The sequence below is a fragment of the Streptomyces sp. NPDC025833 genome (assembly GCF_055558055.1).
Genome location: NZ_JBVHNF010000004.1, coordinates 170,829 through 226,107, shown reverse-complemented (window position 1 = coordinate 226,107; position 55,279 = coordinate 170,829). Strand labels below are relative to the sequence as shown.

Here is a 55,279-nt window from a genome sequence, read left to right as displayed (position 1 = left end):
CTGTTCAGCGTGGACGGGCTGATCCGCGCGCAGGTGCGCCGCGACACCGGCGCCTGGCACCCGCCGACCGACCTGCACCGGGCCTACCTGCGCTGGGCGGCCACCCAGCGGGACTGGGGCCCCGACGAGCGCCGCGAGGACGCCGGGTGGCTGGCCCGCGAGGAGTGGCTCTACGCCCGCCGGGACCCGACCCGCGCGCTGCTCATCGGGCTCGGCGACGAGACCCTGGGCACGCTGGAGAAGCCGAAGAACCCCGAGGAGCCGGGGCCGGAGCCGGTCGCCCGCTCGGCGCCGTTCGGGCTGCTGGTCGGCTGGGAGCCGCAGCTCGTCGCCCAACTGGCCGTGGAGTGCGCGGCCCAGACCCACGGGCACCCCGTCGCCTACCTGTCGGCGGGCGCGTACGCGGTGATCGTGCACGCGCTGGCCCGGGGCGACAGCCTGGACGGCGCCGTGCAGCGGGCGCTCGCCCTGCTCGCCGCCCGTCCCGGCCACGAGCCGGTGTCCGACGCCCTCCAGCACGCCCTCGGCGCCGTGCGGCAGGGGATGCCGACCTCGGCCCGGGTGGAGGAACTGGCCGGGGACGCGACGGCGGACGGGCTGCTGGCCGCGTCGGTGTACTGCGCGCTGGTGGGGGAGGACGTGCGCCACGGCCTCTGCCTGGCGGTGAACCAGAGCGGTCCGTCGGCCGCGGCGGGCGCGCTGACCGGGGGCCTCCTCGGCGCCCTGCACGGCGAGACGGCCCTCCCCCCGGCCTGGCTGGCCGAGCTGGAGGGCCGCCCCACCATCCTGGAACTGGCCGACGACTTCGCGATGGAGATGACCCAGGGCCCGGCCCTGCACGGCCCGGCCGGCTCCTCCCCGGGCTGGCTGGCGCGCTACCCGCGCGCCTGAGCCGAGGCGCGCGGGACCGTCACTTCAGCTCGTCCGGGCACGGCGTACCGCGCGGGAGCTGGTACGGCGCGGCCAGGTGGTACGTCCCGGCCCGCGGGGCGAGCAGCATCGTCCACTTGTCGCCGTTGCCGTCCTCCGGCGTCTGCATCAGGCAGCCGTCGACGTTCCGGTAGGTCCGGGGCTCACCGCGCTCCGGCTGCGGCGGCTTCACGCTCTTGCCGTGCTCGTCGACGATGCTCAGCCACGGCGAGTACGGGATCCGGATCAGTATGCGCCCGGCCTTGCGCACCCGCAGCGTCATCTCGCCCTGCTCGGCCCGGTCCACCACCGCGTTCGGCTCGGCGAGCGGCGCCGGGTCGGTGACCTTGAACAACTGCCAGTTGGTGTCGCCCCACACCTGCTCCAGGTAGGGCATCCCGCGCCGCAGCAGCGCGCGCTCGCCGCCGTCCCCGTCCACGTTGTCCTTGGGCAGCACCACGAAGTGCACCGCCCACCGCTGGAGCCACTCGTGGTAGGTCGCGGAGTTGAGCGTGTCGTCGTAGAAGAGCGGGTTGCGCTCCATGTCGGCCTGCCGGTTCCAGCCGCGGGCCAGGTTCACGTACGGCGCGAGCGCGGACGCCTCCCGGTGCGAGCGGGCCGGGACCACCTCGACGCGGCCCTTCTCGGCGCCGACCTTCTGGAGCTCGTTGACGAGCGGGGCCAGCTCCCGCGCCCAGGAGGCGGCCGGCGTGGTGTGGATGATGTCGTCCACCGACTTGTAGCCGAGCCAGCCGACGAAGCCGAGGAAGGCCAGCACGGTCACGTACCACTTGCGGGTCTTCGGCACGGTGTACGGCAGGGCGGCGATCAGGACCGCGCCCGCGAACATCATCGGCAGCCGCGAGATGTTGGAGCCGATCTGCGAGCTGATCAGCCACACCAGGACGACGCCGAGGCTGTAGACGGCGGCCGTCAGCCGGACGGTCACCCACTCCTTCGGCACCAGGAACAGGCACAGCAGGCCGTACAGCAGCGGCATGACCACCGAGCCGAAGCCCATCGGCTGGGTGCCGGAGAACGGGAACAGCCAGGCCGACACCGCGACCACCGCCGACGGGGCGAGCCCCAGCGCCCACGCGCCCGGCCGCCGCTTCTGGAGGAACAGCGCGGCCGCGACCAGCCCCACGAACAGGCCCGCGACCGGCGAGGCCATCGTGGCGAGCGCGGCCAGCGGGGCGGCGACCAGCGCCTTCGCCCAGCGCTTGTACCGCCACCGGTGCGGCCAGCAGAACACCGCGGCGACCGCGCCCAGCGCGAACATGGTGCCGAGCCCGAAGGTGACCCGCCCGGAGATCGCGTTGCAGATCAGCGCGAAGACCCCGGCGAGCGCCACCCACAGCGGGTTCCGCACCGCCCGGCCGCGCACGAGGAGCATCGTCAGCAGGCCCGCCGAGACCGTCCCGGCGATCATCATCGTCGTCCGGACGCCGAGCACCGACATCAGGTACGGCGAGACCACGCTGTACGACACCGGGTGCATGCCCCCGTACCAGGCGAGGTTGTACGCCGAGTCGGGGTGCCGGCCGACGAACTCCGCCCACGCGTCCTGCGCGGCGAGATCGCCACCGCTGTTCGCGAACGTGAAGACCCAGACGATGTGCAGGATGCCGGACAGGATGGTCATGGACAGTGCGGGGTGCCGCAGCATCCGCTGCCGGAGCGGCTCCAGGGCGCCGAGCACCCGGCCGGGCCCACCCGGACGGTCCGCACCGCCGTCGTCACCGTCCGTGCCGGCCGGCGGGGTGGCCCGCTCGCCGACGGACCTGGCCGTGGCGGCGTCGGTCGTGGACAGACGTATTCGCGGACCGGAAACCGGCCCCGGCTCGGCGCCGTCGGCGCGTGTCGGCTCGGCTGTGGCCACCTGAAGGCACTCCCCGTGTCCCGTTTTCTGTTCTCGGCCGCTTCCCACAGTGTTCCCGGCCGCTTCCCGTCCAGTTCCCGGCCCCGTCCCGTGACCGGCGACCTGCCCCGTTTCGTGACGCTAGCACGCACCCCGCCGCGAAGCTCCCGGGTGGGGGATCCGGCGACGGGGTGCGCGGAGGGGCGGGCGGTGCGTGCGGTCAGCGCAGACGCGTCAGCTTGGCGCCGAAACCGGGCTCGGCGAGGTCCTTCTGGAGGGCCACCGGGACCTTCACGGCGCCGGACGTGCCGTCGCCCACGGTGAGCGTGCCGACCCGGGTGCCGGCCTTCGCGGTGTGCGGCACGGTGCCGGCGGCGAAGGACAGCTTCACCTTCAGGCCGGCCCACCCGGCCGCCGTGACGTCCTGGGTGACCACGACGGGGGTGTGGCCGCCGAGCCCGTCGTCGACGTAGCCGACCACGTCACCCTTCTTCATGATCTTCGCCGAGGTCAGCGCGTCCTCGGCGGCGAGCAGCGCGGTCTTGCTGACCGTGTTGACCGTTTCGAGGATCTCCCGCTTGTGCTGGCCGAGGACAGCGCCGACGACGGTCACCGTCTCGCCGCCGACCTTCTTGCGGGCGGCGAAGAGCAGGTTGCCGCCGGCCTTGGTGGTGCTGCCGGTCTTGATGCCGATCGCGCCGATGCGGTAGGGCAGCTCGTTGTAGTTGGGCCAGAACTTGCCGGACGGGTCGGTCCAGCTCGCCGCGCTGCTGATGGAGACCAGCGCCGGGACCTTGACGAACGCGCGGCCGAGCTTCACCTGGTCCTCGGCGGTGGAGACGGTGGTCTCCTTCAGACCCGAGGGGTCGGTGTACGTGGTGTGGGTCATCCCGAGCTGCTTGGCGGTGGCGTTCATCTTCTTGACGAAGGCCGCCTCCGAGCCCGCGTCCCAGCGCGCGAGGAGCCGCGCGATGTTGTTGGCGGAGGGGATGAGGACGGCCGACAGGGCCTGCTTCTCGCTCAGGTGGTCGCCCGCCTTGACGGTGTCGAGGGTGGACTCGCCGGCCTTGTTGTAGCCGCCCTCCTTCTCCGCCGTCGGGTCGATCTTGATCTTGGGGCCTTCCTGCCCCTCCTTCAGCGGGTGGTCGCGCAGGATGATGTACGAGGTCATGGTCTTGGCGACGGAGCCGATCGCGACGGGCGTCTGCTCGCCGAAGCGGCCCATCGTGCCGATGCCGTCGCCGTCCATCCAGCCCTGGCCCTCGCCCGGCCACGGCAGGTTCGTCCGGCCGTCGAAGGTGTAGGTCTCCTGGCCGGTGAGTGCGAGGGTGGGCGTCGGCAGCGGGCGGAACGCCTGCACGACCGCGAAGACGATCACCAGGAGCAGGACCAGGGGGGTCCAGATCTTGACCCGGCGCACGATCGTGCGGACCGGGGTCTCCGGGGGCGGGGGCGTGTTCGTCAGCTCCGCCAGGAGGTCCAGCGGGGGCTTGGGCGGCAGCGGCTGCTGGGTGGTGAGGTCGGGGCCGATCTTCGGGACGGCGGTGGTGGCGTCGGAGGCGGCGGCCGGGGTTTTGCGCGGCGGGCGCGTGTCGTCCTTGAGCGCGACGAACTTGCTGGTGCGCTCGGCGGCGGACTCGGGGGCCGTCGCGGGCGCGCCACCGACCTTGAGCATGGTGGTCGGCTGGTCGACGCCGGACTTGTCGGCCTGGAGGGCCTTGAAGGCGGTGGTCGGCTGGTCGACGACGTCGGCCTTCCCGCCCGCGCCACCCGTGCCCTTCCCGTCGGCGGCCCCCTTCGGAGCACCGCCGCCCTCGCCCCCGGCCTTGCCCTCGGCGTTCCCGCCTTCGGCTTCCTCGCCCTTGGCGGCCTCGGCGGCCTTGGCGTCCTTGGCGGTCTCGGCGGCCTTGGCGGCCGCGGCGGCCTTGGCGGTCTCGGCGGCCTTGGCGGCCGCGGCGGCCTTGGCGGTCTCGGCGGCCTTGGCGCTCCCGGCGGTCCTGCTCTTGCCGGCCTTGCTCTTGGCGGTCCCGCTCTTGGCGTCCGCGTCCCGCCCCTCGGCGTCCGCGTCGGCCTCGGCGCTCCCGGCGCTCCCGGCGCTCCCGGCGGTCTCGCCCTCGGCGTCCGCGTCGGGCTTCGCGTCCGCGTCGGACCCGGCGGCGGTGCCCTCGGGCTTCGCGTCCGCGAGGGTTCCGGTGGACGGCCCGGCCTTCGCGTCCATGACAGCCTTGGGGGCGGACTCGGGCCGGTCCCCTTCCCCGGCCTCCGCGCCCGCCCCGGCACCGGCATCGGCCTCCGGGGCGTCCGCGCGCATGCCGTCCGCGTCGCCGTCGCCGCCGTCCGCCGCGCCGCTCGCCGCGCCGCCGTCCGTGCCGTCGCCGCCCGCGTCCGAGGGCCCTGCGGCCTCGTCGTCCGCGTCCGCCGGCTCGTCCGAGGACGCCTCGGCCTCGCCGCCCGAGCCGGACGGCACGTCACCCTCCGTCCGCGCGCCGGACGAGGCGCCCGCTCCGCCCTTCGTGCCGGACGAAGTCCCGGTCCCGGCCGCCGCGTCGGACGGCGTACCCGTCCCGGCCGCCGTGCCGGACGCCGCGGTCCCGGACTCCGACTCCGCCTCCGCCTCTGGCTCCGCGGTGGAGGGCGCCCCGGACTTCGCGTCCGCGTTCCGCCCGGACTTTGCAGTCGTGCCGGCTCCCGGCTCGCGGACCCAGGCCGACGCCGCCGCGCGCAGGGCGGTGTCCCCGCCGGACGAGGGGGAGTTGCCGTCGGGGGCGGCCGGCCGTTCGGACTCGGCCGGGGTGTCGGGTCGTACCGTCAGGACCTTCGTCGCCGTGTCGGCGGCACCGGCCGGGGAGTCCTGCCCCCTGGCCACCGTGAGCCGCGGATCGCGCGCCTCGGGAACCGAACCCGCGCTCCCCGACGTCGGTTCCGCCGACGACTCACGCTGCTTCGACCTGTCGGGGGACTCGCCCGCCACCGATGCCTCCTCCATGCGTCGCGCGCACACCCGTGCGCCCTGTCCGAACCATGTACCAGTGTCCTGTGTGAGGACTTGGCCCCTGTGGTAGACGAGAACGACATACCTACCGGTTCCCTTACGAACCGGTCACGCACCCTCGACAGACCAATGTGAGAGGGGTCACCCTGTCATTCATCCACGCGGGGAGGCATGGATGGGCAGGAGCCGCAGAACACTTCCGGAGGAGCTTCTGCTGCTGGCACTGGACCCGGCCACGGGTACCACTGCACAGCCGCAGTCGCTCGACCTCGGTCTGGCCGGTGCGCAGCTAGTGGAGCTGGCGCTGGCCGGACGGATAGCCCCAGACGGGGATCGTATCGCCGTGGTGGTGCCACGGCCGACAGGAGATCCGACTCTGGACTGCGCGTTGGAGTTGCTGCGAAGGCGTGGCGCTCCCGTGCGTGCCGTCCATTGGATCGGCGGGCCCCGGCTGGGGCTCAGGCAGACCTACCTCTCGCATCTGGAGCGGTGCGGCATGGTCGCCGCCGTGGCCGGCCAGATGTGCGGGGTGCTGCCGACGACGCGTTACCAGGCGACGGACACCGCCATCAGCCGGGAGATCCGATCCCGGCTGGACTCCGCGATCCGCACCGGCGTGCCGCCGGACCCGCGGACCGCGGCGCTCGCCGCCCTGGCGCACGCCGTCGGGCTCGGCAAGCACCTGTATCCGGGCAACGAGGGGCGCTCGTCCCGGTCCCGGCTGCGGGACCTGATCCGGCACGACCCCATGGGCGGGCTCGTCGCCCATGCGGTGATGGACGTGCAGAACGGTGCGGCCGTACAGCCGCGCCGCGGTCCGGCCCCGGCCGGCCGCCCGGCCCCGCCCGGCCCCCGGGTCGCGGAGCCCGCGCGCGGAGTCCCGATGCAGCCGCACCACGGGTCCATGGCGCGCGCCGTGGCCCACTGAGCCGGAACCCCGGTCCGCACGAGCCGGTTCGGGAGCCGCCGGTCCGAGCGGGGCGGCGAGACACCAGTGGTCTCGCCGCCCCGCTCGGCTGCGTCCGGACCCGCCGGACAGGCCCCCGGGGGTCGCCGTACGGGGCGGCCCGGGCGGGGAGCCCGCGGGCCCGCGAGCCCTGCCCGCGCGCGTCGGTGAGCGCCGCATATCCCTCGTTTCCCAGCGGTGGAAAGCGCGTTGGTGGCAGTCTGCTCAACAGCAGATACGGATAGTGTCAAGAACAAGCAGGCAGCCGGAGGTGCGCGTCCGTGGCGTCCAATGTCAATCCCACCGTCAGGCGGCGCCGGCTGGGCCAGGAGCTGCGCAGACTGCGCGAACTCAAGGGCATGACGGCCGAAGAGGTGGCGGACCGGCTGCTCGTGTCGCAGTCGAAGATCAGCAGGCTGGAGAACGGTCGGCGGAGCATCAGCCAGCGCGACGTGCGCGACCTGTGCGGGGTCTACGAGGTCGAGGACCAGCGGATCGTCGATTCCCTGATGGAGATGGCCCGGGACTCGCGGCAGCAGGGCTGGTGGCACACCTTCGGGGACATCCCGTACAGCGTGTACATCGGCCTGGAGACCGACGCCGAGTCGCTGCGGGTGTACGAACCCCAGTTGGTGACCGGCCTCCTGCAGACCCGCTCCTACGCCGAGGCGCTGGTGCGGGGTGCGTTGCCGGAGACGTCGACCGCCGAGATCGACAAGCGCGTCCAGGTCCGGATGCGGCGGCAGGAGCGCATCACCGCCCGGCACAACCCGCTCCGGCTGTGGGTGGTGCTGGACGAGGCCGCGCTGCGGCGGGTCGTCGGCAGCAGTTTGATCATGCGGGAGCAGTTGGAGCACCTCGTCGAGATGTCCCAGTTGCCGCACGTCACCGTGCAGGTGCTGCCCTTCGAGGTGGGCGCGCACCCCGGGCTCAACGGCCAGTACGCCATCCTGGAGTTCGCCGACGCGGCCGACTCCAGCGTGGTCTACCTGGAGGGCGTCACCAGCGACCTGTACCTGGAGAAGGCCCAGGACGTGCAGAAGTACGCGGTGATGTACGAGCATCTGCGGGCACAGTCCCACAATGTGGAGGCATCCCGGCAATGCATCGCGGACGTGGCGAAAACGTACGCCGACTGAGCCCGAGCCGCATGCGGAGCGGGATCGTACACCGTTGGTCCACTCCACTGGAAGGCTCGCCCGGCAGATGCCATCCGGTCGAGTGAACGGCCGCTCCGCGGGCGGAAGTTGACCGGTAGCGTCGATCGCGCCAGTCAGTCGACATGGTTGGCGCGAACCGCACCACCGCAACTCGCAACAGGAGTGGACATGGCACTGATTCAGGGCGCTTCGGAGACGTGGACGAAGTCCTCCTATTCCGCGGGCAACGGCGCCTGCGTCGAGGTCCGGTCGCCCACCGCCGCCGAGCTCGCCGTCCGCGACTCCAAGATCACCGGGGGCCCGGTCCTGGCCTTCCCCGCCGACGCGTGGAACGCCTTCGTGACCTCGGTCAAGGCGTGAGGGGTACTCCCTGACCCCGCCGGGCACAGCCGGCGGTAGCACCAGCGGATGAGCCCTCTCGACCGGTCGCCGTCCTTGCCGAGAGGGCTCTTCCCCCGCTCTCAGCCGAGCTGGTCCTCGATCGCGGCGACGACCTCGGCCGACTCCGGCTCGGTCTGCGGCGAGAACCGCGCCACGACCCGGCCGTCCCGGCCGATCAGGAACTTCTCGAAGTTCCAACGGATGTCACCGGTGTGCCCCTCGGCGTCGGCGAAGCCGACAAGCCGCTCGTACAGCGGGTGCTGGCCGTCGCCGTTCACCTCCACCTTCTCGGTCAGCGGGAAGGTCACGCCGTACGTCGCCGAGCAGAACTCGGCGATCTCCTCGGCGCTGCCGGGCTCCTGGCCGAGGAACTGGTTGCAGGGCACGCCCAGCACGGTGAAACCCCGTTCGGCGTACCGCTCCTGGAGCTTCTCCAGCCCGGCGTACTGCGGGGTCAGCCCGCACTTGGAGGCCACGTTCACGATGAGCACGGCCTTGCCCGCGAACTGCGGGAGATCCGCGGACCCGCCCCGCAGGGCCCCGATCGCGGTGTCCAGCGGCGAGCCGTTGTGTTCGGAAGAAGACGTCATGCCCGGATGCTAGCCCCGGCCCCCTGTCCGGCCTCGACCAGGACGTCGCCGGCGGCCGTCCGCACGTACAGCACGGAGCGCCCGGCCCGCCACCGTTCCACCAGCCCCGCCTCCCGCAGCACCCTCAGATGGCGCCCCACCGAGCCGAGCCCCTGCCCGGTGACGGCGGTGAGCTGGCTGGTGCTCAGCGGTGAGCCGAGCAGCACCAGCACCCCGGCCCGGGCCGCGCCCAGCAGCGCGCCGAGGCCCTCCGGAACCGCCCGGCCGGCCGCCCCGGCGAGGACCCCGGCGCAGGGGTACACCACCGCGTACCGCTCGCCGTCCTCCCAGGCCACCCAGCCGTGCCGCTGCGGGGTCACCGGCACGAGGAGCAGCTCGGCCCCGGAGATCTCCCGCGGCGGGTACTCGTGCAGATTGATCTGGAACCGGTTCTCGCCGAGCCACCGCGTCCGCCCGGGCCGCAGCGAGTCCAGCGCGCTCGCCCAGCCGCCCCGGCTCATCTGCGCGGTCCGCCCCACCACGTCCGCCTCCAGCACCCGGCGGCGCCGCGTCCAGTACGGCCGTACGGTCTCCTCCCACACCCGCTCCAGCAGGCCGGCGGCCCGCTCGGGCAGGTCGTCCCGGTCCAGCCCGGCGGGCAGCGGACCGGCCAGCGCGGTGCGCAGGTGGGCGCGGGCCGCGCCGGGCGCCACCGCGCGGACCCGGGCGACCTCGTCCGCGAACGCCTCCCCCGCGCGGGGCGCCGGGGTCAGGAAGTCGGCGATCCACTCCCGGCCGAGCCCGGCCCGCACCAGCGCCGCCGTCACCGGCTCGGCCGCCAGCCAGGCCCGGTAGGCGGGCAGGTGGGCCCGCAGCCACTCCTGCTCACCGGGGTGCGCGCCCTCGCCCGCGTGCAGCAGCTTCAGGCAGGCGAAGGTCTCGGCGAGCGGCGAGACGGCGAACCGGCTCCGGGCGAGCGTGTCGGCGTTGAGCTGCCACCACCCCAACGACGAAGCCCCCTCCTGGTCCCGGCGGTACGGATGCGGTCGGTCTCGGTGGTGCGGGTTCTGGTGGTGCGGGTTCTGGTGGTGCGGGTCCGGTCGGCGCGGCCCGCTCCCGTACCGCTCGGCCAGGTACGGCCCGGCCCGGCACGACCTTTCGCGGTACCGCGAAACAATAACGAGCCCGCGCCGGCGCCGCCGAGACTCCCGGACATGCCCAGCTACCGCGCCCTCCTGCGCACCCCGGAGTTCACGCCGCTCTTCCTCGGCACGGCCGCGCAGACCGCCGCGCAGACCGTCGGCGGACTCGCCCTCGGCACGCTCGTGTTCCGGGCCACCGGCTCCCCGCTGCTGTCGGCGGTGAGCATGTTCGGCCCCTCGCTCGCCCAGGTGCTCGGCGCCACCTTCCTGCTCTCCGGATCCGACCGGCTGCCCCCGCGCACGGCCCTGTCGGCGATCGCGCTGGCCTTCGCGGCCGGCACGGCGGTGCAGGCGCTGCCCGGCCTGCCCGTCGGCGCGGTGTTCGCCGTCGTCCTCGTCCTGGGCCTGGTCGCCTCCCTCGGCGGCGGGGTCCGCTGGGGCCTGCTGACCGAGATCCTCGCCAAGGACGGCTACCTCGCCGGGCGTTCCCTGTTCAACATGTCGAGCGGGCTCATGCAGATCGCCGGCTTCGCCGCCGGCGGCGCCCTGCTCACCGCCCTCTCCCCGCGGACCTGCCTGCTCCTCGCGGCGGCCCTGTACCTGGCCGCCGGGCTGGTGCTCCGCCTCGGCCTGACCGCGCGCCCGCCGCGGGCCACGGGCCGCACCTCGCCGTCGGCGACCCGGCGCACCAACGCCCTGCTGTGGTCGTCCCGGCCGCGCCGCCTGACCTACCTGGGCCTGTGGCTGCCCAACGGCCTGGTCGTCGGCTGCGAGTCCCTCTACGTCTCCTACGCCCCCGGGTCGGCCGGCGCCCTGTTCGCCTGCGGGGCGCTCGGCATGCTCGCCGGGGACGCGACGGTCGGCCGGCTGCTCCCCGCGGCCGTACGGTCCCGGCTGGCCACCCCGCTGCTGCTCCTGCTGGCGGCGCCGTTCCTGGTGTTCTGGGCCCGCCCGTCGGTGCCCGTCGCCGCGGTCTGCGTGGCGGTCGCCTCCGTCGGGTTCGGTGCGAGCCTCGTGCAGCAGGAGCGGCTGATGGAGCTGACCCCGGCCGAACTCGCGGGCCACGCCCTGGGACTGCACTCGGCCGGCATGCTGACCCTCCAGGGCGCGAGCGCGGCACTGGCCGGCGCGGTGGCCCAAGCCGCCTCGCCCGCCGCGGCGATGGCCGCGATGGCGGCGGCCTCGATCGGCGTCACCCTGGCACTGGCCGCGGCGGCCCGGCGGGTTCCGGCCCGCCCCCGCACCGGCCCCGCCCCGGAACACTCCCCGTCCTGACCCGGCGGCTCCACCGGGACGGCCGTACCCGCCACCCGGCGGATACGGCTCGACGGTCTCTCCTTCTCCTCGGGCTCCTCGGGCTCCTCGGGCTCCTCGGGGTGCGGATCTCCTCCCCGGGGCGGGGGTCCTAACCGAACTCGCCCTCGCGCACACCCTCCCGGAAGGCGGCCCATTCCTCCGCGGTGAACCGCAGCGGCGCCAGGTCCCCGCGGTCCGAGTCGCGCACGGCGACGGCCCCGCCGCCGAGGTCCGCCACCTCGACGCAGTAAGGCGTCGTCTTGTCCATGCTCCTGCTGCCCTTGACCCAGCGCACGTCCGTCAGGTCGAGCGCGTACAGCTCCGCCTTGCTCGCAGACATCACAAGCTCCTTCGGCGCTCGATGGTGGGTTCTCCTTCCACCCTCACGCCGCCGCCCCCGCCCTGCAACCGCTGACGGCGCGGTGGTCGCCCCGGGCGAGCTGCTCTTCGACTTCCTGCTCCAGGCCTGCCACGCCGAGGCGTACCTGGACTCCGTGTTCCGCCGTGAACGCGCCTGGTAGCAGGCGCTCCGGAAACCGGCGAACCGGCGAACCGGCGAACCGACGAACGAACCGACGACGACAAGACCATGTGGAGGGACCCTTGTACAACAACCCCGGAACGACGCTGGGCGGCGGCGTGCTGGCCTCGACCGGTATCGGCATGATGACCAGCGTGTGGCTGGGCCTGACGGCCTTCGCCCTGGTGGCCCTGGGCACCGCGGTGATGCGCATCGTCCCCCGCGGCCGCTCCCGCTGACACCCCGCCCGGGCGGTGCGTGAGCACGACGCCCGGCACGGCGGAGGGCCGGCCCGGGGAGACCTCTCCCGGGCCGGCCCTCCGCTCTCTCACCTGGTGTGCGTACCGCTGCGGTCACCGCCTCAGCGCACGGTGGAGCCCCAGGCGTCCACGTAGGCGGCGTGCGCCGTCCCTTCGCGCATGAGCGCGGACGCGGCCAGCGAGTCCACGCCCTTGGGGGCGGTGGCACGCACGGTCAGACGGAACTTGTAGGCGAGGGAAGCGCCGGGCTTCAGCGCGGCCTTCGCGGGCGTCACACCGTAGGCCGTCAGGCCCTGGTCCACCTTCACGGTGACCGTGCGCCAGGAGCCCTTGCCCTTGGCGTCGGTGCGCCACTGCTGCAGCAGGACGTCGCTGGGGCGGGCCCCGTTGCCGCCTCGGGAGGGGTAGATCTGGAAGTTCAGCAGGGGGTTGAGGGCGATGTAGGGGCGCTGGGTGGTGTTGCGCATGGCCAGCCCGAACTCGTGCGCCTTGCCCCGGACGAAGGTGACCTTCTTCCCGAGGTTGCTGAGGGCCAGTACCGGGGCCCGCAGGGTGGTCGTCGTCCCGGCGCTGTCGAGGACGCGGCCGCCGACGAAGTGCGCGGCGTCGACGTGGAGCGTCGTGCTCTTCCCGCCGGGGATGGTGTCGGTCGGCATGAACCGCAGGCTGATGGTGACCGGCTTGGCACCGGTCGTCGTGTTGATGGCGTCCCCGTAGGGCACCGTCCCCCACTTCTTCGTCTTGGGGTTGTACTTCTGGAGGTCCGCGTAGCTCTCCCCGGTCGAGCGGTAGAAGCCCACGTAGGCGTGACCGGTGGTGTAGGGGCCGACCTGCAGGTTCAGCGCGGTCCACTTGCCGGGGGCGGACTCCCGGCCGGCGGTCACCTTCACCTGCTGCTTGCCGGGGGCCGCGGCGTGGGCGACGGGCGTCACGCCGACGGTGACGGCCACGGCGGCGGCCAGGGGCAGTGCCGCGAGGGCGCCAGGACGAATGCGCACGAGTCTCCTCGAATCATTGACACATGTAAAGGACCTGTGAATCCGATCTTCATACCACGAGCGCCCAGCCGGGAATGACCAACCGCCACGCGCACCGTAGATCGGTCGACAGCGGGTCGACAGCGGGAGGGGGTGAGGCGGTGGATCAGGCGCGTAACGCGGCCTCCGGCGGCGCATCCGGTGCCTGAGACCGACGCGGCGCCCCATCGCAGAAGCGCTGTGCTGAGCTGAGGTATCGTCACCGGCCGGCAGAGTGCGCTCCCCTTCTCCCGGGGGGCGGTGGAGGGGGACGGTTCGATGGATTCGCAAAAGCGGTCCCGCCAACGGCGCGAGCGAATCGACATCATCGCCGAGTGGAGTCGATCCGGAATCCTGGAAGAGCGCCGTCGACTGCTCATCGAGGAGCAGTTCGCGGAGCGGGTGGCACGGGCCGGTTCCCGGTTCTTCGTCCCGCTCCCGCTGACTTATTCGGATGACCTCTGGTACAACACGCAGGTCTCCTTCCTGCTGGAAGCCTTCGACGCTCTGCCCCGGCGACCGGACATCGCCTTCGACTCGGTATGGAAGGTGCTCGAGAAGACCACTGGCACGTGGTTTCCGACCCGTATGAACATCACGGACGGGCTGGGGCGTCTGAGTACTGACCCGCGTCTGTCCGGCTCGGTCATGGAAGCGTTGCTCGGCGACGTCCCCAGCCAGACCTGCGGGTACCTCTTCAAACGGCTCATCACCCGGGAACCGGCCGCAAGCAGCGCCCGTGCACGTACGAGGTTGTCGAACGGCTACGGCCCCGGAGATGCGCTGCCTGCCGAGATCGGAGCCTTCCTGGCCCTCGTCGAGGAGAAGTACGCCGCCCCGGACACCGACACCGCCCGTCGCGGGGCTGCCCTGCTCCGTCGGGCCTTGACGGGGGAGACCCTCGATATCGCGGGAACCCGGATCGGTCTCTCGCTCCCTGCCCGGCTCCGTATCCTCCTGTGCGGCCTGCTCTACACCGCCCGCAACGAGCGGTTCCACGGCGAGTCCTTCTCTCCCTTCTACAGCAGCGCCGCGAGCATAAAGACCTACACGCACCCGCATTACCTGTTCCTCGCGGCCTACGCCCTGGTGCACTTCCTCTGGGCGCACGGTGGCCGTCCCTATGCGCCATCACTGGAAGCCGTCGAGGAGAACACGGTCATCAACCTCCGCGAAGCCCGCACGCTCTATGCCCGCCACTGGACGGGCTGAGCCCAGGCCTCCGGTATTTCCAAGTACTCCCCCTCCACCCAGCCCCACGTAGCACAGCAGTGACCTCGTTCCGAATCCCCCCACCCCGCGGACCACGAGATAGGTGTGTGACACATCATGCTTCTAGCGTCGTCGGGGCCCAGAAAGCCCCGCGGAGGCGGTCACCTCCCGGGGGACGGCCGACGCCTTGGGAGCGCCGACATGCCGAACGGTACAACCACCCGCCCTTTGGTCGACATCCCGGCCGAGCTGTTGCCCTGCCTGCGGATCCCGCACCTCGGAACGCTGACCGACGACCGGGCGCGTGGGGTGGCCTGTCGGTCGGAGTGCGTCTGGCCTGGGAAAACACCACTCCGTGGCTCTCCAGTGCTCACGGGGCTTCCCGACCTCATGTGTGCTGGATGGCCACCGGACGAGCCGTCGCACGACGCCGAGGGAGAGCCGAGGCACGCCGGGTGATGGACCGGCGGGTCCGTGCCGCCTGCACCGCCCGCTACCACCGAGGGTTCCCTCGGGGGAGGGGCGAGAGGGCAGGCGGTCTTGCAGACGTCGGTGCGTGTGGCGCCAGGAGTAGCGTGGGAACTGCGGGGCGGAGTCCCGCCGTCGCACCGGTCCTACAGACGGGTGGTCAGCATGACCAGCTCGGACACACCACCTGTTCCCCGGCGTCTGCCCAGTGGCGTCCACGAGGCCGTGCGGCCGGGATGTGCGCTTCTCCGGCTGGAGACGACCGAATCACGCAAAGGCGTCCTCGACGGCGCGTGGTGGCCGCGCTCGCGCGACATCGGCGCCGAGCTGCCCGCCCTGTTGAGTGCCCTCGTCGCCCACCTCGGCCCCGTGTCCCGTGTGGGGCTGGATGCCACCGCCTGGGAGGGCCTCCCGACGCGTATCGTCGTGGACGGACACGTGGTGCACGTCGATTCCTTCCCGGTCGGTGACGACACGGTCCTGATCACCCGGGGCGACCGGGACATCTTCTCGCTGCTGGTCGTCCCGCCCGGCGCGGCACCGGATGCGGCCCGTGCCGCGATGGCCAGGGCGGTCCGGGCGGACAATGTCAGCGACGCGGAACAGATCCTCGTCGACACGGGGAGCGGGCGTGGTTCTGTGGGCTGACGGGGCGGCGCGGGGCGCGGCCGGCGTACGGATCGACCGGCGGGCCGTCCCCTGGGCGCTTCTGTCGACGTCAGGCTCGCTGAGGGCGCGCCCCTCCCGGCCTCATCGGGTAGAGCAGACCATCGGAGCCCGTGTCCATGAGCAGTCGTTCGGTCTGCGGGGAGGGGTGGTGCAGCTGAAGGAACGCCTGGGCCTCGGCGGCATGCTCCGACACGTCGAGGAAGACGCGCAGGCCGCTGTCGTCACAGCGGTCGACGGTGGTCAGATCGACGTCGATGAGGGTGATGCCGTCCCGCAGACACTGCTCCAGAGCGGCGCGCACCCGGGGCGCGGTGGCGGGGTCGATCACACCGGCCAGGGTGACCAGGGCCCGCGCCCCCCGGTCGTGCCGGTAGATGTTCAGCCGCGGAAGAGTCATGACGCCTCGGTTCGGATGCTCGTCGGATCCTCGGGTGCTCCAGAGCCTGCGTCCACGCCCCGGGCTCGCGTCGCCGGGTTGACGGCGATACGGGTGATGCGGCCCCACACGGGGTCCAACACGTCGGTGAGCGCCGGCAGTTCACTCGCGAGGTCCCGGGACCGTGGCCACCAGGCTCCGTCCAGCAGCCCGCGGGGGGCGCCGACGGTCTTCAGCGCGAGGCGCGCGGCCGGGGCTGCGACGGGCTCACGGTGCGGCAGGCTGGGGTAAGAGGTCGCCGACATGGTACGGACCCGTCTCCGGGGCCACCTGTGCGACGGCCCGGGTGTCGTCCTTCGCCGGGGACGACCCGGCGTGGAAGCCGGTGTGCGAGATGCCCTCGGTACTGCCCACACTACTCCGCGTTCACGGGCGGCGAGGGGAAGTGGTCGCACGGATGTGTGGTAGCCGCCGCCGTTGGACGGTGACGGACGCCGGGGAGGCGAGGTCAGCTGCGCCACTCCACCATGAGCAGCGTCGCGTCGTCGCTGGTCTGTCCGCCGCGCGCCCGCTTGAGCGTGTGGGACAGGGAGCGCGTCACCGCCCGGATGCCGCGGCCGGTCCTCTCCAGCCGGTTCACACAGTCGATCAGCTGGTCCTCCCCGAACTCCTCCCCGCCGCTCTTGTGTTCCTCGACCACGCCGTCGGTGAAGCAGAGGACTCGGTCTCCGGGCACCAGCCCCAGTTCGCTCACCCGAGGCTCCGAACCGCCCAGGCCGACGGGAAGGGTCGTCGGGGCGACCAGACGCTGTGCGACGCGGTGCTCGCGGACGAGGATCGGCGGCGGGTGTCCGGCGTTGACCCACTGCACCCGCCCCGTCGTCGTGTCCAGCTGCAGCATCTGCGCGGTGACGAAGTGCTCGGGACCGAACTGCTCGGCCACGGCGCGGTCCATGAACGCGTAGATCTCCGGCAGTCCGATGCCGGCGCGGCGGGCGTGGCGGTAGGCGCCGATGGCCACGGTGGCCATCGTGGCCGCGTCCAGTCCGTGGCCCATCGCGTCGATCATGACCACGTGGAGGACGTCACCGTTCAGCGCGTAGTCGAAGCTGTCGCCGGCCACGTGGTAGGCGGGTTCCAGGATTCCGGCCACGGCGACCCGAGGCATGATCATGGCCAGCGGCGGCAGCAGGGACCACTGGATCTCCGCGGCGACGCTCATCCCCTGATCGCGTCGGACGTCGAAGAACAGGTCGGAATAGCCGTGCTTGGTCACCAGGAGGTCGGCCACCAGGCCGGAGATCCTGAGCAGCAGGCGGCGGTCGTCGTCATCGACGCTGTCCAGCGTCACCGCCATGACCCCCACCTGGTCACCGCCGTCCAGCAGGGGCAGATGGACCCGGACGCCGTCCTCCCGGGGCACCTCGACCGGGACGGCGTCGAGAAAGCAGCGGCCCGCCTCGGAGTCGTCGATCACCTGGGGTTCCCCGCCGACGAGTCCCTCGCCGGGCAGCGGCACGAGCACCAACTGGCCGTAGTCCTGCAACAGCACCTGCGGACGGCGGCCACCGAGCCGCTCTATCACGTCGGCGACCAGGGGCCCGATGAGATGGGGCGGGAGTTCGTGCGCGCCGTCCAGGATCTTTCCCAGGAGCGCTTCCCCGAAGCTCTCGGACCGGTCCGGGCGCCGTCCTGCCGCCATCCCCTCACCTTCCGCGGTCACGCTTCGGGAGGGAGCGGGCCGGAATGACAACGGATCTGTCGGTGCCATGGCTCCATCATGCGGTCGTGAATGCCCGGCCCGCCGGTCGAGCGAGGCCGGCCGGGCTGCTCACCTGGGTCCGGCTCCTCCTTCCGACTCCCATGCGTCCTGTCCGTCGGGGCCGCTCTCGGCGAGTGCCAGCAGGCGCGGAGCCGACAGCGGGTTCGCGGGGTCGGCAGCGGCGGTCAGCAGCCGGGTGGCCACTCGGGCCGGCTCGTCCGGGGGTATCACCAGCAGTTCCCAGCGCCCCACGGTGCCGCAGTCCACGGTGATGGCATGCGCCTCGGCGGCGGAATCGGTCAGCACCACCTCGATGACGTGGCCGGGTGCCATCACCTTCTGCGGGGCGCCGGGCCAGGCGGCCGTCCCCACGGTCACGCGGGTGGTGGTGCCGATGCCCGGATCCAGGGAACCGACCAGCGCGGGCAGCTCCAGTTCCAGTGCGTCGCAGCGCGGCCACCATGCGCCGTCCAGCGGGCCATGGCTGACGTCCGGCGTGAGGCGCAGCCGGGGCGAGGGCATGCGGTAGGAGTGTCCGTCACCCGGCGCCGTAGCCTCGGCGGGCTTTGTGATGGCGTTCATCGTGCGATCCCGTTCCGGGCCGTGCGGTTTCCGGCTGCCCGTGTCGTGTCACTCGCCGGGAAGGGCGCCGTCGTCATGGTGCGCCCGGAAGTTCTCGGTATGTCCCAGACTACTCCCGGCTGTGGCAGGCGGTGTGGCGCGCAGCCACCACACGGTCGCGTCACCGGTGTGCCAAGGGCTGTCCTTCGGCGGACAAGGTCAGCACGCAGGGGGCGACGGCGCCGCGCAGCCCCAAGACCTCACCCATGTTCTGCCAGCCCCAGGACGAGAAGGCGGCTTGTCCCGCTCGGTCGGCAGGATGCAGCAGGGTGACCCCGAGGGAGGAGTGCAGGTCTGTGAGCAGACGCTGTTGCAGCCGGCGGGCGATGTCGCGGTGCTGTGCGTGCGGATGGGCCACGACCTGGGTGAGAACGACGAACCGTGCCCGGGAAGTGAGCCGCTGGATGACCTCCTGGAGCGTTCCGCCGCCCTGCCGGCCGTCAAAGCCGTCAGAGCCCGCCGGGAAACCGAAGGCGCAACCGACCAGCACCGTCGTCTCGGCGACCAGCAGGGCGAAGCCGGGGCGGTGGGCGGTGACCGCCAGGCGGTGCAGGAAGTCTCCGCGGTCGTGGTATGCCTCTCCGGCGGTGCCCGCGACGGACTCCGCAGCCAGGTCGGCGATGTCCTCGCGCATGTCTTCCGCCTGCCGGCGGGTCAGCCGGCGGAGGCGGATACCGTCCCGGAGAACCGGCCGGTCCGGCCGACGGCCGGGGTCCTCGGGCGCCCGCGTCGCGGTACTCACGAGGTCGCCTGACGCGGTGGGCGGCACGGGGCTCACGGGGGCCGCAAGGAGCAGCGAAGTCGATCCGGTGGCATCGAGGAGCCGGGCGATCTGAGCGCACGGATGGTGCAGCCGCAGGCGAGCGTGGACCCGGCCGGCGCGCCGAGCTGCCGACAGGAGGACGTCCAAGCCCCTGGCGTCGCAGGAACCGACCGTGGTCAGGTCGATGTCGATCTCGGTGACGCCGTCCAGCAGGCACTGCTCCACCGAGGCCCGTAGCAGCGGCGTGGTGGCCGGCCCGATGGTGCCGACAAGCGTGACGAGCGTTCGCTCTCCTCGGTTCCGCCGGTGGACGTCCAGCCGGGAAAGGGCCACCACGTCTCTCCTCGGCGGGGTTGCGAACCCGCGCAGGCGCTCCGCTCGGCTCCTGCCGTGATGAGTTCGCTGAGTTGTCTCGACCGCGGCGGACATGGTGCCGACCCGTCTCCGCGCCGACCACGGGGGCGGCCCGGATTCACTCGTCTCTCGCCGAGGACGACCCGGCGTGGGGGCCGGAGTGCGCGATGCCCTCGGTACTTCAACCGTACGCCGGCCGCAACCGGAAGCGCCTGCGTCGAAGGACGCGCACCTCACAGCCGAGGGCCGGCGGGGTGAGGGCGGGAGGCCACCCCGCCGCTGCCCTGTCGCGGCGGATGCCGCGGGACGCGCGCCGGCTCCGGGACCAGCACCGGCCGCCGCGCAGTGCCCTGGACACAGCACAGCGCTGCCGCCCGCGATCGAAGCCGGACGGCAGAGCGGGTGGACGAATTGAATGCCAGCTCACTTCCGAACCCGCACGCGACGCGACCTCCGCTCACCGGGTCTCCGAGCCCGTCCGGGCGAAACGTCCCACGCCGGAAGGATTCGTTCCCCGAGTGCAAGCCGGCTTTCGCAAGGCGTTGCGGACGCCGGTCGGCAGGGACGCGTGGGTCTCGGCGGCGTGCCGTGACACGTCGAGGAAGACGCGCAGGCCGTTGCCGTCTCAGCGGTCGCCCCGCCCGGTTCGGGCCCGGGTGAAACGCCGGCGCGCGTCGCCGTGGAGTGAGCCGACGGTGCCGGGGCGCGGCCGGGCGGACGGCGGGGAACCCGGATGATCACCTGTGGTGCGTGGTACGGCTGGGGTCGCGGCGGCCGGGCCGGGGGCTGCTGTACCGGTACGCGGCGGTCCTGCCGGCGTGCCGGAGCCCGGGCCGGTGGATCACGCCGCCTGTGCGGCGAGGACCGGGAAAGCGATGGCCGTCAGGAAGGCGTTCACGGCGGCCACCTCACATACCGATGATCAGCCGGCTGACCGGCCCCGGCCTACTGGTCTGTCCCGGGACGACCGCGGACACCGCCGCGGCGCCGCCCTCGTACTCCCACGCCTCCTCCGGTCCCAGCGGCCGGTCGGTGGCCGGGACGCCGTGCCGGGCCTCCTCCGCGGCGATCAGCGCGCTCGCGGTCAGGGGCGGGCCGTCGTACTGGGACGCGGCCGCCATCAGACGGGCCGCCGAGTCCGCTCCGGTCTCGGGCGGGACGACGAGGAGATCCCAGCGGCCGGTGCCGTAGGAGAGCAGCAGCAGCTTGTGCGGGTCGATCTCCGGCGTGAACCAGCCGGCCTTGACGATGTGCCCGTTCACGGGGATCTTGCGGGGGATGACCGGCCAGTGCTCCGGGTTGACGGCGATACGGGTGATGCGGCCCCACAGGGGGTCCAACACGTCGGTGAGCGCCGGCAGTTCACTTGCGAGGTCCCGGGACCGCGGCCACCAGGCTCCGTCCAGCAGCCCGCGGGGGGCGCCGTCGGTCTTCAGCGCGAGGCGCACGGCCGGGGCTGCGCCGGGCTCACGGTGCGCCAGGCTGGGGTAAGAGGTCGCCGACATGGCACGGACCCGTCTCCGGGGCCACCTGTGCGACGGCCCGGGTGTCATCTCTCACCGGGGACGACCCGGCGTGGAAGCCGGTGTGCGAGATGCCCTCGGTACTGTCCACACTACTCCGCGTTTCCCGGTGGCGAGGAGCGGCGGCCCCATGGAGTGGAGTGCCGGCCTGGTGATTCCCCGGCAGTGCCTCGGCGAGTGCCGGAGTCCCGCGGACTGTGTTCCGGCGCCTGGTGCTGCCATCCGGCGCGCGGGAGACGTCGCCGTTCCGCGGGGAGTTCACGAGTGGGGCGGTTGCTTCTTGATGACGAGTCCGCGCGGCTTCCGCCGCGCCACCGTCGGGCCGGGCGGCGCACCGGCGTGACCGCTCGCCGGGCCTGACACCGGTCTGTACTCCGGCCGGCCGGCCGGGAGGCCGCCCTGCTGGGGGACGGACCCGAGCCCTGTTCCCTGCCCCGGCGTCGGCACGTCGCGTCGACTGGCACCGCGCCGAAGGAGGTGAGGCAGGAATGTGAAGAAGCGGTCGGGAAGGAACACGGCGTCCGCGACGATCATCGTGCCCGAGAAGAGCGGCAGTCCGAGAACCACGGCGATGGCGACGTGCATGCCCAGCAGCACGGCCAGGACGGGGTACTTGAGCCGGCCGAAGAGCACGAACGGAAAGGCGACCTGGGTGAGAACGGTCAGATAGCCGACGACCGCCATCGCGAGCGGATACCGGTCCATGGCCTGGGAGAGCACGGGCCACGGCTGGAAGAGTTCCAGGTTCAGCACGTAGTGCAGCGCGCTGCCGTCGTCCCAGAAGGAGCCCTGGACCTTGTACAGACCAGCCGATCCGTACAGGACGCAGACCTGCGCCGCGATCACGAGGACGCCGCAGTTGTGCACCACGGTGACCAGCGTCCGGCGGGCCGCACGCAGGTCCTGCGCGACAAGGCCGCGCGTCCGCGCACCGTCCGTGCGCGCCGCCTTGATCCGCTCTCGGCGTGCGTCCAGCGACCAGCGCCGACCGCACGCGGTGAGCACGAGGTAGAGGGTCATCAGGAGCAGGAGGTTGTCACCCCCGTCCGTCATGAAGATCGCCCTGGCGTGGAAGGAGACCACGACGGCGGCGAACAGCACGGACGTCGCCCGGGTCCGCCAGCCCAGCATGAAGAGCACGGACGTCAAGAGGGCCAGCACGTAGCAGAGCTCGAAATAGGCACGGCTGTCCGACAGGATCAGCAAGCTCCACCAGCCTGTCTGGTCGAAGAGCTGTGCCGCCAGTGCGCGTGTCCACGGGGAGTCGGGACCCCAGATTTCGTACCGGTGGGGGAACTCCCGCAGGAGGAAGGCCAGGTAGAGCAGGCCGTAACCGATCCGCAGCACCGACGTGCCGTACAGGGACACCGGTCGTCCGGTGAGAAGGTCCCAGGCGCCCTCGGTCCGTGCGAGGAGCAGACGGTGGACGGTGGCAGGGGCCCCTGCCCCGCCCGCGGACCCTCCGGGTACGGCCGTGGTGGCCGGGAACTCGCGGATCTGCTCATTTCCCATGGGGGGTCACCTTCCACCAGGGCAGGAGCCGGTTCTCCACCGGCGTGGCCGGCCGCCGCCCGGCCGCCGTGCCGGGCGGCGCGACGGGTGCTGTGACGACCCGGAGCTGGATGAACTCGAACGTGCCTCCGCGGTGACCTGCGACGCGGTCCGCGGTGATGTTGCTCAGGTACTTCTGCATCATCACGGCCCGCGGCGAGCGTGCCGTGTCGTCAGCGCCGTGTGTGTCGACGTAGGAGGTCCAGGCACGGCGCAGGAGGTTCTGAGCCGTGTGGCTGGGAAACGGGTCGTGTTCGACGGCGGCACGGTCCAGGGCGGTCAGGTCGATCCACGGGCTGACCCGCGTCGAGGCGTCGGGCCCGGTGTGCGCGGTCCTCGCCCACACCCTGCGGTTGACGGAGTCGGGATTGGGTGCGAAAAGCCGCCAGTTCTGCTCGAAAAGGGGGTACACCCACGCGTCGACCTGCCGGCTGTACCGCTGTGAGACGGAATTGGGAGGCGCCACATGAAGGAAGACGGCACCGAGATGAACCAGGGTCGCCACCAGGCACATCAGGACGGCGGCGCGCAGTACGGCTCTCACGGCTCTGGAACCGAGGGACTGCTTGCCGGGTGGGGCAGTGTCTTGCCGCCACTCTCCCGAGAGCGGGGCGACGGCATGGCGCCGTCGGCCGTCCCGCACGTGCGCTGAATCAATTCCGCTGGACACCGCCCACCTTGCTTTCCCATGCTCGCTGCCCGCGTCAGAGGCTTTCCGTGGACCCGCATCGGCGGCGTGCGGCGGAATCGAGGGATCCCTCCGCACGCCGCCATCCGGTGTACGGGCTCGCAACCTGCCGACTAGCTGTCGTGGCCTTCCTGACCGTCGGACTTCGGCGCATTGCCGTAGCCGTAGTGGCCGTAGTGGCCGTAGTGGCTGACGTCGCCGTAGTCATGGCCGTTGTCGCCGGGACGATCACCATGGCCGTGGTCCGGCTTGCCCGGCGCACCCTGATGTTCCCCGCCCGGCTTGCCGTTGTGGTCATGCCCGCCGCCATGGTCCGGTCCGCCGTGCTCGCCCGGCTTGCCATGGTGTTTGCCCGGTTGGCCGCCGCCTTGCTGACCCGCCGTGTTGCCCGCGGTGTTACCCGTGGTGACGTTGTTGCCCGCGGTGTTGCCCGTGGTGACGTTGTTGCCCGCGGTGTTGCCCGCGGTGTTCCCCGATGTGTTGCCCGAGGTGTTCCCGGCAGTCGCGCCGGCCGTCACGTTGACGATGGGGCCGCCCAGGACACCACCGCTGACCAGGCCGCCGGTGACCAAGCCTCCGCCGACCAGGCCGGTGGTGCTGCCGGTCGTCGATCCGGTGGTCGTTCCGGTCGTGGTGCCCGTCGTGGTACCGGTGGTGGTACCGGTCGTCGCTCCGCTGGTGGTACCGGTCGTCGTGCCGCTGGTGGTACCGGTCGTCGTGCCGCTGGTCGTTCCGGTCGAGCAGGAGTTGAGGAAGATCCGGTTGGTGTCGAGCGTCACGGCGCCGTTGCGGGCCAGTGCTCGTCCCTCGATGTTGGTCCCCGTGGTCACGTGGATGTCCGTCAGAGCCATGATGGTGCCCACGAAGGTGGAGTTCGTCCCGAGGGTGGCCGAACTCCCGATCTGCCAGTACACGTTGCACGGCGAAGCGCCGTTCGTCAGGAGCACCCGACTGGAGGACGCCGTCGTCAATGCCTCCGGAATCTGGAACACCCAGACGGAACTCGGGTTCCCGCCGGCGTCCAGAATCAGATCGCCGGTGAGCCCGACGCCGGAGGTGGCGGTGTAGACGCCCGGAAGCAGCGTGGTGCCGTTGCCGATGCCCGCAGCGAGTGCGAAGTCCGTGGCCTGGCCCGCCGCATCGTTGTACGCCGTGACCAGGTCGGACTTGGCCTGAAGCGCCACGGCGTCGGCGGCGTGCACAGCGCCGAGCACCTCGCCGGGCGGGAAGCCGGTGATGGACGGGTTGGGGTGCGTTCCGAGGTCGTGGCTGATCACCGTGGGGCCGGTGTTGGTGACGCCCGCGCCCGCGAGAACGGAGAAGCTCGCCGTCGTGGCCAGCGGTACCGGCGTGGCGATGGCGACTGCCTGAGTAGGTGACAGGACGACCATGGCGGCGGCGACCGTCGCGGCGAGGGTCGAGGCCAGCACGCCGGAGACAGCGCGGCGGCGAGCCATTTCAGGGATCTTCAGCTTCATCAGGAGGCCATTTTCTGTGGGGGCCGTGGCATGCCGGGCCCTAATCAAACACCCGGGGAGCCTTGATCTGGTCGTGCATATTACGGAGGAATCTCCCAGGCGCCGCAGAAAACGTGTGAGAGTCGTGGGTTTTGGGAATTGAGTCGCCGAATGCAGGGCAATCATGGGGTATTCATATATCCGCTCACCCGCTGTGGTGGCCTGGTTCGGCCCGGGTCTCCGCGCCTCCCGGCCCCCTGCCCGGACCGGTCGGCCGAGGAAAATGACAACGTCACAGTCCGCTTTTCCTGCCCTGCGCCCACGGGGCGTGGCACGTGATCGACAGGCGTCTTCCTGTGACAGCCTTCGGACCCGCCTGCTGCAGACCCCCGCCTACGCCCAGGCCGTCATCGAAGAATCGTTCCCCCCGATTACCGTCGAACAGGCCGCCCGGCGCCTCAACGTACGGCTGCGCCGCCAGCACCGGATCTACGACCCGGTCTCCCCGGTGCGCCTGCGGGTGGTCCTGGAGGAAGCGGTCCTGCGTCGTCTCGTCGGCAGCCCCGAGATCGTGCGCGAGCAACTGGAGCACCTCAACGCACTGGGGACCGAGCCCCACATCACCCTGCAGGTACTCCCGCACGTGGTGGGAGCCCACTCCGGTCTGTGCGGACAGTTCTCCGTCCTGCACTTCGCCGACAGTCCCCAGGCGGGGGTGGTGTACCTGGAACGCTTCACCAGCGACCTCTACCTGGAGAAACAGTCGGACGTACAGCACTACGGCATGTTGTACGACCACCTTCGGGCCCAGGCCCTCAGCCCCGACGACACGTGCGACTTCATCCGTGGCGTGATCAAGTCCCGCGTGGCGCCCTGACACCGCTGCTGACCGCCGGTGACCCGGTGAGACGGAAGCCCGGACGGGCAAACCCCGAGGGCCGGGCCGCTTCCGCGGTCGGGCCGCCCTTGCCCGTCGCACGACCGCGCGGTGGCCGTGGTATCGCCGCGGCTCAGGAACCGGTGCCGACGGTGGTGGCTGGGCGCCCTGCTGTAAGCCGGCCCCGGCGAACACCCGACGGGAACACCGCCGCCACGGCACTCCACGAGACACGGGTGGTGGTTCCACCATGGTCTGGTGCCCCGCCTCCAAGGCGTCCGGGGTAGCACCGCCCGTCGGGGTGCATCTCCGGCAGTGGTGTCCGCCAATGCTCCGTCGCTGACGTTAGGGTGCGCGACATGGCCCGCACCCGCCTGTACCGCGACGGTTCCCTGGTCGAGGAGGACTTCCCGGTCCGGGACATCTCCCGGCATCTGGCGGACTCTTCAGCGACCGTGTGGCTGGATCTGTACCGCCCGGATCGCGCCGAGTTCACGGCGGTCGGCGAGGAACTCGGTCTCCATGAGCTGGCTCTCGAGGACGCGCTGCACGAGGGGCAGCGGGCGAAACTCGACAACTACCGCACCCATCACTTCCTCAGCGTCTACGCGGTCGCCGTCGACCCGGACAGTGCGGGACTGACGATGAGCGAGCTCGCGGTCATCCTCACGCCGCAGGCACTGATCACGGTCCGCAAGGACGCCGCGTTCGTCCTCGACGAGCTGGTCGCCCGCTGGGACCGCACCCCGGCTCTGACAGCGCATGGGGTGGCGTTTCTGCTGCACGGTCTGCTCGACCATGTCGTCGACGGGCACTTCGCCGCCGTACGGCAGCTCGACGAGCGTATCGAGGAGCTGGACGATCTGCTGTTCGCCGAAGGCGGCCGGCAGATCCAGACCGTACAGCGCCAGTCCTACGTCCTGCGGAAAGCACTGGTCCGGCTCCGCCGCGTGGTCCTGCCCATGAGAGAGGTCGTCAACGCCCTCATGCGCCCCGACCTCGACATCGTCGACGATGCCTTGCTGCCGTACTACCGAGATGTGTACGACCACGTGCTGCGTGCCGGCGAGTGGACGGAGTCGCTGCGCGACCTGGTGGCTTCCGTGATGGAGACCAACTTGTCCGTGCAGGCGAACCGGATGAATCTGATCATGAAGAAGGTGACGAGCTGGGCCGCGATCATCGCCGTGCCCACGGCGATCACTGGCTTCTACGGACAGAACCTTCCCTACCCCGGCTTCGCACACCAGTCGGGTTTCATCGTTTCCAGCGCCGTCATCGTCGTCGTCTCCCTGACGCTGTACTTCGTTTTCAAGCGCTGGGAGTGGCTCTGACCGCACGCTCTGCTGCGTGCGGTCAGCAGAGGGGCGTTGGGAGCCGTTCCGAACGACCCGCTGTCGGCAATCGCCGCACGCAAGGGCACGGCCACCGCGCAGATCGCGCTGGCCTGGCTGCTGGCCCAGCACGCCTCGATCGTGCCGATTCCCGGCGCGGCGCAGAAGGACCGTGAGCAGGAGAGCCGGCGCGGCCGGCACCGTGCTCACCCCGGGGGACTCGGAGGAGATCACCGAGGCGGCCGAACGGGCAGCGGAGCATGTCGCCCGCGGCCCTGGCGACTCTTCTCATCCAGCCCAACCCCCGAGTGGGTGTCGAGCCGCAGCACCTGGCCGGGCCCTCGGCATGGACCACGGAGGCGTCGGCGCTCCGTGCAAGCGGTCCTCGCCTCCGCGTGCGGCTGAAGCCGCACAGGTAGTAGCCGGAGGCGGCGCAGAAGCCCTCCCGCCCGCTGGACGGAAGGGCCCCTGACCTGGTGTTCCTCTGTGCCCCCGGCAGGATTCGAACCTGCGACACCCGCTTTAGGAGAGCGGTGCTCTATCCCCTGAGCTACGAAGGCGTGCGTTGGCGTCCTGGTGGGCGCTCGGTCCACAGGGTACCGGATCACGGCGTGGGCGGGGCGGCTCCGGGGGACGTGGGCGCAGCGGGGCCCGGCACGGAGATGCCGCCGGACGCGGTCCGGGGAGGAAGTCTCGGCGGATGCGGCACGCCGGACCGAGCGCGGCGGAAGCAGGGCCCGAGCGCCGGCCTCGGCGGCGGGAAGCAGGACTCGTGCGCCGGCCTCGATCGGGAGCGGGACCCGCACGTCGGTCCCAGCGGGAGCGGGACCCCTGCGTCGGCCCCGGCGGGAGGCACGCGCCCCGGTCAGACGCCGGTGGGCCGGTCAGGTGCGGGTGATGCGGATTCGGTAGTTGTTGCCGTCCCTGCTCAGGACCCGTACCGCGATGCCGAGCCGGGGGTCCTTGAAGCTCTCGCCGGGGACGAAGGGCGCGTCGGACAGTTCCGCGTGGACGTTGGGGCTGCGGGTGCAGCCGCCGCTGTCGCGGTGGCTGTCGAAGACGGTGACCGGGCCGCGGCCGGTGTCGACCGCGGAGTCGATCCGGTAGATGAGGACGCCCGGGCGGCAGACCTCCTCGTCGTTGCCGCCCTGTGCGCGGACCTCCAGCGCGTACGTCGTGCGGCTGTCGACCGGGACCAGGACCAGTTTGCCGCCGTCCGGCTCGTACAGGGGGGTGAGGGTGTAGTCCGCGCTGCCCTTGGCCGGTGCGCAGCCGACCTGGCCGCCGTCCAGCCAGCCCAGTTTCCACTTGTGCCAGCCGAGCAGGTCGTTGTTGGCCCCCCAGTCCTCGCTCATGATGTCCCAGTGCCCGACCGTGCCCCCGCCCTCCTGCGTGTAGAGGTCGGGCAGGCCGAAGGTGTGGCCGTTCTCGTGCGGGAGCACCCGGTAGCCGGTGCGGTCGTAGGAGCCGGAGCCGTCGTCCTGGCGCGAGTAGACGAAGGAGGCGTTGGATATGCGGACGCCGTCGGCGACCGGGGCGTCGTCGTTGCCGGCGAACGTCACGGACAGCACGGTGTCGAGGGCGGAGGGGCCGGCGTTCGGGGTGACGAGCACGTTGAGCAGGTCGTAGTCCCGGAAGTCCACGGAAGGGTCGGCGGCGGCCACGATGTCCTGCACCAGGTCCCGGTACCCGGGGTCGAAGGGGGCGCCGCGCTCTATGCCGTAGTCCTGGAAACGTTTCGGCATGCGCAGCCAGCCGGGTATGGGGGTCTCGGGGCGGTAGTCGAGCCGGCCGTACGACGCGGTGCGGAACCAGTCCTGGGTCTGCGGGAAGAACTCGTGGAAGCGGTCCGTCGCCTTGCCCTGGCCGGGGGCGTCGGAGAAGTCGACCATCAGGGTCAGCGCGCGGACCGTGCCCGTGGAACGGGAGTAGCCGGGCGGGGTGGGCAGGCCCTCGGTCATCTGCACGGCCATGCCGCTGTGGATCATGCAGGGGACGAGTGCCGCGGAGCGGGCCAGGCCGGTGGGGCCGGAGGTGGTGGGCGCCGTCAGGTGTCCGGTCCCCGCCGAGGTGCTGACCGCGAGGGTCAGTGCGGTCACCACGGAGAGGGCGGCCACCCGGCGCGAGCGTATGCGGCGGCGGGGCGGCGGCTGCGGCTGCATGCAGGGACCTTTCGGGCCACGGCAGCCGCCCGTCTCCGGCTGCACCCATGCGCTCACCCTGTGGCGGCGGCGTGCGGGGCGCGCGCTGGAGGAGCCGAAGGTGGGAAGGCGGGTCGGCGGAGGGGTGAAACCCGGCGGTAGATGATTGTGGCTCAGGTCACAGTGATTCTTCCGCCGGACGGGAAATAACCGGGGACACCTTCCCCGTTTAGCCCTGTGTCCGAGCGAAACGGGGACCGAGTCCCCGGATCGCCCACCACTGTTCCGAGGAGTGACCGTGTCCGCCACGACGGCCCCCGCGACACGCAAGGTGTCCCGGCCCCGCGCCGACGCCCTGCGCAACCGGGAGCGCATCGTCACCGCCGCCCGGGAGATGTTCGTCGAGCACGGCCCGGACGTGCCGCTCGACGAGATCGCCCGCCGGGCCGGCGTCGGCAACGCCACGGTGTACCGCAACTTCCCCGACCGGGACGCCCTCGTCCGCGAGGTCGTCTGCTCCGTGATGGACCGCACGGCCGAGGCGGCCGAAGTGGCCCTCGCCGAGACCGGGGACGCCTTCGCCGCCCTGGAGCGCTTCGTGCACGCCGCCGCCGACGAGCGGATCAGCGCGCTGTGCCCCATGGTGTCCAGCACCTTCGACCAGCACCACCCCGACCTGGAGGCCTCCCGCGAGCGCATCGAGCGGCTCGTCGAGGAGATCATGGGCCGGGCCGAGGCGGCCGGACAGCTCCGGCCGGACGTCGGCGTCGGCGATCTGCTGGTCGCCGTGGGCCAGTTGAGCCGGCCGCCGGCCGGCACGGACTGCCTCCGCGGTGACCGCTTCGTCCACCGGCACCTCCAGATCTTCCTCGACGGCCTGCGGGCACCCGCCCGCTCCGCCCTGCCCGGCAGGGCCGTGCACATCAAGGAGCTGCGCGACTCCTGTCCGAACTGACCGACTAGTTCAGCCCGTACACCGAGTCCTCCCCGGCAGGGGCGGCCCGTTCGTCCCGGACGCACGGTCCTCCTCGCCCCTTCACCTTCCCGCCTTACTCCGTTTTCTCAGCATTTTTCGTCACCGTATTCCGTCACGTCTTCCGTCACCTGTCTTCCGCGACGCCCTCCGACACGAAGCCACGAAGCAGCGAAGTTCCGAAGTTCCAACGTCACGAAGTCACCGCGTCGCGAAGTCACGAAGTCCCGAAGTGGGTACCTCCATGTCCGCAACAGCCAGCAAGGCTTCCGGCGTCTCCGCCCCGAGCGGTGACGCCAACCGCTGGAAAGCGCTCGTCTTCATCGCGCTCGCCCAGCTGATGGTCGTCCTCGACGCCACCATCGTGAACATCGCCCTGCCCCGCGCCCAGACCGACCTCGGCATATCCGACGGCAACCGGCAGTGGGTCGTCACGGCCTACGCCCTCGCCTTCGGCGGCCTGCTGCTGTTCGGCGGCCGCATCGCCGACCTGTGGGGCCGCAAGCGCGCCTTCGTCCTGGGCCTGGCCGGCTTCGCCGCCGCCTCGGCGCTCGGCGGTGCCGCCACCTCCGGTCCGATGATGTTCGGCGCCCGCGCCCTCCAGGGCGTCTTCGGCGCGCTGCTCGCCCCGGCCGCGCTGTCCCTGCTCGCGGTGATGTTCACCGACGCCAAGGAGCGCGCCAAGGCGTTCGGCATCTACGGCGCCATCGCGGGCGGCGGCGGCGCCGTCGGCCTGATCCTCGGCGGCTTCCTCACCGAGTACCTGAACTGGCGCTGGACCTTCTTCGTGAACATCCCGTTCGCCGTGGTCGCCGCGGCCGGCGCCTACTTCGTCATCCGCGAGCCGGCGGGCGCCCGCAACCGCGCCCCGCTCGACATCCCCGGCGTGGTCCTGTCCACCCTCGGCCTGGTCGCCCTGGTGTACGGCTTCACCCGGGCCGAGACCGACGGCTGGGGCGACGCCGTGACCGTGGGGATGTTCGTCTCCTCCGCGGTGCTGCTGCTCGTCTTCGTGCTGGTCGAGTCCCGGGTCAAGGCCCCGCTGCTGCCGCTGCGCGTGGTGACCGACCGCAACCGCGGCGGCATCTACCTCTCCCTCGGCCTCGCCATCATCGGCATGTTCGGCCTGTTCCTCTTCCTGACCTACTACCTCCAGGTCGTGCAGGGCTACTCGCCGGTCAAGACCGGCTTCGCGTTCCTGCCGATGGTCGGCGGCATGATCACCGGCTCCACCCAGATCGGCGCCCGGCTGATGAACCGGGTCCCGGCCCGGCTGCTGATGGGCCCCGGCTTCCTGGTCGCCGGCGTCGGCATGCTGCTGCTGACCCAGCTGGAGACCGACTCCTCGTACGCCGCCCTGCTGCTGCCCGCGATGCTGCTGCTCGGCCTCGGCATGGGTACGGCGTTCATGCCGGCGATGTCCCTGGCCACCCAGGGCGTCCAGCCCCGGGACGCCGGTGTCGCCTCCGCGATGGTCAACACCTCGCAGCAGGTGGGCGGCGCGATCGGCACCGCCCTGCTGAACACCATCGCCGCCTCGGCGACCACCTCGTACGTCAAGGACCACATCGCCGGTGCGACCGCCCGGCCGCAGCAGCAGCTCGTCCAGCTCGAGGGCCTGGTGCACGGCTACACCGCGGCCATCTGGTTCGCCGTCGGCATCCTGGCGGTGGCCGCGCTGATCGCCTTCACCTTCGTCAACGCCGGGCGGCCGGGCACCACCACCGTCGTCTCCGGCGAGGGCGCCGAGGACGAGCTGCCGGTGCCGGTGGTGGCCCACTGAGCGCCCGTACGGTGATCTCCCCGGCGGCCTAGCGCAGCCAGGGCAGGTCGGCGCCCGCCTCGTCGGGCTGGAGGCCCTCGGCGACGATCCCCATGATCTCGCCGAGGGCCTGCTGCTGTTCCGGGGTCAGCCGCTCGAACAGGGCCTGCCGTACGGCGGCCACATGGCCCGGGGCGGTGCGCCGCAGCACCTCGGAGCCCTCGTCGGTGAGGACGGCGAACTGGCCGCGCTTGTCGGAGGGACAGTCCTCGCGGCGCACCCAGCCGTTCTTCTCCAGCCGGGCGATCGCGTGCGAGAGCCGGGACCGGGTGATCTTCGCCTGCATGGCCAGTTCGGTCATCCGCAGCCGGCGGCGCGGCGCCTCGACGAGGCAGACGAGGAGGCCGTAGTAGATGTGCGGCATGCCCGCGTCGCGCTGGAGCTGCCGGTCGAGGTGGTCCTCCAGCAGCATGGTGGCGTTCAGGTAGGCGCGCCAGACGCCCTGCTCCTCGTCGCTGAGCCAGCGCTGGGGCTCGGCGGGGTCCGGTGCCGTGTTCATGGGGTCCACTGTACGAGCCATCTCCTTGAATGTTGAACAAATGAGGGGTAGGGTCGAGGAACAGCTTGAGAGTTAAAGCATCTGCAAGACGCCGGGAGCCGCCATGTCCGCCACCGCCCAGGAGCGCATGCCCGCCCTGTACCTCAGCCATGGCGCGCCGCCCCTCGCGGACGACCCCGTGTGGCCCGGCCAGCTCGCCGCCTGGTCCGCCGGCCTGCCCCGGCCCAAGGCGATCCTGATGGTCTCGGCCCACTGGGAGGAGGCCCCGCTCGCCCTCGGCGCGGTCGAGACCGTCCCCCTGGTCCACGACTTCTGGGGCTTCCCCGAGCACTACTACCGGGTCCGGTACGGCGCCCCAGGCGCCCCGGCGCTCGCCGAGTCGGTCCGCAAGCTGCTGCGCGCCCCCGGCATGCCCGTCCAGGACATCCCCGGCCGCGGTCTCGATCACGGCGCCTACGTCCCCCTCGTCGAGATGTACCCGGACGCCGACGTCCCCGTCCTCCAGGTCTCCCTGCCCACCCTCGACCCGGTCCGCCTCATGGACGTCGGCCGCAGGCTCGCCCCGCTGCGCGACGAGGGCGTGCTGATCGTCGGATCCGGCTTCTTCACCCACAACCTCGCCGCCCTGCGCCACACCGGCCCGGGCGTGCCGACCTGGTCCGCCGAGTTCGACGACTGGGGGCGGCGGGCCCTGGAGTCCCGCGACTGGGACGCCCTGCTCGACTTCCTGGCCAAGGCCCCGGCCGGCCGCTACGCCCATCCGCGCACCGAGCACTTCGCCCCGCTGTTCGTGACCATGGGTGCGGCGGACGCGGGCGGCGGCCTCGACGCGCAGAAGTCGGTGATCGACGGGTTCTGGATGGGAATGGCGAAGCGGTCGGTGCAGTTCGGCTGAGTGGAGGGGCCGCCTACAGCCCCTTCTCGTACCAGGCCACGTCCCAGTAGCGGCCGAACTTGCGGCCGACCTCCCGGAACGTGCCGACGGGCCGGAAGCCGAAACCCTCGTGCAGCCGGGTGGACGGCTCGTTGGGCTGGGTGATCCCGGCGAAGGCGCGGTGCACGTCCTCGCCGGCCAGGGCCGCGAACAGGGTGTCGTACAGGAGCGTGCCGATCCCGCGCCGGACCGCGCCCGGGGCGACGTACACCGAGGTCTCCACGGACGTGGCGTACGCGGGCTTCGCCCGGTGCGGGCCGGACGTGGCGTACCCCAGGATCTCCTGTGCGGCCGTCTCGGCGGCAACCATCAGCCGGTGCGGGCCGTCTTCCCGGTGGGAGAGCAGCCAGGGCCGGCGCTCCTCCGGAGTGAAGGCCGCGGTGTCGAATGTGATCGCCGTCTCACGCACGTAGTGGTTGTAGATCGCGGTGAGGGCCGTGAGGTCACCCTCGACTCCCGGCCTGACCTGCACATCAGTACGTTCCGACCGCATCTTGCCTCCCCGTGTGGCGGAACAGGGTACTGCATGATCAGAAAAATCGGAGGGTGGGTTGGGAATTCTGTCCGGATTCCAGTCGTTGTTTCCTTCGGATGCCGGGCACTCGGAGAGAGTCCCACAGAGAGTCGCTTCAGTGCCGAGCGTTCGTCAGGACCATCCGCCAGCCCACCATCGCAAGGGAGCACGCATGGCAACCCGTGCCGTCGCCCGTCGTAAGTCCGCCACCGGCGAGACGGCCGACTCGGCAAGCAGTGTTCGCGCTCATGGCGGCGAGATCGCAGACCGCGACCTGGTCGGCATGTACCTCGACGAGATCGCGCGCACGCCGCTGCTCGACGCCGCCAAGGAGGTCGAGCTGTCCCAGACCATCGAGGCGGGTGTCTTCGCGCGGCAGGTCCTCGACGGCGAGGAGGAGTCGAAGACGGAGGCCACCGTCGAGGAGCTGGAGGCCCTGGCCGCCGCCGGTGAGCGGGCCAAGGACGTCTTCATCCGCTCCAACCTCCGTCTGGTCGTCGCGGTCGCCCGGCGGTACCCGCGCAGCGGTCTGCCCCTGCTCGACCTGATCCAGGAGGGCAACGCCGGCCTGGTGCGCGCCGTCGAGAAGTTCGACTACCGCAAGGGCTTCAAGTTCTCGACGTACGCCACCTGGTGGATCAGGCAGGCCATCACCCGCTCCATCGCCGACCAGTCCCGCACGATCCGGCTCCCCGTCCACCTGGTGGAGGAGCTGGGCCGCATCCGCCGCGTGCAGCGCGAGTTCAACCGCGAGAACGGCCGCGACCCGGAGCCCGCGGAGATCGCCGCGGAGCTGGGCTCGTCGCCGGAGCGCGTCGTCGACGTCCTCGACTGGGCCCGGGACCCGGTCTCCCTCAACATGGCGGTGGACGACGAGGGCGAGACCCAGTTCGGCGACCTGCTGGAGGACACCTCGGCGGTCTCCCCCGAGCAGTCCGTCCTGACCCTGCTGCGCAGCGAGGAACTGGACGACCTGATCGGGCGCCTGGACCAGCGCACGGCGTCCATCATCAAGATGCGCTACGGCATCGATGACGGCCGCGAGCGCACCCTGACCGAGGTCGGCAAGGAGCACGGTCTGACCCGTGAGCGCATCCGCCAGATCGAGAAGCACGCGCTGCTCGAACTGAAGAAGCTGGCCCGCGACACCGGCTTCGACGCGGCGGCGTAGCGGGATCCCGAGCGGTCCGCGGCGGCGCAACGGGCTCCGGAGCGGCCCGCGGCACGTGTGCGGTGCCGGGGCCGGGCCGCACACCGGGTCCCCGGCGCGTGGCGGGCTGGGCCGCGTGGCGGGTTCGAGCCCCCTGCGGGGGTGACGGGCCGCGCGGCGCGCACGCCGGGTGGCGGAAGACGGCGCAAACATGGCGTAGTCCCGTCGCTTCAACGGCCGGGCCCGAGGGAACAACCCTTCCGGGCCCGGAATCGGGCTCCGGGAAACGGACCGCACTCCCCACCACACCCCACAGCACACCCGGCGGACGGCCCCCGGGCCGGCCGAACCCACGTGAGCCACGTCCCGACGCAATCCCCCCCGGCGTCGGGACCTCCCAGCCGGACTTCGGCGCCTATCCCCCCCCCGGGCGCCGGAGTCCGGCTTCTTCTGTGCCGAGAGGTGGGGCGGGGCTTCCGTGCGTCCGGGCGAGAGGGCCGCTGCGGTGCCGGTTTCGGGCGCGGGCCGGTGCGGCGCGGAATCCCGACGACCGCGCGTGCTCCGCAGGTGCGGGTTCGCCCGCCAAATGGGGCGACGGCCCACCCCGTACCTGAACTCCGGGGTGAACCGCCGGATGGCAGATTCTGCCACACGGGCATAGCCTGCCCCGATGAGTTCCGCCCCTGGCCCCTCCCACCAGCCGTTTTCCGCTTCCGCACCGGCCTCTCTCACCGAACGGCGCAAGGCCGAGACCCGGATGGAGATCGCCCGGGCGGCCGCGGCCCTCTTCGTCCGGCAGGGACTGCGGGCGACCCGGGCCGAGGACATCGCCCAGGCCGCGGGCATCGCACCGCGTACGTTCTACCGCTATTTCGCCACCAAGGAGGAGGCCGTGGCGCCCCTCTACGGGGCCGGGGCCCAGCGCTGGATCGAGGCGGTCCGCACGGCGCCGGCGGGACTGGCCCTTCCGCAAGCCATGGAACACGCCGTTCGGCGCACGCTCACTCCCGGTCTCGGCGTTTCGGCCGCTTCCTGGGAGTGGCTCCGCACCCTGATCCGATTGGCCGACACCAGCCCGGCCCTGCGCAAGGTCTGGGCCGAGGTGTGCCAGGCGTCGGAAGGCGCCCTGGCGGAGATCCTCGCGGAACGGGCTGCGGGTCCGGCGGGGAGTGGGGAGCACGCGGAGAACGGGGCTGCGGGTCCTGCGGGGCGTGGGGAGCGTCCGGAGGACGGGGCTGCCGGTGCGCTCGGGGGTGAAGTGCTCGGCCGTGAAGTGGGGCCGGGGGAACGGGTGGTGGCGGGTACGGCGGAGCCCGGCGGGAGCCGGGCGGGGCGGGGGAGCGGTGCGGGGGCGGGCGGCCCCGACGTACCGCCCGTTCCCTCCGGCCCGGCACGGATCACTCCTGATCTCCGCTTCGCCGCGGCCGTGGCCGGCGCCGCCGTGCGGGTGGCCGTGGAGTCCTGGGCGGCCACGACGGTCTCACCCGCGGACCCCGGGGGCCCGGCGGCCCTGGCCGTGCGCAACCTGCGCGCACTGCGGGATTTCGCGTGGGGCGGTCTCTTGGCCGAAACCGAGCGGTAGTCCGGGAGGGAACCCGGCGGGCAGTACCAGGGGAGCGCGGAGGCGAGGACCGTGCGCCGCCTGTCCCGGCCCGCCTCGCCTCCCCGGCCCAGGCTTCCGGCGGTCCGTCCCGGCCTAGGCTTCCGGTGGGCCCGGTGTGCCGGCCCTGCTCAGCCGGCCTCCCAGTTCCCGTACGCACGCCGCCAGTTCCGCCGGTCCGTGGACCGAGAACTCGCACCCCGCCATCGCCAGCCGCACCGCCAGCCACTCCATGGGCTCACCGGTCGTGCCCCGCAGGACGCAGCCGCCCGTGCCGTCGTCCTCGGGCACCCCGACCGCCTGCGGCATCCGCAGGGAGATCTGCCCGGCCGGTGCGGCGAACCGCACCTCGTACGCGTACGTCTCCTGCCGCCGGCTGATCGACTGGCGCAGGTACTCGGCGGCGCTGCCCGTCGGCAACTCCCGTGGTGCGAAGCGGACCCCGGTGGCGAACGGGTCGCTGACCCGGTCGACCCGGAACGTGCGCCAGTCCGCCCGGTCGAGGTCGTACGCCACCAGGTACCAGCGCCGCCCCGTCGACACCAGCCGGTGCGGCTCGGTCAGCCGACGGGAGCCGCTGCCGTCCTTGTCCCGGTAGGCGAACCGCAGCCGCTCGCGGCCCGCCACCGTCGACGCCATCACGGTCAGTGTCTCCGGTGCGATGCTCGGCCCGTCCCCGCTGGTCAGCGGGGTGGTGGCGGCCTGGAGCGTGGACACCCGGTGGCGCAGCCGGGCCGGCAGCACCTGCTCCAGCTTGGCCAGGGCCCGCACCGAGGCCTCGTCCACCCCTTCCACGGCGTGGCCGGCACCGGCGCGCAGCCCGACCGCGATCGCGACCGCCTCCTCGTCGTCCAGCACCAGCGGCGGCATCGCCTTGCCCGCGACCAGCCGGTACCCGCCGTCGGCACCCTTCGTGGCCTGCACCGGATAGCCCAGTTCCCGCAGCCGGTCGACGTCCCGCCGCACGGTGCGCCGGGAGACCCTGAGCCGGTCCGCGAGTTCGCCGCCGGGCCACTCACGGGGCGTCTGGAGGAGCGAGAGGAGCTGCAGCAGCCGAGCCGGGGTGTCCGTCGTCATGTCCCGAGCATGCCGCACCACTAGGACACGATCTGACCTAATGGGTTCCTAGCCTCCTCGCATGACACCGAACGACCGCAACACCGCCCAGGGGGGCGGGACCACCACCTCGAACGGCCCCGCGACGGGGCCCGACCGCAACCGCTGGCTGGCCCTGGCCATCGTGATGACCGCTGCCTTCATGGACCTGGTGGACGTCACGATCGTGAACATCGCCATCCCGTCCATCGAACGGACCGCCCACGCCTCGGTCAGCCAGATCCAGTGGATAACCGCCGGCTACGCCCTCGCCTTCGCCGCCGGTCTGATCACCGGCGGCCGGCTCGGTGACATCCACGGCCGCAAGCGGCTGTTCCTCCTCGGCATCGCCGGCTTCACCCTGGCCTCCGCCCTGTGCGGTTTCGCCGCCAACCCGGAGATGCTGGTCGCCTCGCGCATCCTCCAGGGCGGCATGGCCGCGCTGATGGTGCCGCAGGTGCTGTCGATCGTGCACGCCACCTTCCCGGCCCACGAACGCGGCAAGGTCTTCGGGCTGTTCGGCGCGATCGTCGGTCTGGGCGCGGTCTCCGGGCCGCTGCTCGGCGCGCTGCTGACGGAGTGGAACCTGTTCGGTCTCGAATGGCGCCCCATCTTCCTCATCAACCTCCCCGTCGGTGTCCTGGCCTGGATCCTGGGCAGCCGCTTCATCACCGAGTCGAAGGCCCCGAAGGCGCTGAAGCTGGACCTCGTCGGTGTCGCCCTCGTCTCGCTGGGCCTGCTGATGCTGCTCTACCCGCTCACCCGCGGCCGTGAGCTGGGCTGGCCGCTGTGGGGGTACCTGTGCATGGGCGGCGCGCTGGTCGTCTTCGCCGCTCTGGTGTCGTACGAGAAACGGAAGGCGGCGAGGGACGGTTCCCCGCTCGTCGAACCGTCCCTCTTCCGGGTGAAGAGTTTCGCCGCGGGCATCGCCGTGCAGACCGTCTTCGGCGTCGCGCTCGGCATCTTCTTCCTGGTCTGGACGCTGTACATGCAGATCGGCCTGGGCTGGAGCCCGCTGCGGGCCGGGCTGACCGGGGTGCCGTTCTCCATCGCGGTCTCCGTGGCGGCGGGGCTGTCGGTGCAGCAGCTCGTCCCGCGGTTCGGGCGGAAGGTGCTCCAGGCGGGTGCGCTGGTGATGTGCGTCGGCGTGCTGGTCTACCTGGCGGAGGCCCGCCACTACGGCCTCGCCATCGCCTCCTGGCAGATGGCCCTGCCGCTGGTCGTGATGGGCCTCGGCATGGGGCTGATCGTCGCCCCGCTGACCGACGCGGTGCTCTCGGAGGTGCCGCGCGAGCACGCCGGTTCCGCGTCCGGGCTGATCAACACCGTGCAGCAGATGGGCAACGCGCTCGGCCTGGGCCTGGTGTCGGTGGTCTTCTTCGGGCAGATCGGCGACCGGCTGACCCCGGACCGGGTCGGCCCGGCCTTCGTCCACGCCTTCCAGCACGCGCTGTGGTACGTCGCCGGGACCCTCGGCGTGATCTTCGTGCTGATGTCCGCCCTGCCCAAGCGCCCGGCCCAGCACGTGGAGGGGGCCGCGCAGGAGGCGCCGGCGGTCGAGCGGGAGCCCGAGCTGGTGCACTGACCAGGTACGACCCGGCACTGCCTAGTACGACCAGGTACGACATCGAGCCCGGCACCTTCCGGTGCCGGGCTCGACGCCGTCCGGGACCGGTCCCCGTTCCGGCGGCGGCGGACATCCATTCACGTCCGTTCCCGTCCGTGCCGAGCCCGAATCTGTTTACTTCCCGGAAAAACGGATGTAGTCTGCCGCTGAAACCACACGTTCGGGCATCCACCGGAAACGGTCGGACATCCGGACGACGGGACCCACGCACCACGCGGAGGCGAGCGCAGATGTACGCACCGGAACGGCAGCAGGAGATCCTCCGGCTCGCCCGTGACGGCGGCCGGGTGGACGTGCTGTCGCTGGCCGAGGAGTTCCAGGTCACGGCGGAGACGATCCGCCGCGACCTGAAGGCCCTCGACCGCGCCGGGCTCGTCCGCCGGGTGCACGGCGGCGCCATCCCGGCCGGTCGCCTCGACTTCGAGCCCGACCTCGCCGAGCGCGAGTCCACCGCCGCCGACGAGAAGGACCGCATCGCCAGGGCGGCCCTCGCCGAACTGCCGGCCGAGGGCACGGTCATCCTCGACGCCGGCACGACGGTCGCCCGCCTCGCCGCGGCCGTCCCGCTGGAGGCGTCCCTCACCGTCGTCACGCACAGCCTGCCCATCGCCGCCCGGCTCGCGGACCACCCCGGCATCCAGCTCCACCTGATCGGGGGCCGCGTACGCCCCCGCACGCGGGCCGCGGTCGACGCCTGGGCGCTGCGCGCGTACGGCGAGATCCGGGCCGACGTCCTGTTCGTCGCCGCCAACGGCTTCTCCGCCGAACACGGCCTGACCACCCCCGACCTCGCCGAGGCGGCGGTCAAGAGCGCGGCCCTCGCCGCCGCCCGCCGCGTGGTCCTCGTCGCCGACTCCGCCAAGCACGGCCAGGAGCACTTCGCCCGCTTCGGCCGGCTGGGCGACGTCGACCTGCTGATCACCGACAGCGGGCTGAGCCCGGAAGACGCCTCCGCCATCGAGCGCGACGGCACGGAAGTGGTGCGCGCATGATCCTCACCGTCACCCCCAACCCGTCCCTGGACCGCACCTACGAGGTCCCCGCCCTGGAGCGCGGCGGGGTCGTCCGCGCCTCCGTGGAGCGCATGGACCCCGGCGGCAAGGGCGTGAACGTCTCGCGCGCCGTCGCCGCCGCCGGCCGCCGTACGGTCGCCGTCCTGCCCCTGGGTGGCGCGCCGGGCACCCTCGTCGCCGACCTGCTGGCCGCGCAGGGCATCGAGGCCGTGCCGGTACCGGTCGCCGGTGCCACCCGCTCCAACATCGCCCTCGCCGAGTCCGACGGGGTCCTGACGAAGATCAACGCGCCCGGCCCGCAGTTGTCCGCGGAGGAAGAGGAACTCCTCCTGGAGGCGGTCCGGGAGCAGTCCCGCGACGCCGACTGGATCGCGTGCTGCGGCAGCCTGCCCCGGGGCCTCGCGCCCTCCTGGTACGCCGACGTCGTCACGCGGGCGCACGCCGGGGGCGCGCGGATCGCGCTGGACACCTCGGGACCGGCGCTCCGCCAGGCCCTGCGCGCCCGGCCCGACGTGGTCAAGCCGAACGCCGGGGAACTGGCGGAAGCCGTCGGGCGTCCCCTCGCGACCGTGGGCGACGCGCTCAAGGCGGCCGAGGAGGTGCGTGCGATGGGCGCCCGCGCCGTGCTCGCGAGCCTGGGCGCCGACGGCCAGCTCCTGGTGGCGGACACCGGCGCCTGGTTCGGCAGTGCGCGCGTGTCCGCCGTCCGCAGCAACGTCGGCGCCGGCGACGCCTCCCTGGCCGGCTTCCTCATCGCGGGCGGCACCGGCCCCGAGGCCCTCGCCTGCGCCGTCGCCCACGGCGCGGCCGCCGTCCAGCTCCCCGGCAGCCTCATGCCGGCCCCCGCCGATCTGGACCCGGCCGCGGTGACCGTCACCGCCGAGATCCCGCTCGACCGCGAACTGACGGAGCCGGTGTCATGAGCACCCCGGTCCGCCGCCGTACGACCGCGCCGCACCCGCCGTGGCGGGGCCCCCGGCCACCCGCCGCGGCCCCCGCCGGACACCCCACCCCCCACCGCACCCCCGTCCTCCCTTCCGCCCACCCCGCTGCCCGGGCGGCACGCGTGCAGAGGAGCCCGCGATGAGCGACATGATCACCGCGGACCTGGTCGACCTCGACCTGTCCGCGGACACCAAGGAAGCGGCGGCCCGCGCCCTGGCCGAACGCATGATGGCCCGGGGCCGGGTGACCGACCTGGAGGGCTTCCTCGCCGACGTCGCAGCCCGCGAGGCCCAGATGCCGACCGGCCTCGACGGCGGCATCGGCATCCCGCACTGCCGCAGCGCCCACGTCACCGAACCGACCCTGGCCTTCGGCCGCAGCGCCGCCGGCGTCGACTTCGGCGCCGCGGACGGCCCGGCCGACCTGATCTTCCTGATCGCGGCACCGGCCGGTGCCGACGACGCCCACCTCACCATCCTGTCCGCCCTCGCCCGCCGGCTGATGGACGCCGAGTTCACCTCCGCGCTGCGGGCGGCGGACGACGCGCGGACGGCGGCGGCGCTGATCCGCGGCGACGAGACGCCCGCGGACCAGCAGGAGCCGAGCGCCGACCCGAGCGCCGCCACCGGCTCCGGTGCCGCCGCAGCCACCCCGGGCACCCCCGAGGACACCGTGGGCACCCCTGAAGGCACCGCGGGCGCGCCCGGGGGCCCGGCCGCGGCGGACCCGCGCGCCGCGGCCGCGGACGCCGGTACCGCCGCCGGATCCGCCGCGCGGCCCTTCCGCATCGTCGCCGTCACGTCCTGCCCGACCGGCATCGCGCACACCTACATGGCGGCCGAGTCCCTGCGGAACGCCGGCCAGGAGGCGGGCGTCGAGCTGGTCGTCGAGACGCAGGGCTCGGCCGGCTTCACCCGGCTCGACCCGGCGGTGATCGCGGCGGCGGACGGCGTGATCCTCGCGCACGACGTCGCCGTGCGCGACAAGGACCGCTTCGCGGGCAAGCCGGTCGTCGACGTCGGCGTGAAGGCGGGCATCAACCGCCCCGCCGAACTCATCGCGCAGGTACGGGAGAAGGCGGCGCGCGGCGAGGCCGGCGCCCCGGCGCACGCACCGGCCGGCACGCCGGTGGAGCGCGCGGGCGACTCCTCCGAGGGCTACGGCACCAAGCTTCGCAAATGGCTGATGTCCGGCGTCAGCTACATGGTGCCGTTCGTCGCCGCAGGCGGTCTCCTCATCGCCCTGGGCTTCGCGATCGGCGGCTGGCAGGTCAACAAGGCGCCGTCGGTCATGGACCACTTCGTGTGGACGCAGACCGGAAGCTGGGGCGCCCTGCTGTTCCAGATCGGCGGCGTCGCCTTCAAGTTCCTCGTCCCGGTGCTGGCCGGCTACATCGCCTACGGCATGGCCGACCGGCCCGGCCTCGTCCCCGGCTTCGTGGGCGGCGCGATCGCGCTGGACATCAACGCGGGCTTCCTCGGCGGCCTGGCGGCCGGTCTGATCGCCGGCGGTGTGGTGACGGCGATCCAGAAGGTGCGGATCCCCGCGCCGGTGCGCGGCATCATGCCGGTGGTGGTGATCCCGCTGATCTCCTCGGCGCTCGTCGGCTTCCTGATGTTCGTCGTGATCGGCAAGCCCATCGCCTCCGTGCAGAAGGGCCTCACCGACTGGCTGGGCGGCCTCACCGGCACCAACGCCGTCCTGCTCGGCGCCCTGCTCGGCCTGATGATGTGCTTCGACCTGGGCGGCCCGGTCAACAAGGTCGCCTACACCTTCGCCACCGCCGGCATCGCCGTCACCGACCCCAGCGACTCCGCCATGAGGATCATGGCCGCGGTGATGGCGGCCGGCATGGTGCCGCCGCTGGCGATGGCCCTCGCCACCACCGTGCGCGGCCGGCTGTTCACCCCGGCCGAACGGGAGAACGGCAAGGCGGCCTGGGTGCTGGGCGCGTCCTTCATCTCCGAGGGCGCGATCCCGTTCGCGGCGGCCGACCCGCTGCGGGTCATCCCGTCGTCCATGGTGGGCGGCGCGGTCACCGGCGCCCTGTCGATGTCCTTCGGCGCCACGCTGCGCGCCCCGCACGGCGGTGTCTTCGTGGTCCCGCTGATCGGCAACCCGCTCCTCTACCTGCTGGCCATCGCGGCGGGCGTCTGCGTCACCACCGGTCTGGTGGTGCTCCTCAAGGGGATGCGCAGGCAGAACCCCGAGCCCGCTGCCACCGGCCCCGCCGCGGGCCCGGCCGGCGCGCCGGCGGACGCCAGGCAGCCGATAGCGGCCTGACCGCCGTACCGCCGCCACCGCCCTCTTGTCCCTTTGGTTCGCTGTGAGTTGTTCACGGCACCTGCGAGATACGTCACGGTCCGGGGCCAAAGTCCCGGACCGTGGTGTGTACTGGGAGGCATGCCTGAGGATGTCTCGACTCTCCAGTGGATCGGTGCGGTCGCCGTCGCCCTGGCCGGTTCCGCCTGGGCACTCGTCGTCCTGCGCCTGCTGCGCCGCTTCCGGGCGCAGGCGCTGCGCGAGCTCCCGGCCGTGCGGCTCCCGGTCCTGCCGCCGCAGCGCCAGGCCGGTCCCGCGCTGGAGAAGGTGGAGCTGACCCCGGCCGAACAGGACGCGTTCGCCGGGCTGATGCGGCAACTGGGACACCGCTGACGAGCCGGGCCCGCACCGCTTCCGGGCAGGCCCTCACCCCTTCGCGGCGCCCTTCGCGGCCCGGGCGTCACCCCCGCCGTGCCGCGCGCCGCTCCATCGCGTCCCGGGCCGCCTCCTCCGACATGTACACCTCGCACATGTGCCGCCCGTCGGGCGTCGCCGTGTGCTCCACCTCCCACAGGGAGGTCTCGGTGCCGTCCGGCAGCAGGAAGGCGTGCTCGTACAGCGCGTAGCTCAGGTTCGTCCGCCCGGCCCGCCCGGGCCGACCGAACGCCTGCGTGATCTGGTGCGCGGTCGCCGTCGCCAGCAGCGCCGCGGTCTGCGCGCCCGGCCGGTCGGGGTTCTCCGCCCGGCGCAGCAGCCGCCGCGCGTGGTCCGCGGAGCCGTCGCAGGCGAACACGTGCCGGGGCTCGGGGATCGCCCACAGCCGCATCGGGGGCAGCTCGAAGTCGCGTGCGTCCGGCAGCAGGCCGAGGCGCGCCGAGGCGGTCTGCAACTCCTCCTCGTCGACGTAGACCTCGTGCTCGGGGTCGCTGCCGGGCGCCGGGTTGTGCACCAGTTCCCACAGGGTGACCGCCGAGCCGTCGGCCAGCAGCCAGGTGTGGCGGTACGTCTCCCGGTGCAGCCCCGCGCTGTGGTAGGCGGAGTGCAGCGAACTGTCGTGCGCCAGCGGGCAGTCGAGCCGCATTATCACCTCGTCGGGCAGCTCGAAGGAGTTCAGGGCGCGACCGAGGAGCCGCGCGAGATGCTCCTCCGGAGACTCGGGCGACTCGGCTGGCTCGTACGCTGTGGTCTCGTACGGAACGCTCAAGGTTTCTCCCGGCGTTGCTGCATGTCACCTTGTGGGTGCATACCGTAGCCCCTCGGTCGGACATCGTGTCCGGGAACCGAGAAAACGTACGCCGGGAAAACGCGCGGGCCGCGCGAAAAGTTCCCGCGCGGCCCGTGATTCCTGTGAAGCACGCCGGTCAGGCGGCGCTTCCCGCGGTCCAGGCGCTCCAGTCCATGTTCCACCCGTTGAGGCCGTTGTCGGGCGAGACCGTCTTGTCGGGGGAGTTCTTCACGATCACGACGTCCCCGATGAGCGTGTTGTCGTAGAACCACTTGGACGGCGTGTCGCCCTGCGCCCCCTGCACGTCCGCGAGGCCGACGCAGCCGTGGCTGGTGCCCTCCCGGCCGAACGGCGGGTTGCCCTTGTTGTACCAGTAGTTGCCGTGGATGAACGTCCCCGACGACGTCAGCCGCATCGCGTGCGGCACGTCCGGGATGTCGTACTCCCCGCCGAAGCCGACCGTCGAGCCGTTCATGCGGGTCTGCACGAACTTCTCCGAGATCACCATCTGCCCGTTGTACGTGGTGTTCTGTGGGCTGCCCGCCGAGATCGGCACCGACTTGAGGGTCCGGCCGTCCCGCACGACCGTCATCGTCTGCGTGTTGACGTCGACCGTGGAGACCTGCGACCGCCCGACGGTGAAGGAGACGGTCTTCTTCTGCACGCCGTAGACGCCCTTCGCGCCCTCGACCCCGTCCAGGTCGATGTTCATGGTGACCTTGGAGCCGGCCTTCCAGTAGTCCTGCGGCCGGAAGTCCAGCCGCTGGTCCCCGAACCAGTGCCCGGCCACCTGCTGGCCGCTGCTGGTGTTGACCGTGATGTGCGACTGCACGGTCTTCTTGTCGGTGATCGCCTTGTCGAAGGTGAACGACACCGGCATGCCCACGCCGACCGTCGCGCCGTTGTCGGGCGTGTAGGTGCCGATGAAGCTGCCCGCCGAGGTGACGGTGGTGAAGATGGCGTTGGCCGCCGACGGACGGCCGCCGGAGTCCTTCGCGGTCGCGGATATCTGGTACTTGGTCCCGCGCTCCAGCTGCTCCTTCGGCTTCCAGCTGTGGCCGTCCGCCGCGATCGCCCCGGGCACGGCCTCGCCGGACCCCGCCACGGTCATCTTCACGTCGGTCAGCCTGCCGTCGCTGACCCGTACGCCGGTGGCGTTGATGGACGCCCCGGTGGAACCGTCCTTGGCGGATATCGCGATCTTCGCCGTCGACGTCTTCGGGGAGTCGGTGCCGCCGCCCTTGCCGTCGTCGTTCGCGTCGCCACCGCCGCCACAGGCGGTCAGGGTGAGGGCGCCGACCATCAGGGCGGCACAGGCCCCGAGTGCGCGCCGCGCTGCAATGTCCGGCGTTGTCACGGGCTGCTCCAGGTTCGTGTGGTGTGAGTGATCCGTTCCGCTGCGTGAGAAGAGAGGGCGCGGACGCCGGGGTAGGTTCCCCGGAAATCCGATGAACGCCATCACGTGACAGAACCGCGACAATCAGCACCTTGCGCCCGGTGCCCGCCCCGCCCGGACGGCGCCCCGGCGCCCGCTCCGCAGCCGGGCGCGCACGGGCCTTCCGCCCGGTCGCCGCGGCTGCGTCCCGTACAACTGCGCGGCGGCTACGTCCCGTACAACTGCGCGTACGACGGCCACGTCCCGCCCGGTCCGTCGACCGGTTCCGCGGCCCGCACGGCACGCACGATCGCACGCGTCACCGTGTCCGCCCCGGCGGCCAGGACGTCGTTGAGGGCCAGCGGGTGCGCGTCCAGCGGGCGGTCCCCGGTCGCCAGCGCGAACACCGTGTCCCCGTCGTGCAGCAGGTGCACCGGCCGTACCGCGCGCGCGATCCCGTCGTGCGCGGTGCCCGCCAGCTTCTGCGCCTGCGCCCTGGAGAGGCCGGCGTCCGTCGCGACCACCGCGAGCGTCGTGTTGAGCGGTGGCGGGGCGTTCCGGGCGGCGGCCTCGGCCAGGCGCCGGCGCGCGGCCTCGTGCACGTCCCGCGCCGGGTACCGGACCCGGCCCTGGAACAACTCGCCGTACAGCACCCCCGTGCCGGGGTCCGCCACCGCACCCGCGGCGTTCGCCACCACCAGCGCCGCGACCGTGATCCCCGAGTCGAGCACCGTGCTCGCGGTGCCCACCCCGCCCTTGAGCGGTCCGGCGACCGCGCCCGTGCCCGCGCCCACGCACCCCTCGGGCACCGGGGCGCCCGGACGGCTCGCCGCCGCGTCCTCCACCGCCGCGCGTCCCGTCGCCGCGTCCGGACGCGCGCGGAAGTCCCCGCCGCGCCCCAGGTCGAAGACGCAGGCGGCGGGCACCACCGGTACGACGTGCGCCGGGTCCGGCCCCACCCGCACGCCGCGGCCCCGCTCCTCCAGCCAGGCCATCACCCCGGACGCCGCGTCGAGCCCGTACGCGCTGCCGCCGGACAGCACGACGGCGTCGATCCTCTGCACGACGTTGCGCGGGTCGAGCGCGTCGGTCTCCTTGGTGCCGGGGCCGCCGCCGCGTACGTCCACGGCGGCGACGGCACCGCCCTCCGGGGCGAGGACGACCGTGGTTCCGGTGAGCCGGCCGCCGGCCGTGAGGGTGGCGTGCCCCACCCGCAGCCCGGCGACGTCCGTCAGAGCGTCGACTGTCATGGGCGCCAGTCTGGCCCAGTCCGGCGCCGTCGCGGGGAGGCTCAGCCGGCCGCGGCGGTGGTGTCCGCCGGACGCTCCCGGGCGGCCGCGCGGGTCGCCAGCGCCACCCCCGTCACCACCGCCGCCGAGGCCACGAGCCCCGCGGCGAGCACCGCCCAGTCGCCGAGGAAGGTGCAGCCGAGCACCAGCAGGGCCGCGGCCGGCAGGACGACCTGCTGGACCAGTCCCACCTTGAAGTGCCGCGCGTGCAGGGCCCACACGGTCAGCAGGTACAGGGCCGTCGGCAGGGTGACGGCGGCCGACGCGGACAGGGTGGACAGGTGCGCCTTGCCGACCGACTGCTCCACGGCCACCTCCAGGCCCGCGCCGATGGCCGCCGCCGAGGCGAAGACCAGGTAGTGGCCGTAGCCCCAGACGAACGCCCGCCCGCTGGTCCGCAGGTGACCGTGGATGGGCACCACGAAGTAGATCCACCACGCGGAGAAGACGATGAGCAGCCCGCCCGCCGCGATGGGCAGCAGATCGGCCGGCGCGTCGTGCTCGGACGCGGCCGACTGCACGGCGACGGTGGCCGCGGCGATCGTCTCGCCCAGCACGATGATGGTGAACAGGCCGTACCGCTCGGCGATGTGGTGCGGGTGCCAGGAGGTCCGGTGGTCCTTCTCGGCGTACAGCGGCACGCACAGTTCCGCGATCACCATCACGAGGAACACCCAGGCGCGCGCCGGCTCGGGCAGCAGCACCAGCCCCAGCCAGCCCACCTGGCACAGCAGTACCCCGCACGCGTACCGCCGCGCCGTGATCCGCTCGGCGCCCGAGGCCGAACCCGCGGCCCGCAGCCACTGCGTGGCCAGCGCCAGCCGCATGATCACGTATCCGAGCCAGACCAGCAGGAAGTCGTGGCGGGTGAAGGCGCCGGGGATCCCGGCGGCCAGCACCAGGACACCGGCGATCTGCACCAGGGTGACGACCCGGTAGAGGACGTCGTCGTTGTCGTACGCCGAGGCGAACCAGCTGAAGTTCATCCAGGCCCACCAGATGGCGAAGAACACCATCGCGTAGTCGAGGATGCCCTGGACCGCGTGGCCCTCCGCGACGGCGTGCACCAGCTGCCCGCCCGCCTGCGCCACCGCCACGACGAAGCAGAGGTCGAAGAAGAGTTCGAGCGGGGACGCGACGCGGTGCGCCTCGTCGCGTCCGCGTGCGGTGAGCCGCCGCAGGGGGCTCGGGGGCCGCGGCGCGTCCGAGGGCGCGGATGCCTGACCGGAACTCGACGTCATGGCCCCAGCACAGCAGAAAACCGCCGTGAAATCTTGTGAAGGCATTCACAAGGGGTGGGCGGGGGTGGCCTCCGACGCCGCCCCGGGGCACGGGCCCGCCGGGGCGTGAGCCGTACCCTTGGGGCATGCCTACCTCTCCCGCGCCCGGCCCCGAGCCGCGTGCCCCGAAGCCGGCGCTGGTCTTCGACGACCCGCTGGACCAGCAGTTCTCGGACGACACCGACCGCGGGTGGGGCGAACGCCCGGCCGGTGACGGCGCCGCCGACCTGAAGCGCTTCCTCGACGAGAAGCCGCCCCACCACCTCTGAACGGCGCGCGGCCGGCACAGGACGGTACGCGCCCGCCTCCGGACCGCCCGCGGCCACCGCGGGACGGCGCTCGCCGGCGCGGCTAGCGGTCGCCGGGGCCGGCGCCGCGCTGGGCGAGCAGCGCGTCGCGGATCTCCTTGAGCACCTCCAGCTCGGTCACCTCGACGATCTCCCTGGTGCCCTCCCGCGCCGCCTTCCGGGCCGCCTGCCGGGCCAGGTACTTCGACATCGGCAGGACCATCAGGAAGTACACCACCGCCGCGGTGATCACGAAGGTGAGGGTGGCTCCGAGGACGGAGCCCCACATGATCGGGATTCCGCTCTTGACCGTGCCGTCCGCGGCCACCTGGCACGGGTCCTTCAGGCAGAAGCTGTAGTTGTCGAGGCTCTGCGTGCCGATCGCGCCGACGAGCGGGTTGATGATCCCCTTCACCACCGAGTTGACGATGTTCGTGAAGGCCGCGCCGATGACGACCGCGACGGCCAAGTCGACGACGTTGCCGCGCATCAGGAAGGCCTTGAAGCCGTGCCAGACGCTCGCTTCGTTCTTCGCGCTCACCTCGGGGACTCTCCTCGCTTGCACAGGGTGTGGAACAAAACCCTCCGCAACCTACGGCACGGGGCGGCCGTCGTGTACAGTCAGCCGGCCCGGCCGAGAAGTCCGGCGGCGGACCGCCCGTAGCGCGCGCGGGCCGGTTCAGCACAGCGTCACCGCGAGGTGCGCGGCGGCGCCCGCGCCGACCAGCCGGGCCGCCGTGGCCCGGGGCGCCGACAGGACGACCAGCGCCCCGCCGCCCTCGGCGCCGTCCGGCCAGGTGGGCACCTCCGCCACCCGCACACCGCGCGCGAGCAGCCGGGCGCCGCTCCCGGTGGCCGGGTCCTCCGCCGCGACCACGTCGACGCGGTCGCCGGGCCGGAGCAGGCGCACCGTGGCGGCGTCGGCGATGCGTACCGGCGCGGCCACCAGGCGGCCCGCCGCCGGACCGGCCGCCGGGTCCGGCGCCATGGTCCGGTGCGGGGACTGTGCGGCCGGGCGGCCCCGGGGCCGGTCCGCGGTCTGCGGTTCCGCACCAACGCGGGGTCCCGCGGCCACGAGCGCCGCCGCGGTCATCGCGAGGCCGGCCGCGACGGCCCGCCCGCGGTGCCGGACGAGCCGCTGCACCCGGTAGCGCCCGCCGCGCACCCGTACCGGGTCGAACGACGGGACTCCGCGGGTCGCCGGGGCGTCCGTGCCGGGCGGGCACGGCAGGCGCAAGGGCGGCGGGGACGAGGCACGGCCGGACGGGTGGGCGGGGGAGGGCGAGGGCATGGGGATCACCGCCTGCGACGAGGACTGCTTGCGCCGACCACGATGAGGCAGCGCGCCGGATCCCGCCCGAGCCGGTGGACCACCTACGGGGTGTGGACAACTCGCTCACCCGAACGGGACGTTCCGCCCGGCCCGCCCGCCGCCACCGCCACCGCACACCGACACCAGCCGCCACCACCCACCGGCACCAGCCACCGGCACGGCACCCCGCACCGGTACCAGCCACCGCTACCGCGCACCGGTACCAGCCGCCGGCACCGCGCACCGGTACCGACCACCGACACCGCCCTACCCGCCCCCGGCCTGCTAAGGAAGCGCGAACCCCGGGTCCATGCCGCCGAGCGCACCCGCGCACGCGCAGTCCCGCGCCCCGGTCTCCGGCAGCGCCGCCACCGCGTCGAACAGCACACCGCGCAGCCGGTCCACATTGGCCGCGAACACCCGCAGCACCTCCTCGTGGGAGACGCCCTCGCCGGTCTCGGCGCCCGCGTCGAGGTCGGTGACCAGGGTCAGCGACGTGTAGCAGAGCTCCAGTTCGCGGGCGAGCGCCGCCTCGGGGTGGCCGGTCATGCCCACCACCGACCAGCCCTGGGCCCGGTGCCAGAGCGACTCGGCGCGCGTGGAGAAGCGCGGGCCCTCGACCACGACCAGCGTGCCGCCGTCCACCGGCTCCCAGTCGCGTCCGCGGGCCGCCTTCAGCGCGGCGGCCCGCCCGGCGGGGCAGTAGGGGTCGGCCATGGACACGTGCACGACGTTCGGCAGGGTGCCGTCGGGCAGCGGCAGCCCGTCGAAGTACGTCTGCGCCCTGGACTTCGTGCGGTCCGCGAACTGGTCCGGCACGAGCAGGGTGCCCGGACCGTACTCGGGGCGCAGTCCGCCCACCGCGCACGGGCCCAGCACCTGCCGGACCCCGACCGAGCGCAGGGCCCACAGGTTGGCGCGGTAGTTGATGCGGTGCGGCGGCAGGTGGTGGCCACGGCCGTGCCGGGGCAGGAAGGCGACCCGGCGGCCGGCTGCCTCGCCGAGGAAGAGGGAGTCGCTGGGCGCGCCGTACGGGGTGTCGACCCGGACCTCGGTCACGTTGTCGAGGAAGGAGTAGAAGCCCGAACCGCCTATTACGCCGATCTCTGCGTTCGCCATGAACCGCACCCTAGCGGGCGGCGGAGCCGGGGTCAGCCGGTGCGGGGGAACGCCGAGGACCCTGCCGTCGGCGTGACGGCAGGGTCGGGGGTGAGAGGTCTCAGGCGGCCGAGCTGCTGCTGGAAGAGCTCGTCGACGAGGTCGAGGCCGACGACGAGGACGACGACGTGGAGGACGTCTTCGCGTCGGACGAGGACGACTTGGCGTCGGACGACGAGCCGGCCGGCTTGGACGCCGGGGTGCTGCTCGACGACGAGCCGCGGGAATCGTTGCGGTAGAAGCCCGAGCCCTTGAAGACGATGCCGACCGCGGAGAACACCTTCTTCAGGCGGCCGTTGCAGCTGGGGCACTCGGTCAGGGCGTCGTCGGTGAACTTCTGCACCGCCTCGAGGCCCTCGCCGCACTCGGTGCACTGGTACTGGTAGGTCGGCACTGTCTTCCTCCTGGCACTCTCACTCAATGAGTGCTAACGATGGTCCATAGTGACGTATTCCCGGGGATCAGTCCACCGTCGCCGGGACGCGGTGACCGACGCCACGCGCGACCGTGCGGTTGCGCGGCGGCGGCACGAGCCGCGAGCGCAGCGCCACCAGGGTCACCAGCGCGAGCACCGTGCCGGCCATCGGCACCAGGAAGCCCGCGCCGTCCCACAGCCGGTCCTCGAGCTGTCCGGCGACCGTGACGGCGGCGGCCTGGCCGAGGCCCACCGCACCGGTCAGCCAGGTGAACGCCTCGGTGCGGGCACCGGCCGGGACCAGTCCTTCGACCAGCGTGTAGCCCGTGATCAGCGCGGGCGCGATGCACACGCCGACCAGCAGGCCGAGCGCCGCGAGCAGCAGCACGGAGTGGGCCGTCCACAGGGCGGACGCCGCCAGGGCGAGCGCCGTGTAGCCGACGAGCAGGCGCCGCTGGGGGGCCACCTTCCAGGCGATCGCGCCGCAGGCGACGCCGGACAGCATGTTGCCGGCGGCGAAGACGCCGTACAGGACGCCGTTCAGGCCGGGCTCGCCGATCGACTCGGTGAAGGCCGCGAGCGCGACCTGCATGCCGCCGAAGACCGAGCCGATGCCCAGGAAGGTCACGATCAGGACGCGCACGCCCGGCAGGCTCAGGGCCGACGCGTGCTCCACGCGCGCGTGCCCGCCGTCGGTGCTCACCGGGGGCTGCGTGCTCTTCTGCGCGGCGAAGAGCAGACCGCCGACGATGGTCAGCGCGCTCTCCGTGACCAGGCCCGCGGCCGGGGTCACGGTGCTGCACAGCGCGGTCGCCAGCAGCGGCCCGAAGACGAAGGTCAGCTCGTCCGTGACCGACTCGAACGCCGTCGCGGTGGCCATCAGGGGCGAGCCCTGGAGCTTCACGCCCCAGCGGGCGCGGACCATCGGGCCGACCTGCGGCACCGAGGCACCGGTCGGGACGGCCGCCAGGAACAGCGCCCACAGGGGCGCGTGCGCCAGCGCGAGCGCCGTCAGGGACAGCCCCGCCACGGAGTGCACCAGCACCCCGGGCAGCAGCACGGCGCGCTGGCCGTACCGGTCGGCGAGACGGCCGCTGTACGGCGCGAACAGCGCCATGGAGACGCCGGTGGCGGCCGCCGCGGCGCCTGCCGCGCCGTACGAGCCGGTGGTGTGCTGGACGAGCAGCACGATCGAGATGGTGAGCATCGCGAACGGCTGACGTGCGGCGAAGCCGGGGAGCAGGAACGTCCAGGCGCCGCGGGTGCGCAGCAGTTGTCCGTATCCCGGGCGGGTCGACGCCGACGGGTTCTCCGCCGGGTCGGTGGTGACCGTGGACGCCACGGCCCGTGCCTTTCTCCCGCCTGGTAGCGCGCCCGTGCGGGGGCGCCGAGAGCTGTCCTCTTGCGCGGAACTGCGGTAGATACCGGTGCCGCTCCAGAGGGCTGCCGGCCGCCATACGGTCGCGCCAGCTCTGCGTCAGGCAGAGTTGGTTCGATCAGGGTGCCTTTATCGTACAGGGATCAACGGCTTGTGCACCTGTGAAAGAGAGCACCGTGCGCCCCGTTCACCTGTGATCGGCGCGCGCGTGAGGCGGGTGACACCCGCCCGTGACGCGCGCGTCTCCCGCCCCGCCCTCGCGCGCCGGGGAGCCCGCTCCCGCCCCGCGTGCCGGAGCCGCGGATCCCTTCCCGCGCCCGGGGCGTACCCCGGCGCGCGGGTGCTCACCGTCCGTCGCCCGCGCCCAGCCAGTCCGCCAGCTTGCCGCCGTGCGCGACGGCGCGCAGCCGCCGCTCCGCCGCGTCGCGCACCGGGTCGGTGGCGACGACCAGCAGTTCGTCGCCGCGCCGCAGCACCGTCGTGGGCAGCGGCACGAACGACTCGTCCTCGCGTACGACCAGGGTGACGGCCGCGCCGGGCGGCAGCCGCAGCTCGCCGACCTCCACACCGTGCATCCGCGAGCCCTCGGGCACGGAGACGGAGAGCAGGTGCCCGCGCAGCCGCTCCAGGGGCGCCGACTCGATGCCGAGGTCGGACGCCTCGCCCTTCTCGCCCAGCCGCAGTCTGTTCGCCAGCCAGGGCAGGGTCGGCCCCTGGACGAGGGTGTAGACGACGACCAGGACGAAGACGATGTTGAAGACGCGGTGGCTGCCCGCGACGCCGTTCACCATGGGGATGGTCGCCAGGATGATGGGCACGGCGCCGCGCAGCCCGGCCCAGGACATGAGCGTCTGCTCCTGCCAGGGCACCCGGAACGGCGCCAGGCTGAGCATCACGCTCAGCGGCCGGGCCACCATGGTCAGCACCAGCCCGATCACCAGGGCGGGCACGACGTCGTCGCCCAGCTCGTGCGGGGTGACCAGCAGGCCCAGCACGACGAACATGCCGATCTGCGCGATCCAGCCGAGTCCCTCGGCGAAGCCCCGGGTGGCGGGCCAGTGGGGCAGCCGGGCGTTGCCGAGCACCATCGAGGCGAGGTAGACGGCCAGGAAGCCGCTGCCGTGCGCCAGGGCGCCGGCGGCGTACGCCGTGACGGCGATCGCGAGCACGGCGATCGGGTAGAGGCCGGACGCGGGCAGTGCCACGTGCTTGAGCCCCCAGGAGCCGAACCAGCCCACGGCGAGCCCCAGGGCCGCGCCGATGGCCAGTTCCAGGAGTATCTCGCCGATCAGGACGTACCAGTGCTCGACCGGCCCCGCCGTGGAGAAGGCGACGACCAGGATGACCACGGGGGCGTCGTTGAAGCCGGACTCCGCCTCCAGCGTGCCCGTCACGCGCGCGGGGAGGGGGATCTTGCGCAGCACGGAGAAGACCGCCGCCGCGTCCGTCGAGGACACCACCGCACCGATGATGAGCGCCTGCCGCCAGTCCAGCCCGATCAGGTAGTGCGCGCCCGCCGCGGTGACCCCCACGCTCACCGCGACCCCCGCCGTCGCCAGCACGGAGGCGGACGGCAGGACGGGCCGGATCTCTTTCCACTTCGTGCCGAGGCCGCCCTCGGCGAGGATCACGACCAGGGCCGCGTATCCCATGACCTGGGTCACCGCGGCGCTGTTGAAATGAATGTGGCCGAGGCCGTCCTGCCCCATCAGCACGCCGATCCCCAGGTAGACGAGCAGGCTGGGGAGGCCGCTGCGCGAGGAGACCCGGACGGCCGCCACGGCGACGAGCAGGACGACGGAGCAGATGAGCAGGAGCTGGTTGAGGTGGTGGACAGTCAGCGGGCGTTCCCTCCTCCGAGGATCTCCGGGTACTTCGTTACCTTACCTAACTCTTGACGCTTTCTTGACGTTCGCGGGGGAAGATCGAATGCTCGTGCGCGCCGGTTCCCGACTCCGCGTCAAGCGGGGCGTGGCCCTGCGCCTATGGTTGCTCCAGCGCTCATTCGAAGTCACAGCCCGACCTGCCGCTCGCGTTAGGACAGCAAGGACAGCGATGCCCCCCAACACCACCGCCACAACGGGTGACACCGCCACCACGGGTGCCACGTCCGTCAAGTCCGGCAGGAAAAAGGGGCGCAAAGCCCGACTGCTCGTCCTCGTGCTGGTCCTCGCCCTCGTCGGAGGCATCGCCTACGGCGGGTACTGGTCGGTCAGCACGGTCCGCGCCTCCTTCCCGCAGACCACGGGTTCGCTCAAGCTCGACGGGCTGTCCGGAC

Annotated in this window: 50 protein-coding genes, 1 tRNA gene and 1 pseudogene (2 of these 52 only partly in view); 22 read left to right on the top strand and 30 right to left on the bottom strand. The window is 72.5% G+C overall.

Going from position 1 to position 55,279, the window contains the following annotated elements:
- A protein-coding gene (locus ACZ4K2_RS08440) for an ADP-ribosylglycohydrolase family protein (RefSeq protein ID WP_467470843.1) crosses the window boundary here: on the top strand, positions 1 to 891 show its 3' portion. The gene continues 225 nt to the left of window position 1, outside the view; the window shows 891 of its 1,116 coding nt (coding positions 226–1,116); the start codon falls outside the window, past its left edge; its stop codon occupies positions 889 to 891.
- A 19-nt stretch (positions 892 to 910) separates the two neighbouring features.
- Here ACZ4K2_RS08440 and ACZ4K2_RS08435 read toward each other — a convergent pair whose 3' ends face one another.
- Positions 911 to 2,791 carry an MFS transporter gene (locus ACZ4K2_RS08435; protein ID WP_467470841.1) on the bottom strand — a complete coding sequence of 627 codons (1,881 nt, stop codon included), beginning with the start codon at positions 2,789 to 2,791 and terminating at the stop codon, positions 911 to 913.
- Positions 2,792 to 2,990: 199 nt separating this feature from the next.
- Complete coding sequence (locus ACZ4K2_RS08430; RefSeq protein ID WP_467470840.1) at positions 2,991 to 5,756, bottom strand: D-alanyl-D-alanine carboxypeptidase; 2,766 nt, start codon at positions 5,754 to 5,756, stop codon at positions 2,991 to 2,993.
- Positions 5,757 to 5,937: 181 nt separating this feature from the next.
- On the opposite strand from ACZ4K2_RS08430, the gene ACZ4K2_RS08425 reads away from it, so the two are divergent.
- From ACZ4K2_RS08425 to ACZ4K2_RS08415, 3 genes are all read left to right on the top strand, one after another.
- A complete protein-coding gene (locus ACZ4K2_RS08425; protein WP_467470839.1) occupies positions 5,938 to 6,690 on the top strand; it encodes a GOLPH3/VPS74 family protein in 753 nt (250 codons plus the stop codon).
- 299 nt (positions 6,691 to 6,989) lie between these two features.
- Complete coding sequence (locus ACZ4K2_RS08420) at positions 6,990 to 7,847, top strand: helix-turn-helix domain-containing protein (RefSeq protein WP_467470838.1); 858 nt, start codon at positions 6,990 to 6,992, stop codon at positions 7,845 to 7,847.
- A 189-nt stretch (positions 7,848 to 8,036) separates the two neighbouring features.
- Entirely contained in the window at positions 8,037 to 8,228 is a 192-nt protein-coding gene (locus ACZ4K2_RS08415) for a DUF397 domain-containing protein (protein ID WP_467470836.1), read from the top strand.
- Between the two features lie 101 nt (positions 8,229 to 8,329).
- Here the strand turns inward: ACZ4K2_RS08415 and ACZ4K2_RS08410 are convergent, their stop codons facing one another.
- Both ACZ4K2_RS08410 and ACZ4K2_RS08405 read right to left on the bottom strand, forming a co-directional pair.
- Positions 8,330 to 8,839 carry a glutathione peroxidase gene (locus tag ACZ4K2_RS08410; RefSeq protein WP_467470835.1) on the bottom strand — a complete coding sequence of 170 codons (510 nt, stop codon included), beginning with the start codon at positions 8,837 to 8,839 and terminating at the stop codon, positions 8,330 to 8,332.
- Entirely contained in the window at positions 8,836 to 9,825 is a 990-nt protein-coding gene (locus ACZ4K2_RS08405) for an ArsR/SmtB family transcription factor (RefSeq protein WP_467470833.1), read from the bottom strand. The genes ACZ4K2_RS08410 and ACZ4K2_RS08405 overlap by 4 nt, the downstream gene beginning before the upstream one ends.
- Positions 9,826 to 10,032: 207 nt before the next feature.
- On the opposite strand from ACZ4K2_RS08405, the gene ACZ4K2_RS08400 reads away from it, so the two are divergent.
- Entirely contained in the window at positions 10,033 to 11,235 is a 1,203-nt protein-coding gene (locus ACZ4K2_RS08400) for an MFS transporter (protein WP_467470831.1), read from the top strand.
- A 130-nt stretch (positions 11,236 to 11,365) separates the two neighbouring features.
- Here the strand turns inward: ACZ4K2_RS08400 and ACZ4K2_RS08395 are convergent, their stop codons facing one another.
- A complete protein-coding gene (locus ACZ4K2_RS08395) occupies positions 11,366 to 11,596 on the bottom strand; it encodes a DUF397 domain-containing protein (RefSeq protein WP_467470829.1) in 231 nt (76 codons plus the stop codon).
- A gap of 263 nt (positions 11,597 to 11,859) precedes the next feature.
- On the opposite strand from ACZ4K2_RS08395, the gene ACZ4K2_RS08390 reads away from it, so the two are divergent.
- The gene (locus tag ACZ4K2_RS08390) at positions 11,860 to 12,015 is read left to right on the top strand and encodes a hypothetical protein (RefSeq protein WP_467470827.1); all 156 of its coding nucleotides are present in this window, start codon (positions 11,860 to 11,862) and stop codon (positions 12,013 to 12,015) included.
- A 122-nt stretch (positions 12,016 to 12,137) separates the two neighbouring features.
- Here the strand turns inward: ACZ4K2_RS08390 and ACZ4K2_RS08385 are convergent, their stop codons facing one another.
- The gene (locus tag ACZ4K2_RS08385; protein WP_467470825.1) at positions 12,138 to 13,034 is read right to left on the bottom strand and encodes a hypothetical protein; all 897 of its coding nucleotides are present in this window, start codon (positions 13,032 to 13,034) and stop codon (positions 12,138 to 12,140) included.
- Between the two features lie 297 nt (positions 13,035 to 13,331).
- Between ACZ4K2_RS08385 and ACZ4K2_RS08380 the strand changes: the two genes are divergently transcribed.
- Together ACZ4K2_RS08380 and ACZ4K2_RS08375 are read left to right on the top strand one after the other, a co-directional pair.
- Complete coding sequence (locus tag ACZ4K2_RS08380) at positions 13,332 to 14,264, top strand: hypothetical protein (RefSeq protein WP_467470823.1); 933 nt, start codon at positions 13,332 to 13,334, stop codon at positions 14,262 to 14,264.
- Between the two features lie 633 nt (positions 14,265 to 14,897).
- A complete protein-coding gene (locus tag ACZ4K2_RS08375; protein ID WP_467470821.1) occupies positions 14,898 to 15,380 on the top strand; it encodes a DUF5994 family protein in 483 nt (160 codons plus the stop codon).
- A 70-nt stretch (positions 15,381 to 15,450) separates the two neighbouring features.
- On the opposite strand, the gene ACZ4K2_RS08370 is transcribed toward ACZ4K2_RS08375, so the two are convergent.
- The 9 genes and pseudogenes from ACZ4K2_RS08370 to ACZ4K2_RS08330 all read right to left on the bottom strand — a co-directional run bounded on the left by ACZ4K2_RS08370 (position 15,451) and on the right by ACZ4K2_RS08330 (position 24,517).
- A complete protein-coding gene (locus tag ACZ4K2_RS08370; protein WP_467470819.1) occupies positions 15,451 to 15,798 on the bottom strand; it encodes an STAS domain-containing protein in 348 nt (115 codons plus the stop codon).
- Between the two features lie 74 nt (positions 15,799 to 15,872).
- A pseudogene (locus ACZ4K2_RS08365) lies at positions 15,873 to 16,191 on the bottom strand (DUF5994 family protein); the annotation flags it as partial.
- Between the two features lie 94 nt (positions 16,192 to 16,285).
- On the bottom strand, positions 16,286 to 17,479 hold the full coding sequence (locus ACZ4K2_RS08360) for a PP2C family protein-serine/threonine phosphatase (protein WP_467470818.1): 1,194 nt from the start codon (positions 17,477 to 17,479) through the stop codon (positions 16,286 to 16,288).
- Positions 17,480 to 17,608: 129 nt separating this feature from the next.
- The gene (locus ACZ4K2_RS08355) at positions 17,609 to 18,121 is read right to left on the bottom strand and encodes a DUF5994 family protein (protein ID WP_467470816.1); all 513 of its coding nucleotides are present in this window, start codon (positions 18,119 to 18,121) and stop codon (positions 17,609 to 17,611) included.
- Between the two features lie 160 nt (positions 18,122 to 18,281).
- Entirely contained in the window at positions 18,282 to 19,352 is a 1,071-nt protein-coding gene (locus tag ACZ4K2_RS08350) for an STAS domain-containing protein (protein ID WP_467470815.1), read from the bottom strand.
- 833 nt (positions 19,353 to 20,185) lie between these two features.
- Complete coding sequence (locus tag ACZ4K2_RS08345; protein WP_467470812.1) at positions 20,186 to 20,782, bottom strand: DUF5994 family protein; 597 nt, start codon at positions 20,780 to 20,782, stop codon at positions 20,186 to 20,188.
- A gap of 276 nt (positions 20,783 to 21,058) precedes the next feature.
- Positions 21,059 to 22,312, bottom strand: coding sequence for an HTTM domain-containing protein (locus ACZ4K2_RS08340; RefSeq protein ID WP_467470811.1), 1,254 nt, complete (start codon positions 22,310 to 22,312; stop codon positions 21,059 to 21,061).
- Complete coding sequence (locus tag ACZ4K2_RS08335; RefSeq protein ID WP_467470809.1) at positions 22,302 to 22,895, bottom strand: DUF5819 family protein; 594 nt, start codon at positions 22,893 to 22,895, stop codon at positions 22,302 to 22,304. The genes ACZ4K2_RS08340 and ACZ4K2_RS08335 overlap by 11 nt, the downstream gene beginning before the upstream one ends.
- Before the next feature lie 257 nt (positions 22,896 to 23,152).
- Complete coding sequence (locus ACZ4K2_RS08330) at positions 23,153 to 24,517, bottom strand: ice-binding family protein (RefSeq protein WP_467470807.1); 1,365 nt, start codon at positions 24,515 to 24,517, stop codon at positions 23,153 to 23,155.
- A gap of 307 nt (positions 24,518 to 24,824) precedes the next feature.
- On the opposite strand from ACZ4K2_RS08330, the gene ACZ4K2_RS08325 reads away from it, so the two are divergent.
- Both ACZ4K2_RS08325 and ACZ4K2_RS08320 read left to right on the top strand, forming a co-directional pair.
- Complete coding sequence (locus ACZ4K2_RS08325; RefSeq protein ID WP_467470805.1) at positions 24,825 to 25,373, top strand: DUF5753 domain-containing protein; 549 nt, start codon at positions 24,825 to 24,827, stop codon at positions 25,371 to 25,373.
- A 359-nt stretch (positions 25,374 to 25,732) separates the two neighbouring features.
- Entirely contained in the window at positions 25,733 to 26,707 is a 975-nt protein-coding gene (locus tag ACZ4K2_RS08320; RefSeq protein ID WP_467470803.1) for a magnesium transporter CorA family protein, read from the top strand.
- 487 nt (positions 26,708 to 27,194) lie between these two features.
- On the opposite strand, the gene ACZ4K2_RS08315 is transcribed toward ACZ4K2_RS08320, so the two are convergent.
- Together ACZ4K2_RS08315 and ACZ4K2_RS08310 are read right to left on the bottom strand one after the other, a co-directional pair.
- Positions 27,195 to 27,267: transfer RNA gene (locus tag ACZ4K2_RS08315), tRNA-Arg, on the bottom strand.
- Positions 27,268 to 27,591: 324 nt separating this feature from the next.
- Positions 27,592 to 28,869, bottom strand: coding sequence for a M6 family metalloprotease domain-containing protein (locus ACZ4K2_RS08310; RefSeq protein ID WP_467470802.1), 1,278 nt, complete (start codon positions 28,867 to 28,869; stop codon positions 27,592 to 27,594).
- Between the two features lie 277 nt (positions 28,870 to 29,146).
- On the opposite strand from ACZ4K2_RS08310, the gene ACZ4K2_RS08305 reads away from it, so the two are divergent.
- Positions 29,147 to 29,803: a TetR/AcrR family transcriptional regulator gene (locus tag ACZ4K2_RS08305; RefSeq protein WP_467470800.1), complete on the top strand. Its 657-nt coding sequence runs from the start codon at positions 29,147 to 29,149 to the stop codon at positions 29,801 to 29,803.
- Between the two features lie 262 nt (positions 29,804 to 30,065).
- Entirely contained in the window at positions 30,066 to 31,604 is a 1,539-nt protein-coding gene (locus tag ACZ4K2_RS08300) for an MFS transporter (RefSeq protein WP_467470798.1), read from the top strand.
- 28 nt (positions 31,605 to 31,632) lie between these two features.
- On the opposite strand, the gene ACZ4K2_RS08295 is transcribed toward ACZ4K2_RS08300, so the two are convergent.
- On the bottom strand, positions 31,633 to 32,142 hold the full coding sequence (locus ACZ4K2_RS08295; protein WP_467470796.1) for a MarR family winged helix-turn-helix transcriptional regulator: 510 nt from the start codon (positions 32,140 to 32,142) through the stop codon (positions 31,633 to 31,635).
- Between the two features lie 103 nt (positions 32,143 to 32,245).
- Between ACZ4K2_RS08295 and ACZ4K2_RS08290 the strand changes: the two genes are divergently transcribed.
- On the top strand, positions 32,246 to 33,037 hold the full coding sequence (locus ACZ4K2_RS08290) for a dioxygenase family protein (protein ID WP_467470794.1): 792 nt from the start codon (positions 32,246 to 32,248) through the stop codon (positions 33,035 to 33,037).
- A gap of 13 nt (positions 33,038 to 33,050) precedes the next feature.
- Here ACZ4K2_RS08290 and ACZ4K2_RS08285 read toward each other — a convergent pair whose 3' ends face one another.
- Positions 33,051 to 33,569, bottom strand: a complete 519-nt coding sequence (locus tag ACZ4K2_RS08285; RefSeq protein WP_467470792.1) for a GNAT family N-acetyltransferase — start codon at positions 33,567 to 33,569, stop codon at positions 33,051 to 33,053.
- Between the two features lie 193 nt (positions 33,570 to 33,762).
- Between ACZ4K2_RS08285 and ACZ4K2_RS08280 the strand changes: the two genes are divergently transcribed.
- Both ACZ4K2_RS08280 and ACZ4K2_RS08275 read left to right on the top strand, forming a co-directional pair.
- Positions 33,763 to 34,761, top strand: coding sequence for a sigma-70 family RNA polymerase sigma factor (locus tag ACZ4K2_RS08280; protein ID WP_467470790.1), 999 nt, complete (start codon positions 33,763 to 33,765; stop codon positions 34,759 to 34,761).
- A gap of 649 nt (positions 34,762 to 35,410) precedes the next feature.
- Positions 35,411 to 36,322, top strand: coding sequence for a TetR/AcrR family transcriptional regulator (locus ACZ4K2_RS08275; protein WP_467470788.1), 912 nt, complete (start codon positions 35,411 to 35,413; stop codon positions 36,320 to 36,322).
- 114 nt (positions 36,323 to 36,436) lie between these two features.
- Here the strand turns inward: ACZ4K2_RS08275 and ACZ4K2_RS08270 are convergent, their stop codons facing one another.
- Positions 36,437 to 37,417 carry a helix-turn-helix transcriptional regulator gene (locus ACZ4K2_RS08270; protein ID WP_467470786.1) on the bottom strand — a complete coding sequence of 327 codons (981 nt, stop codon included), beginning with the start codon at positions 37,415 to 37,417 and terminating at the stop codon, positions 36,437 to 36,439.
- Positions 37,418 to 37,478: 61 nt separating this feature from the next.
- Between ACZ4K2_RS08270 and ACZ4K2_RS08265 the strand changes: the two genes are divergently transcribed.
- The 5 genes from ACZ4K2_RS08265 to ACZ4K2_RS08245 all read left to right on the top strand — a co-directional run bounded on the left by ACZ4K2_RS08265 (position 37,479) and on the right by ACZ4K2_RS08245 (position 43,675).
- Entirely contained in the window at positions 37,479 to 39,020 is a 1,542-nt protein-coding gene (locus ACZ4K2_RS08265) for an MFS transporter (RefSeq protein WP_467470784.1), read from the top strand.
- Positions 39,021 to 39,292: 272 nt separating this feature from the next.
- Entirely contained in the window at positions 39,293 to 40,054 is a 762-nt protein-coding gene (locus ACZ4K2_RS08260) for a DeoR/GlpR family DNA-binding transcription regulator (protein WP_467470782.1), read from the top strand.
- Complete coding sequence (pfkB, locus tag ACZ4K2_RS08255; protein WP_467470781.1) at positions 40,051 to 40,998, top strand: 1-phosphofructokinase; 948 nt, start codon at positions 40,051 to 40,053, stop codon at positions 40,996 to 40,998. Before ACZ4K2_RS08260 ends, pfkB begins: the two co-directional genes overlap by 4 nt.
- Positions 40,999 to 41,158: 160 nt before the next feature.
- Positions 41,159 to 43,303: a PTS fructose transporter subunit IIABC gene (locus ACZ4K2_RS08250; protein ID WP_467470779.1), complete on the top strand. Its 2,145-nt coding sequence runs from the start codon at positions 41,159 to 41,161 to the stop codon at positions 43,301 to 43,303.
- Between the two features lie 120 nt (positions 43,304 to 43,423).
- Positions 43,424 to 43,675: a hypothetical protein gene (locus ACZ4K2_RS08245; RefSeq protein ID WP_467470777.1), complete on the top strand. Its 252-nt coding sequence runs from the start codon at positions 43,424 to 43,426 to the stop codon at positions 43,673 to 43,675.
- 67 nt (positions 43,676 to 43,742) lie between these two features.
- On the opposite strand, the gene ACZ4K2_RS08240 is transcribed toward ACZ4K2_RS08245, so the two are convergent.
- The 4 genes from ACZ4K2_RS08240 to ACZ4K2_RS08225 form a co-directional block, all read right to left on the bottom strand.
- Complete coding sequence (locus tag ACZ4K2_RS08240) at positions 43,743 to 44,486, bottom strand: DUF6227 family protein (RefSeq protein ID WP_467470775.1); 744 nt, start codon at positions 44,484 to 44,486, stop codon at positions 43,743 to 43,745.
- Between the two features lie 157 nt (positions 44,487 to 44,643).
- Positions 44,644 to 45,864 (bottom strand): L,D-transpeptidase, encoded by a 1,221-nt coding sequence (locus tag ACZ4K2_RS08235; RefSeq protein ID WP_467470773.1) that lies wholly within the window; start codon positions 45,862 to 45,864, stop codon positions 44,644 to 44,646.
- Positions 45,865 to 46,109: 245 nt separating this feature from the next.
- Positions 46,110 to 47,132 carry a P1 family peptidase gene (locus ACZ4K2_RS08230; RefSeq protein ID WP_467470771.1) on the bottom strand — a complete coding sequence of 341 codons (1,023 nt, stop codon included), beginning with the start codon at positions 47,130 to 47,132 and terminating at the stop codon, positions 46,110 to 46,112.
- A 41-nt stretch (positions 47,133 to 47,173) separates the two neighbouring features.
- On the bottom strand, positions 47,174 to 48,412 hold the full coding sequence (locus tag ACZ4K2_RS08225) for a low temperature requirement protein A (RefSeq protein WP_467470768.1): 1,239 nt from the start codon (positions 48,410 to 48,412) through the stop codon (positions 47,174 to 47,176).
- A gap of 125 nt (positions 48,413 to 48,537) precedes the next feature.
- Between ACZ4K2_RS08225 and ACZ4K2_RS08220 the strand changes: the two genes are divergently transcribed.
- The gene (locus ACZ4K2_RS08220; protein ID WP_467470765.1) at positions 48,538 to 48,720 is read left to right on the top strand and encodes a hypothetical protein; all 183 of its coding nucleotides are present in this window, start codon (positions 48,538 to 48,540) and stop codon (positions 48,718 to 48,720) included.
- Positions 48,721 to 48,802: 82 nt separating this feature from the next.
- Here the strand turns inward: ACZ4K2_RS08220 and mscL are convergent, their stop codons facing one another.
- The 6 genes from mscL to ACZ4K2_RS08190 form a co-directional block, all read right to left on the bottom strand.
- Positions 48,803 to 49,279: a large conductance mechanosensitive channel protein MscL gene (gene mscL, locus ACZ4K2_RS08215; RefSeq protein WP_467470763.1), complete on the bottom strand. Its 477-nt coding sequence runs from the start codon at positions 49,277 to 49,279 to the stop codon at positions 48,803 to 48,805.
- A gap of 138 nt (positions 49,280 to 49,417) precedes the next feature.
- The gene (locus tag ACZ4K2_RS08210; RefSeq protein ID WP_467470761.1) at positions 49,418 to 50,029 is read right to left on the bottom strand and encodes a hypothetical protein; all 612 of its coding nucleotides are present in this window, start codon (positions 50,027 to 50,029) and stop codon (positions 49,418 to 49,420) included.
- Positions 50,030 to 50,335: 306 nt separating this feature from the next.
- The gene (locus ACZ4K2_RS08205; RefSeq protein WP_467470759.1) at positions 50,336 to 51,169 is read right to left on the bottom strand and encodes an S-methyl-5'-thioadenosine phosphorylase; all 834 of its coding nucleotides are present in this window, start codon (positions 51,167 to 51,169) and stop codon (positions 50,336 to 50,338) included.
- Positions 51,170 to 51,269: 100 nt separating this feature from the next.
- Positions 51,270 to 51,602 (bottom strand): FmdB family zinc ribbon protein, encoded by a 333-nt coding sequence (locus ACZ4K2_RS08200; protein WP_467470757.1) that lies wholly within the window; start codon positions 51,600 to 51,602, stop codon positions 51,270 to 51,272.
- A gap of 67 nt (positions 51,603 to 51,669) precedes the next feature.
- On the bottom strand, positions 51,670 to 52,965 hold the full coding sequence (locus ACZ4K2_RS08195; RefSeq protein WP_467470755.1) for an MFS transporter: 1,296 nt from the start codon (positions 52,963 to 52,965) through the stop codon (positions 51,670 to 51,672).
- A 380-nt stretch (positions 52,966 to 53,345) separates the two neighbouring features.
- Positions 53,346 to 54,842 carry a potassium/proton antiporter gene (locus ACZ4K2_RS08190; RefSeq protein ID WP_467471246.1) on the bottom strand — a complete coding sequence of 499 codons (1,497 nt, stop codon included), beginning with the start codon at positions 54,840 to 54,842 and terminating at the stop codon, positions 53,346 to 53,348.
- Positions 54,843 to 55,056: 214 nt separating this feature from the next.
- Between ACZ4K2_RS08190 and ACZ4K2_RS08185 the strand changes: the two genes are divergently transcribed.
- Positions 55,057 to 55,279, top strand: partial view of a penicillin acylase family protein gene (locus ACZ4K2_RS08185; protein WP_467470753.1) — the beginning only. The gene runs 2,624 nt beyond the window's last position; the window shows 223 of its 2,847 coding nt (coding positions 1–223); its start codon is at positions 55,057 to 55,059; its stop codon lies off the right edge, out of view.

Coding starts and splice junctions, on each gene's coding strand:
- ACZ4K2_RS08430 (WP_467470840.1), bottom strand. CDS start 5,756: ATGGAGGAGGCATCGGTGGCGGGCGAGTCCCCCGACAGGTCGAAGCAG.
- ACZ4K2_RS08425 (WP_467470839.1), top strand. CDS start 5,938: ATGGGCAGGAGCCGCAGAACACTTCCGGAGGAGCTTCTGCTGCTGGCA.
- ACZ4K2_RS08415 (WP_467470836.1), top strand. CDS start 8,037: ATGGCACTGATTCAGGGCGCTTCGGAGACGTGGACGAAGTCCTCCTAT.
- ACZ4K2_RS08410 (WP_467470835.1), bottom strand. CDS start 8,839: ATGACGTCTTCTTCCGAACACAACGGCTCGCCGCTGGACACCGCGATC.
- ACZ4K2_RS08400 (WP_467470831.1), top strand. CDS start 10,033: ATGCCCAGCTACCGCGCCCTCCTGCGCACCCCGGAGTTCACGCCGCTC.
- ACZ4K2_RS08395 (WP_467470829.1), bottom strand. CDS start 11,596: ATGTCTGCGAGCAAGGCGGAGCTGTACGCGCTCGACCTGACGGACGTG.
- ACZ4K2_RS08380 (WP_467470823.1), top strand. CDS start 13,332: ATGGATTCGCAAAAGCGGTCCCGCCAACGGCGCGAGCGAATCGACATC.
- ACZ4K2_RS08375 (WP_467470821.1), top strand. CDS start 14,898: ATGACCAGCTCGGACACACCACCTGTTCCCCGGCGTCTGCCCAGTGGC.
- ACZ4K2_RS08370 (WP_467470819.1), bottom strand. CDS start 15,798: ATGACTCTTCCGCGGCTGAACATCTACCGGCACGACCGGGGGGCGCGG.
- ACZ4K2_RS08360 (WP_467470818.1), bottom strand. CDS start 17,479: ATGGCGGCAGGACGGCGCCCGGACCGGTCCGAGAGCTTCGGGGAAGCG.
- ACZ4K2_RS08355 (WP_467470816.1), bottom strand. CDS start 18,121: ATGAACGCCATCACAAAGCCCGCCGAGGCTACGGCGCCGGGTGACGGA.
- ACZ4K2_RS08350 (WP_467470815.1), bottom strand. CDS start 19,352: ATGTCCGCCGCGGTCGAGACAACTCAGCGAACTCATCACGGCAGGAGC.
- ACZ4K2_RS08345 (WP_467470812.1), bottom strand. CDS start 20,782: ATGTCGGCGACCTCTTACCCCAGCCTGGCGCACCGTGAGCCCGGCGCA.
- ACZ4K2_RS08340 (WP_467470811.1), bottom strand. CDS start 22,312: ATGGGAAATGAGCAGATCCGCGAGTTCCCGGCCACCACGGCCGTACCC.
- ACZ4K2_RS08330 (WP_467470807.1), bottom strand. CDS start 24,517: ATGAAGCTGAAGATCCCTGAAATGGCTCGCCGCCGCGCTGTCTCCGGC.
- ACZ4K2_RS08320 (WP_467470803.1), top strand. CDS start 25,733: ATGGCCCGCACCCGCCTGTACCGCGACGGTTCCCTGGTCGAGGAGGAC.
- ACZ4K2_RS08310 (WP_467470802.1), bottom strand. CDS start 28,869: ATGCAGCCGCAGCCGCCGCCCCGCCGCCGCATACGCTCGCGCCGGGTG.
- ACZ4K2_RS08300 (WP_467470798.1), top strand. CDS start 30,066: ATGTCCGCAACAGCCAGCAAGGCTTCCGGCGTCTCCGCCCCGAGCGGT.
- ACZ4K2_RS08295 (WP_467470796.1), bottom strand. CDS start 32,142: ATGAACACGGCACCGGACCCCGCCGAGCCCCAGCGCTGGCTCAGCGAC.
- ACZ4K2_RS08290 (WP_467470794.1), top strand. CDS start 32,246: ATGTCCGCCACCGCCCAGGAGCGCATGCCCGCCCTGTACCTCAGCCAT.
- ACZ4K2_RS08285 (WP_467470792.1), bottom strand. CDS start 33,569: ATGCGGTCGGAACGTACTGATGTGCAGGTCAGGCCGGGAGTCGAGGGT.
- ACZ4K2_RS08280 (WP_467470790.1), top strand. CDS start 33,763: ATGGCAACCCGTGCCGTCGCCCGTCGTAAGTCCGCCACCGGCGAGACG.
- ACZ4K2_RS08275 (WP_467470788.1), top strand. CDS start 35,411: ATGAGTTCCGCCCCTGGCCCCTCCCACCAGCCGTTTTCCGCTTCCGCA.
- ACZ4K2_RS08270 (WP_467470786.1), bottom strand. CDS start 37,417: ATGACGACGGACACCCCGGCTCGGCTGCTGCAGCTCCTCTCGCTCCTC.
- ACZ4K2_RS08265 (WP_467470784.1), top strand. CDS start 37,479: ATGACACCGAACGACCGCAACACCGCCCAGGGGGGCGGGACCACCACC.
- ACZ4K2_RS08260 (WP_467470782.1), top strand. CDS start 39,293: ATGTACGCACCGGAACGGCAGCAGGAGATCCTCCGGCTCGCCCGTGAC.
- pfkB (WP_467470781.1), top strand. CDS start 40,051: ATGATCCTCACCGTCACCCCCAACCCGTCCCTGGACCGCACCTACGAG.
- ACZ4K2_RS08250 (WP_467470779.1), top strand. CDS start 41,159: ATGAGCGACATGATCACCGCGGACCTGGTCGACCTCGACCTGTCCGCG.
- ACZ4K2_RS08245 (WP_467470777.1), top strand. CDS start 43,424: ATGCCTGAGGATGTCTCGACTCTCCAGTGGATCGGTGCGGTCGCCGTC.
- ACZ4K2_RS08230 (WP_467470771.1), bottom strand. CDS start 47,132: ATGACAGTCGACGCTCTGACGGACGTCGCCGGGCTGCGGGTGGGGCAC.
- ACZ4K2_RS08225 (WP_467470768.1), bottom strand. CDS start 48,412: ATGACGTCGAGTTCCGGTCAGGCATCCGCGCCCTCGGACGCGCCGCGG.
- ACZ4K2_RS08220 (WP_467470765.1), top strand. CDS start 48,538: ATGCCTACCTCTCCCGCGCCCGGCCCCGAGCCGCGTGCCCCGAAGCCG.
- ACZ4K2_RS08210 (WP_467470761.1), bottom strand. CDS start 50,029: ATGCCCTCGCCCTCCCCCGCCCACCCGTCCGGCCGTGCCTCGTCCCCG.
- ACZ4K2_RS08205 (WP_467470759.1), bottom strand. CDS start 51,169: ATGGCGAACGCAGAGATCGGCGTAATAGGCGGTTCGGGCTTCTACTCC.